The sequence below is a fragment of the Amycolatopsis rifamycinica genome, from assembly GCF_000695625.1.
Taxonomy (GTDB): Bacteria; Actinomycetota; Actinomycetes; order Mycobacteriales; family Pseudonocardiaceae; genus Amycolatopsis; species Amycolatopsis rifamycinica.
This window is the reverse complement of the sequence record NZ_JMQI01000051.1, coordinates 113003-170673: the sequence shown is the minus strand read 5'-3', so window position 1 is coordinate 170673 and position 57671 is coordinate 113003. Positions and strand designations below refer to the sequence as shown.

The following is a 57671-nucleotide window of genomic DNA, read 5'->3' as shown; positions in this document are numbered from 1 at the left end:
GAGGCGGTCGGCGAAGGCCCGGCCGATGCCGGAGGTGGCGCCGGTGACGAGGGCGAGCTGGGTCATGGGTGTGCTTCCTTTCGGGTTCTGCCCCCACGATCGGCGCGGACCGGCGGCCCGGGAAGTGGTCCCGTTTTCCTGGGACCGGCAGTGCCAGGACAACCGGACGGCGAGCTTGCACAATCCAGGTATGGCGAACACCGCACTGGGCGCCGCCCTGCGTCACTGGCGCGACCGCGTCCCACCCCAGGCCGCCGGCCTGCCCGCGGGCGCTCGCCGTCGCGCCGCCGGGTTGCGCCGCGAGGAGCTGGCCCAGCTGGCCGGCATCTCCGCCGACTACGTCGTCCGGCTCGAACAGGGCCGCGCCACCAGCCCGTCGGCCCAGGTCGTCGAGGCACTGGCCCGGGCTCTGCGCCTGACCCGGGACGAACGGACGCACCTGTTCCGCCTGGCCGGCCTCGTGCCGCCGGGCCCCGGCACGGTCCCGCGGCACATCACCCCCGGCGTCCACCGCATGCTGGACCGCCTCGCCGGCACCCCCGTGGCCGTCTTCGACGCGGCCTGGAACCAGCTGCTCGCCAACCCGCTCTACACGGCCCTCATGGGCGATTGGCACGGCAACGACCGCAACGCCGCCTGGCGCAACTTCCTCACCCCGAACACCCGGGTGCGCGACACGCCGGAATCCCGCGACGCCCTGCAGGCGGCGCTGGTCGCCGACCTGCGCCGCACCGCCGGCAGCTACCCCGACGACGCCGGCCTGCGCTCGCTCATCGCCGACCTCCGGCGGCTCAGCCCGCGCTTCGCCGAGCTGTGGCGATCGGGCGCGGTCGGCCGGCACGACGCCGCCCGCAAGACGATCGACCACCCGGACGTCGGCCCCCTGACCCTGGACTGCGACGTGCTCGAAGCCCCGGGCAGCGACCTGCGGCTCATGGTGTACACGGCCGAGCCGGGCAGCGATGAGGCCGACCGTCTGGCGCTGCTGGGCGTCATCGGGACCCAGTCGCTCGCCGAACGGGGTTAGGGCGTCGTCCGGCGGGTGCCGTCGCCGAGGGGTTCGGTCCGGCCGGCCGCGTCCAGGCGTTCCAGCAGCGGGATCATCACCCGCCGCGTGCTGTCGAGGGCTTTGCGGGCTGCCGAGACCGTGAACGGCTGCGGTAACCGCCGCAGTTCCTCCGCCGCTCGCTCTTCCGCGTCCGGCCCGAGCACGACTCCGTCGGCCACCGCGGTCAACCGGCCCAGCCGGACCGCCGCCGCCAGCTCGCGCCGGCCGAGGCCCAGTGCCCGCAGCTCGTCCGCCTCCGGGGCGCGGAACGGGTGCTCCGCGAGCCGCTTGACGACCACCTCGATGGCCTTCTCGATCGCCGGCGCCAGGCCGGCGCCGGGGCGGCGGACCAGCCCGCCCCCCACCTCGAACCCGGTGCCCCGCAGCACCGGAACGACCAGCTCCGGGGCCGGCAGCCCGAGCCGTTGCCGCAACGCCTCCACCGGGACGCCCGCGGCCGTGCTGTCCCACGCGCCCACGATCCCGGCCGCCTGCGCGCGCAACGCCGCGAACCGCTCTTCGTCCGCGCACCACTCGCCGAGGCGCTCCCCGGTCTCCGGCAGGCCGAGCACGGCGAAGTCCTCCGCACGCACGAAACCGTCGCGGCGCAGGTAAGTCCGGGCGAGGTCGGGGTCGGTCAGCTCGCGGCCGCGAGCCCGCGCCGCGCCCCGGCGGGACAATGCGGGCGGATCGACGTCGAGGACGTCGAACCCGGCGGCGATCCGGTGCTCGCCGGGATCGCGGACCAGGCCGCGGTCCCCCGTGCGCAGCGGCAGCGCGGCCGCCGTGGTGAGGCGGGCCGTGTCCGTCCCGAGTGGACGGACGCGCACCGGCACGGCCGCCGTGCCCAGGTGCAGCACCAGTTCGCGGTGCAGGTCCGCGGCCGCCGCGCCGCGCAGCCGGACGTCGAACTCGGCCGTCGTGCGCCAGCGGCCCGGGGTGAGCAGGACGTCGCCGCGCCGGACGTCGGCGCGTGCCGTGCCGCGCAGGTTCACCGCGACGCGGGCCACGGCGGCGACGCGGTCGCGCGGTTCGCCGAGCGCCTGCAGGGCGCGGACCTTCACCCGTGCCGATCCCAGCAGCAGCTCGTCGCCCGCGGTGATCGTGCCGGCGGCCAGCGTGCCCGTGACGACCGTGCCCGCCCCGGAAACCGTGAAGGCGCGATCGATCCACAGCCGGACGTCGGCGTCCGGATCGGGGACGGGCAGCCCGGCGGTGAGGTCGCCGATCGCCGCGCGCAGGCGGTCCAGGCCCGCTCCCGTCGTCCCGCTGACGGCGACGCTCGGGACCGCGCCCAGCGACGTCGCCGCGATCTCCCGCAGCGCGAGCGCCGTCGCCGCGGCCGGGTCGGCGCGGTCGGCCTTGGTGACGACCAGCAGGCCGCGGCGGACGCCGAACGCGGCCAGCGCCGCGAGGTGCTCGGCCGACTGCGGCATCCAGCCCTCGTCCGCGGCGACGACGAACAGCACCGCCGGGGCCGGGCCGGCGCCGGCGAGCATGTTCGGGACGAACCGCTCGTGGCCCGGCACGTCGACGAACGCGACGTCCTCGTCGCCGATCCGGGTCCACGCGAAGCCGAGGTCGATGGTGAGGCCGCGGCGGCGTTCCTCGGCCCACCGGTCCGGCTCCATCCCGGTCAGCCGCCGCACGAGCGTGGACTTCCCGTGGTCGACGTGCCCGGCGGTGACGATCACCCGCATCGGCGGACCGCTTCCCGCAGCGGCGCGTCCTCTTCCGGCCGGACGGTCCGCAGGTCGAGCAGGCAGCGGTCCTTGACGGTCCGGCCGGCCACCGCGGGCTCGCCCGTGCGCAGCGCGGCCGCGTACCGGGCGGGCAGGCTCACCGCGACGCTGGGTAGTACGACGCCGGGCGCGCCCCCGCCGCCGACGGCCGCCACCGAGTCGACCACCAGGGCATCGACGTCCCCCAGGGCCTTGACCAGCGCTTCCGCGCGTTGCCGCAGGTCCGCGACGGACGCTTCGAGCGCGGCGCGCACCGGGGGTTCCGGCCCGCGCAGCGTCGCTTCGAGCGCGGCGAGGGTGAGCTTGTCGACGCGCAGCGCCCGGGCGGCCGGGTGCCGCCGCAGCCGTTCGACGACGTCGGCGTCGCCGAGCAGCAGGCCGGCCTGGGGGCCGCCGAGCAGCTTGTCGCCGCTGGCCGTGACGATCGTGGCGCCCGCCCGCAGCGCGCTCGCCGCGTCCGGTTCGTCCGGCAGGAGCGGGTGCGGGGCGAGCAGGCCCGAGCCGATGTCGGCGACCAGCGGCACGCCGAGCCCGGCCAGCTCGCCGGCTGCGGCTTCCGCGGTGAAGCCGGTGACGCGGTAGTTCGACGGGTGGACCTTGAGCACGAACCCGGTGTCCGGGCCGATCGCCGCGGCGTAGTCGCGGACCGACGTCCGGTTCGTGGTGCCGACCTCGCGCAGCCGCGCGCCGGCCGACTCCAGGAGGTCCGGGATGCGGAAGCCGTCGCCGATCTCGACCAGCTCGCCCCGGCTGACCACGATTTCCCGGCCCGGGGCCAGCGCGAGGGCGCAGAGCAGCAGGGCGGCCGCGTTGTTGTTGACCACGTGGACCGCGCCGGCGTCCGGCACGGCCGCGCGCAGCGCCGCGAGGGCGCCGCGGCCGCGGCGGGCCCGGTCGCCGGTCGCGAGGTCGAATTCGACGTCGGTGGCCCCGCCGGCCGCGACCAGGGCGTCGAGCGCGGCGGCCGAAAGCGGCGCCCGGCCGAGGTTGGTGTGCACGATGACGCCGGTCGCGTTGACCACCGGCCGCAGCGAGGACGCGCTCGCCGGCAGCCGCGCGAGCACGGCTTCGGCGACGTCGCCCGGGGCGATCTCGCCGGCCCGCGCGGCCCGCTGGACGTCGTTGACCACGGATTTCACCAGCTCCCGGCCGAGCGAACCGGCGGCCTTGGCGATCCGGGGCTCGGCCAGGATCGCGTCGGTCCGCGGGATCGCGCGGCGGGGGTCAGGCATGGCGGAGGCGGACGGGAATCGAACCCGCCAGCGGCAGTACCTGCCGTTCGACGGTTTTGAAGACCGCGCCGGTCACCAGGCCGGATACGCCTCCCTGCACCATGGCAGCCATCCTGCCAAGTTCGCGCCGGGCGGGCACGATGAACCGGTGGGTTACCGACTGACGCAGTACGCGCACGGCGGCGGCTGCGCGTGCAAGATCCCGCCCGGCGAGCTGGAGGCGGCCGTGGCCGGCCTCACCGGTGTCATGCCCGCTGATCCCCCGGGCGAGCTGCTCGTCGGCCTGGACACCGGTGACGACGCGGCCGCGGTCCGGATCGCCGGGGGCACCGCGCTGATCGTCACCACGGACTTCTTCACCCCGGTCGTCGACGACGCCTACGACTGGGGCCGGATCGCCGCGGCCAACGCGCTCTCCGACGTCTACGCCATGGGCGGCACGCCGGTGGTGGCGGTCAACCTCCTGGGCTGGCCGCGGGAGACCCTGCCGTTCGAGCTGGCCGCCGAGGTGCTGCGCGGCGGCCTCGACGTCTGCGGCGAGGCCGGCTGTCACCTGGCCGGCGGGCACAGCATCGACGACCCGGAGCCGAAGTACGGGCTCGCGGTCACCGGCGTCGCGGATCCCGCGCGGCTGCTGCGCAACGACGCGGGCCGCGCCGGCGTGCCGCTGACGCTGACCAAGCCGCTCGGCATCGGCGTGCTCAACTCGCGCCACAAGGCCACCGGCGACCGGTTCCCGCAGGCCATCGAGGCGATGACGACGCTCAACGCGCCCGCGTCCCGTGCCGCACTGGCCGCCGGGGTGTCCTGCGCCACCGACGTGACGGGGTTCGGCCTGCTGGGGCACCTGCACAAGCTGGCGCGCGCGAGCGGCGTCACGGCCCGGCTGGACCCGGCGGCGGTGCCGTACCTCGACGGCGCGCGGGAGGCGCTGCGCGACGGGTACGTCAGCGGGGGAACGCGGCGCAACCTCGACTGGGTGCGCCCGCACGCCGACCTGTCCCGGATCTCCGAGGACGAAGCGTTGCTGCTGGCGGACGCGCAGACGTCCGGGGGCCTGCTGGTCGCCGGCGAGCTGCCGGGTCACCCGGTGATCGGGTCCCTGGAACCGCGGTCGGACCACACGATCGTCGTGGGCTGAGTTTCCGTCCCGGCGGCCCCGGGTACGCCGGTGGGGAGAACGATCAGGAGGTGTGCGATGCCCGCTCCGGACCGGACCAGCCTCGAACAGCACCTGGCCGAGACCGAGTACCCCTGCGGCCGCGAGGAGCTCCTGCGCCGCGCCGCCGCGGCGGGCGGCGGCGACTCGGTGCTGGGCTCGCTCGGCGGGCTGCCGGACAGCGACCGGTACGACAACTTCGACGCGGTGTGGGAAGCGGTGTCGGCCAAGCACATCGGCGGGGCGCCTTAGGCGAGCCGCTCCACGGCGTCACGGGCTTCCTTGAGGTCGGCGCCCGTGCTTTCGCGGTAGGCCTTGATCGCCTGGATCTTCTTGCCCTGGCGCAGCAACGCGGTCACCTCTTCGAGCTCCGGCTCCGCGAGGGACACCCCGAGCCGGTCGGCGATCGCGTCGAGCTTCCGTTCCACCCGCGCGAGGCGGCGATCGACCCGGCCGAGCTTGCGGTCCGTGGCCGAGGACCCCAGTCCGACGACCGCGACCAGCGCGACGACACCGAGCAAGAGCATCCCGTAGTCCATACCGGGCATGCTAGCCCCGGGAATTGTCGGTGCCGGTGGTTAAGGTGACGCCATGACCACACTGACCGGCCGCCCGCACACCGCCCTGCTCGTCGTCGACGTGCAGAACGGCGTGATGGAGTCGGCCCACGACCGCGAATCCGTCCTGGCCAACCTCGTGACCCTGGTGGACAAAGCCCGCGCGGCGGGCACCGAGGTGGTGTGGGTCCAGCACACCAGCGACGAGCTGCCGCGCGGCAGTGAGACCTGGGAGTACGTGCCGGAACTCGTGCGCCGCGAGGGGGAACCGTTGGTGCACAAGGAGTACGGCGACTCGTTCGAGGACACGGACCTGGAGGAGGTGCTGGCGGCCCGCGGGATCGGGTCGCTGGTGGTGGCGGGCGCGCAGACGGACGCGTGCATCCGCTCGACGCTGCACGGGGCACTGGCGCGCGGTTACGACGCGACGCTGGTGGCCGACGCGCACACGACGGAGGATTTGTCCGCTTATGGTGCACCGGCGCCCGAGCAGGTGATCGCGCACACGAACATGTATTGGCGGTACCAGACGGCGCCGGGACGGACCGCCGGGACGGTGGAGACGGCCGAGGTGGAGTTCGGGGTGAAGGCGCCGGCGTGAGGCTGGTCTCCGCGGCCGGGGGGTAGGGGTCCGGAGGCAGATGTGGGGGCGGCCGGTTGGGTGGGGGCGGTCCTCCGGGGCGAGGGGGCGGCCGGGGCGCCGGGGCCGGTCCTCCGGGGCGGAGGCGGCCGGTTGGCCGGAGCCGTTCTCTCGGGGCGAGCGGCAGTTGGGTTGGCTGGAGCCCGTTCTCCCGAGGCGAGAGGCGGCCGGGCTGGCCGGGGCCGTCCTCCCAGGGCGAAGGCGGCCGGGCTGGCCGGAGCCCGTACTCCCGAGGCGAGAGGCAGCCGGGCTGGCCGGAGCCCGTACTCCCGAGGCGAGAGGCAGCCGGGCAGGCCGGAGCCGTCCTCCCAGGGCGAAGGCGGCCGGGCTGGCCGGGGCCGTTTCTCCCGGGGCAAGGGTTCTCCCGGGGTCGGCCGGGGCCGCTTCTCCCGGGCGAGGGCGGCCGGTGGGCCGAGGTGTGAAGGGCCGGGCGCGGAAATCCGTGCAGGGGCGGGCAGCGCCGAGGACCAAGGAGCACCAGCCGCCCCTTGCTGGCCGGCTCTCGCGTTACTCCCGCTCGAAACCGTACGCGCGCTCCACCCTCGCCACCTCGATGTGGTAGTTCGCGTACCACTGCTCCCGGCCGCGGCGCTGGGCCTCCAGGTGCTCCGGGTGCTGCTGCCACGCCGCGATCGAGGCGGCGTCCCGGTAGTACAGCACCGTCAGCTCGCGGCCCTGCGGGTCCGTTCTCGACTCGCGGCCCAGGTAGCCCGGCTGGGCTCGGCCCAGCTCGGCCATGCGCTTGTCCATGGCCTCGTAACCGTCCAGGTTGGCCGCGTCCAGAGTGCTCGTGATGATCACCGCGTAGTACGGGGGTTCGGGTCTGGTGAACGACACCGCCGGAGCGTAAGCCGCCCGTTCCCGAGGCCCAAGTGGTTTTCTCAGCCTCCGCGCAGGTGGTCGCGCAAGGCGCGGGCCACCCTGGCCATCAGGATCTCCGCCTCCGGCTGGAGGACCGCCGGGACCCTCGACTCCGTCAGCGCCACCACCGCGAACACCGCTCCGTCCGCGTGCTCGACCACGCCCATCTCGTGCCGCAGATTCAACAGCGTTCCCGTTTTCGACGACCACCGGGCCGCGTCCGAGGCGAAGTCGGGGGTCAGGCGGTGGCGGAGCACGTTGTTCGCCATCAGCTCGCGGACGCCGCGGGCCACCTCCGCGTCGATCTTCGACGCTGTCCACAGCGCCTGCAGGAGCTCGACCAGGGCCCGGGCCGACGCCGAGTTCGCGCGCGTGACGTCCAGCTGCGGGAGGCGGTGACCCCGGCCGGCCGTCGACGCGCCGATCGCCAACGCCTGGGCCAGGTCGCCCTCGCCCGTCTCGAAGCGCTCCGCCGGGGTCTCGACGAGGTCGCGCATCAGGTGACGGACCGCGATGCCGGCCAGCCCCCACTCCCCCAGCATCCGCATCACCTCGGCGGGCGGGGTCAGTCCGAACAGGACGTCGGCGGCCGTTCCGTCGCTCAAGGACGTGCTCAGGTACAGCAGGTCGCCGAGGGCTATCCGGGCCGGGTGGCGGAACCGGGTGAGGCCGATCGGGCCGGGGGTGGTGACGCCGCCGGGGGCGACCTCCAGCCGGGTCGCCGCGTCGAGCTCGCCGCGGTGGACGCGTTCCAGGGTGGCCGCCGCCAGGGGGACCTTGACCAGGGAGGCGATCGGGTACTCGCGGTCCGGGTCGATGCCCAGCTCGGTGCCCGACCGCAGGTCGCGAACCAGGAACGACCCGCGCAGGCCGCCTTCGTCCAACGCCGTGCGCAGGTCCCGGACCAGCGCTCCGGCCGTCATCGCCCGACTCCCAGGCACCCGCCCACCAGCCGTCATCGCCCGGCCCCCAGGCACCGGCCCACCGCCTCGCGCAACGTCGTCCGCAACCGGTCCGCGTCCTCGGCCAGGGCCGCCGCCACCTCGTAGCCGCGGGCCACGTCGAGCTCGCCGATCGGGCGCCACGGCAGTCCCAGCTCTTCGGCCTGCGCTGTCGAGCACAGCAGCAGGTCCTCCGTCGCGTACACCTCCGCGGCCGCCGCCGTGAGCGAATCGGCCACCGCCACCTGGGCCGGGGACAGGCCCACCGCGTCCCGTACCCGCAGCACCCGGTCGCGGACGTGCGGGACGTCGTCCTCCGGCTGGATCCGGACACACCGCCGCGGGCCGGCCGAACGGCCCGCGCGCAACGTCTCCAGGTGCACGACCCGGCTCGGCCCGAGCGCCGCCCCGGCCACCCCCAGCGGCACCGACCACACGGCCTCTTCGGCCGGGACAGCGGTGAGCGCCGCGCGCACCTCGCTCGTGCGGACGAGTTCGGCCCGCTCCCCCGGCCCCGCCGCGCGGAACTCCAGGTGGATCTCCAGCGCGCGGGCTTCGGCGGCCAGCCCGGCCAGCTCCCGCACCCCGCAGGTGGCCGGCACGGCCACCCGCACGGGCCGCTGCCGGGCCCGCTTCGCGTCGTGTTCCATCGCCTCCGCCAGCTGCACCAGCCGGCGTGCCGCGGGCAGCACGTCCCGGCCGAACGGCGTGAGCCGCGCCCGGCGGGTCGAGCGGTCGAACAGCCGCTCCCCGAAGTGCCGTTCGAGCGCGGCGATGCGCCGGCTGGCGACCGGCTGCGGGATCCGGGCCAGCGCCGCACCCGCCGTGAAACTCCCCGTCTCGCTCACGCTCACGAACGCCCTGCAACCACCGACCAGGTCCACGACCTGATCTTATGCCGGTTCCGCATCGAACCGCGCACTTCCGTCTTGGACAGCATCAACGAACGGCATGAGACTGCGAAGGACGATCAACACCGGAAGGAAGTCCCCGTGCCGTTCCCCCGAGCCCGGCGGGCCGCGCTCGCCGCGCTGCTCCTCGTCCCGCTGACCGCCTGCACCGCGGAAGCACCCAAGACGGCCCCCGCCGCGATACCGACGTCAGCGCCGCAGCCGGACTTCGCCCCGCTCGAACGCGGCTTCGACGCCCGCCTCGGCGTGTACGCGATCGACACCGGGTCCGGCCGCGAGATCGCCCACCGCGCCGACGAGCGGTTCGGCTACGCCTCGACCCACAAAGCGTTCTCCGCCGCCGCCGTGCTCCAGCGCACCAGCCGCGAAGGCCTCGCGAAAGTGCTGACCTACCGCCGGGCCGACCTGCAGCAGAACTCCCCCGTCACCGAAAAGCACGTCGGCACCGGCATCCCGCTGCGCGACGCGATCGACGCGGCGTTGCGCTACAGCGACAACACGGCCGCGAACCTGCTGTTCGATCAGCTCGGCGGCCCGCCGGGGCTCGCCGCCGCGTTGCGCGCGATCGGCGACACGACCACCCACGTCGACCGGACCGAACCCGCGCTCAACGACTTCGCTCCCGGCGACATCCGTGACACGAGCACCCCGCGCGCGATGGCCGGGACCCTGCGCGCCTTCGCCCTCGGCGACGCGCTGCCGCCGGAGAAGCGGACCCTGTACACGGACATGATGCGCGCCAACACGACCGGCGCGACCGTGATCCGGGCGGGCACGCCGGCCGGCTGGGCCGTCGCCGACAAGACCGGCACCGGCGACTACGCCACGCGCAACGACATCGCGGTCGTCTGGCCGCCGGGGCGGGCGCCGATCGTCCTCGCGATCATGTCCAGCCGCCGGGCCGAGGACGCCGGCCACGACGACCGGCTCCTCGCGCAGGCGGCGAAGCTGACTTTCGACGCCTTCCAGGGAAGCTAACCGAAGAGCCGGAGCGCCTCCGCTTCGACGTCGTCGAGCCAGGCGGCCCGCTGGGCCGCGCCGGCGTCGGCCACCACCCGCAGCACCAGCCGGCGGACCTCCGGCTCCCCGAGGTAGGGCGCGAGGCAGCGCCGCCAGATCGCGTCGAGCGGGTCGCCGAACAGCGTCCGCTCCCGCTCCTCGGGGGTGTCGGAGGTGTTGACCACCAGCAGCCGCCGCAGGGACAGCAGCGGCTCGGGCGCGCCGCCGGCGTCGTCGAGGCGGTAGGCGACGCCGGGGACGAGGATCCGGTCGAGCCAGCCCCCGAGGATCGCCGGCGGCTTGCCCCACCAGTTCGGGTGGATCGCGACGAGCCCGCCCGCGGTGCGCAGCTCCTCCCGGTGCCGCCGCACCAGCGGGTCCGGTTCGACGGCGAGGAACGCCTCCGCCCGGGTCCCGCTGGTGTAGGCCTCGGTCTCGGTCAGCACCGGGTCGAAGCCTTCGGCGTACAGGTCGTGGAACCGGACCGGCACGCCGGCCCGGTCCAGCCCGGCGACCACCCGGGCGGCGAGGGCGTGGTTGAAGCTGCCGGCCCGCGGGTGGGCCAGCAGCACGACCACCGGCGCGGTCATCCCGTCATCGCCACCAGGATTCGCCGCCGGCCGGTGAACGGCTCGCGGCCGTGGGCCATCAGCATGTTGTTGATCACCATGACGTCGCCGGCCTGCCACGGGAACGCGTAGCTGACTTCGTCGTAGACCTCGCGGATCTTCTCGATGTCCGAGACCGGGATCGGGCTGCCGTCGGCGAAGTAGGCGTTGCGCGGCAGGTCCTCCTCCGGGTACAGCTCCAGCAGCGCCTCGCTCACCTCCTCGCCGAGGCTGGCGACGTGGAAGAGGTTGGCCTGGTTGAACCACACGGTGTCGCCGGTGTGCGGCTCGTCCACGAAGGACGGCCGGACGTGCCGGGTGCGCAGCCCTTCCTCGGTCCACTGGTGCGTCTGGCCGTGGCTCGCGCAGTACTCCTCGACGGCCGCGCGGTCCTCGGTCTGGAAGGCCTCCTGCCAGGTCAGGCCGAGCCCTTCGCGGAACGCGCGCGTGTAGGTGACGCCGCCCGCGAACCGCTCCCGGAGATCTTCGGGCAGCAGGCGGTACATCGCCCGGCTGTCCGCGATCGGCGTCGCGCCGCCGGTCTCCGCGGCGGTGTCACACAGGAAGAACAGCCGCGCCGGCCAGCTCGCCGAGTAGGAGTTCTCGTTGTGCATCGGGATCGGCTCGGCCGGCGGGTACTCGGTCGAGGTGTAGATGTTGCCCGCCACCGCCGAGCGCGGGGTCGACCGCTCGGTGTAGCTGAGCAGCGCCCCGCCGATCGTTTCGGTGACCTTGTGGAACAGGTCGAGATCGGCGGGCAGCCCGCGCAGCAGGATCGCGCCGTGGTCGCGCAGGTGCGCCTGCAGCCGCGGCCGGTGCGCCTCCACCGTCGCGAAGTCCGCGGCCGGGAAGACGGCGATCGTGGTGTGCTCGTTGCCCTGCAGCTCCAGTGGCGCCGCGGAGGTCGCAGCGGTCATGACTCCTCCAGTTCGAATCGGACAAGCTTGGCGGCCTCGGCGTGCAACGCGGCCAGGTCGTCGGCGTCGGCGAAGCCGGCGACGAGGACGTTGACGGCGTAGATCTCCTGGTCGTCGGTGAGCACCTGGCCGGGGGAAACGATGGTGACGACGTCGAGGACCTCGGGCAGGTCCGCGACTTCACCGGTGCCTTCGACGCGCACCAGCCGCCCGGCGCCCTCGGCGTAGACGACCAGGTACCCGACCGGTACCGGCAGCCCGGTGCCGCGCGCGGGCGGTGGCGTGCCGAGGGCGAGTGAGACGGCTTCGGCGGTGACGTCGATGCCGGTGGCGAGCTTCAGCAGCGCGGGCTGCGCGCCCCCGGCGGGGCGGCCGGCGTTGACCTCGACGACCACCGGCCCGCGCTCGGTGTCGTCGATCACCTCGACGTGCGCGACCGTCTCCTCGAGCCCGAGGGCGAGCACCGCGGCGGACGCGGCCGACCGGATCGCCCCTGCCCGCTCCCCGGACAGGCCGAACGGCGGGCACACCATGCCGAGCTCGAACTTCCGCTCGTCGATCAGCGGTTTGCCGACCACGGTGACGGTCTCCGCGGCCCCGTCGCGGACGAGCACGTCGACCGCGTACTCGGGACCGTCGAGCAAGCTCTCGACGAGGAACACGCGCAGCGGGTCGATGCCTCCGGGCAGCGGGCGGTGGTAGCGCGCGTCCGGGTTTTCCGGCAGCCGGGTGGCCAGCACCTCGTAGGCGGCCACCAGTTCGTCCACAGTAGACGCTGTGCGGACGAGGGTGCTGGCCGCGCCGTTGACCGGCTTGACGATGGCCGGGAGCCCGACCCGCGCGGCGATCGCCGCGGCCTCGGCCGGGTCGGCGAACAACGCGGCCCGCGGCCCCGGCAGTCCCGCTTCGGCCAGTTTCTCCCGGACCGCGAACTTGTTGTGCGCCAGCGTGAACACCGACGCCGGGCAGCGCGCGACACCGAGCCGCTCGGCGATCAGGGCCGTGGTCGCGATGATCCCCTCCGCCGCGGTCAGCACCGCGGCGGGGTCCCGGTCCCGGAGCGCGTCGGCGACGGCGGCGACGTCCCGGACGTCCTCGACCACCACGAACCCGTCCACCAGGGGGCTCAGTGCGGCCCGCTCGGCGTCGTCCAGGGGCTCGGTGACGAGTTCGGCCCGCCACCCGGATGCCCGGACGGCGGCCGCGAAGTCCCCGATCCAGTGCCCGTGCGTCTCGCGGACGATGAACGCGGTCTTCACCCGACCTCCAGCCGGATCAGCTTGCTCGCCTCGGCGTGCAGGGCCACCAGGTCGTCGTGATCGGCGAACCCGGCGACGACGAGGTTGACCGCGTACGTCTCCTGCTCGTCGGTGAGCACCTGGCCGGGCGAAACCGTCGTGACGACGTCGACGACCTCCGGCAGCGCGGCGACCTCGTCGAGCCCGCCGATGCCGGTCAACGTCCCGGAACCGGAGGCGTAGAGGATCAGCATCGCCAGGGGGATCGGCAGTTTCGCCGGTTCCCGGCCGGGCGGTGGCGCGCCCAGGGCGAGGGCGGTCAGCTCCGCGAAGACGTCGATGCCGGTGCGCAGCTTGGCCAGCAGCGGCATGATCGAGCCGGCCGGGCGGCCCGCGTTGACCTCGACGATCGTCGGGCCGCGCCGCGCGTCGTCGATCACCTCGACGTGCGCGACCGTGTTGTCCAGCCCGAGCGCGAGCACCGCCGAGCACGCCGCCGCCGTGACCAGCGCCGCCCGCTCCGGCGAGAGGTCCGCCGGCGGGCACGACAGCACGAGCTCGAACTTGCGTTCGTCGATCAGCGGCTTGTCGAGGAGCTCGACCGGCTCGGCGACACCGTCGCGGATCAGCACGTCCACCGCGTACTCCGGGCCGTCGAGGAAGCCCTCGACCAGGAACGTCGCCGACGGGTCCAGCGTCCCCAGCGGCCGGCGGTAGCGCGGGTCCGCCGACTCGGGAAGGCGGGCGGCCAGCAGCTCGTACGCGGCCGCCAGCTCGTCCACTGTGGACACCGTGCGCACCAGGTTGCTGCCGGCGCCGTTGACCGGCTTGACGATCGCGGGCAGCCCGACCCGCGCCGCCACCTCCGCGGCTTCCGCCGCCGAGGAGATCACCGCGAACGTGGTCCCGCCCAGCACCTCCCGGACCGCGAACTTGTTCGCGCACCGGGCGAACACCGACGCCGGGCACCGGGCGACCCCGAGCAGCTCGGCGACGCGGGCGGTGCTCGCGATGGCCCCGTCCGATCCGGTCAGCACGGCGGCGGGCGGCCCGAACCGCGACCGGATCGTCTCGGCGACCGCGTCGGCGTCGTAGACGTCGTCGACGGCCACCACGTCGTCCACCAGTGCGGCCAGCGACGTGCGCTCGGCCGCGTCGACCGGCGGGGCCAGGAGCACCGCGCGGTGCCCGGCCGCGTGCACCGCGGCGGCGACCTCGCCGACCCAGTGCCCGCGGGCTTCCCTGATCAGCACCACGGTGCTCATGCGGCCTCCTTCCCGGCGAGCTTGCGCTCCCGTTCCCGCGCGCCGACGAGGTCGTCCGGCAGCGAATCGGGCACTTCGGTGTCGAACCGGCGCAGCAGCCGCACGCTGAACCCGCCGGCGTTGATCAGCAGCAGGATGAGGGCGTAGCCGACGTAGGCGAGCCCGACGCCACGGCCTTCGCCGGTGCCCAGGACCGCGCCGATCGAGCCGGACAGGGCGCCACCGGGCGCGAGCAGCGGTGAGAACCAGCCGACGGCCAGCGGCGCCAGCACCGCGAACCCGATCGGCAGCGTGGACCAGGTGATCGTCTGGTTGATCGCGAACACCCGGCCGTGGTAGCGCTGCGGCACCTTGACCTGCACCAGGGTGGCGTAGATGCCCTGGGACACCGCCATCGCGGCGGCCAGCAGGAACACCCCGGCCGCGACGACGACCAGCGACGGGCGCAGGCCCATCACCAGGCTGCCGAGCGCGATGCCGACGTTGCCGAACAGGACACCGACCATCCGCCGGGTGCGCGGGCCGCCCCACAGCGCCATGCCGATGCCGCCGGCCACCGCGCCGATCGCTTCGGCGAGCGCGACCTGGGCGACGTCGGTGACCGTCCCGAAGGACAGCACCAGCGGCGAGACGAGCACCAGCGCGGGCGCCAGGAAGACGTTGGCCAGCGCGAAGTACAGCAGCATCGTGCGGAAACCGCGGTGGTTCCACGAGTACTTCAGCCCGCCCGCGATCGCCGTCGGCAGCGGTTCGCGCGGGCGCCAGCCCAGCAGGTCGGGGAACCGGACGAACAGCAGGCTGACGATGGCGAAGACGTAGCTCGCCATGTCGAGGACTAGGATCCCGGACAGCTCGATCGCCGCGAGCAGCCCGGCCGCGATCACCGGCATGAGCAGCTGCGCGAAGCCGTTGGACAGCTGTGCGAGGCCCATCGCGTGGCCGAGGTACTGCTTCGGCACCAGCTGCGCCACCGACGACTGGTAGGCGATCCGCTGGATCGACCCGGCGACCGAACCGAGCGGGATCAGCACGTAGAGGAACCACAGCTGCAGGTTCCCCGCCGTCAGCAGCAGCGCCAGCGCGAGCTGGATGGCCCCGGCGAACGCGCTGGCCGCGATCATGATGCGACGGCGGTCGCCGCGGTCGACGAGCGCACCCGCCACCGGCAGCACGAGCACCCCGCACAGCAGCGCCAGCGCCCAGAGCAGGCCGAGGTCGGTGACCGAGCCGGTCTTCGTGTAGAGCCAGATCGGCACCGCGAACGACGTCAGCGCCGAGCCGGTCGAGGAGACCAGCTGGCCGGCGGTGACCGTGACGAACCGGGTCATGCTCGGCTGCACCGCGGGCTTCTCGTCCACTGTGGACGTATGGGTGTCGTGCACGGCCCAGCCGGCGTCCTCGCCCCGAGCCGAGACGTGCAGGTCGCCGGGGTCGTCGAGCACCGGGTACACCCGGGTGAGGATTTCGGCGAGTTCTTCCGCGCGGTAGCGGAGGAAGAAGTGCCCGGCCTGGTCCAGCACGACCAGCGCGGTGCGGTCGGTGAGGAACTCCCATTCGCGGTAGCGCTCGGCGTAGTAGTCGGTGACCGGGTCCTCCGAGCCGACGACCGAGACGATCGGCGCGCGCAGCTTGGCCACGCGGGCGTCGAGCAGGCCGCTGAAGTACTCCTCGGCGGCGCGGCTGTCGGCGCGCATGTTGCTGATGATCCGGTCGGCCTGCGCCGGGTCGAGGTCGTCGGTGTCGACGCCCATGCCCTTGAGCCAGTTCGCGTAGTACCGGTTGCTGCGCAGCTTCTCCAGCCGCGTGCGCAGTGTCCCGACCGCGCCCTTGATCCGCGCGAACGGGAAGATCGCGCCGATGTGGACGACTTCCAGCTCGCGTCCGCGCTCCTCGAGCCGCCGGGCGACGCCGACGGCGAGCGCGTTGCCGACCCCGCAGTGGCCGTAGATGGCCAGCGGGCCGTCGACGCGCTCGAGGACCTCGTCCGCGAGCCGCTCGACGAGTTCGTCGAACGGCACGGCCTCTTCGGAGAGCCCGACGTCGTGGCCGGGGATCGCCACCGAGAACAGCGAATACCCGCTCGGCAGCGCGTCCGCGAGGGGCTGGTAGACGATCGCGCTGCCGCCGCCGTACGGGAAGCAGACGTAGGTCAGCGTCGGCTGCGCGACCGGCTTGGTCAGCTCGTACAGCAGGTGGCCGGAGTCGTCGCGGTCGCCGGCCAGGAACACCGCCAGCCCGCGGATCGTGCGGTGCTGGAACAGGTCCATCACCCCCGCCTGGTGCCCGGCCTTGGCGATCCGCGCCACGACCTGGGTGGCCAGCATCGAGTGGCCGCCGAGGTCGAAGAAGTCGTCGTCGACGCCGAGCTCCTCGACCTTGAGCACGTCCCGCCAGATCCCGGCGAGCAGCACCTCCAGGGGCGTCGACGGCTCGACGAGAGCCGTGGCCGCGTCCCGGGCCGCGACCGGCGCCGGCAGCGCCTTGCGGTCGAGCTTCCCGTTCGGCGTCAGCGGCAGCTCGCCGAGGGTGACGAACGACGGCGGCACCATGTAGTCCGGCAGGCTCCGCTTCAGCGCCGTCCGCAGCGCACCGGGGTCCGCGTCGCCGACGACGTAGCCGACCAGCCGCTTGTCCCCCGGCGTGTCCTCGCGCACGAGCACGGCCGCGTCCCGGACGCCGTCCTGCTCGCGCAGCGCCGTCTCGATCTCGCCGAGTTCGATGCGCAGGCCGCGCAGCTTGACCTGGTGGTCGAGGCGGCCGAGGAACGCGATCGTGCCGTCGGGCCGCCAGCGCGCGAGGTCGCCGGTGCGGTACATCCGGCCGCCGTGGAAGGGGTCGGCGACGAACCTCTCGGCCGTCAGCTCCGGCCGGTTGTGGTAGCCCAGGGCCAGCCCGACGCCGGCGATGTGGAGCTCGCCCGGCACGCCCACCGGACAGGGGGTGCCGCGCTTGTCCAGGACGTAGATCCGCAGGTTGCGGATCGGCGCCCCGATCGGCACGGACGCGACTCCGGCCAGGGCTTCGGGCTTGCAGTGCCACGCGGTGACGTCGATCGCGGCCTCGGTCGGGCCGTAGAGGTTGTGCAGTGCGCAGTGCGGCAGCCGCCGGACGAACTCGCGCGCGGTGTCCGGCGGCAGTTCCTCGCCGCTGCAGACGACCCGCCGCAGCGCGACCAGCGACTCGGCACCGGCTTCGGCGAGGAACAACGTCAGCATCGACGGCACGAAGTGAGCGGTCGTGATGCGTTCCCCCGCCAGGAGTTCCCGCAGGTAGGCGGCGTCCTTGTGGCCGCCGGGCTCGGCCAGCACCAGCCGGGCGCCGGTCATCAGCGGCCAGAAGAACTCCCACACCGAGACGTCGAAGCTCGCCGGCGTCTTCTGCAGCACCGCGTCCGACGCGTCCAGGCCGTATTCGCGCTGCATCCAGTCGAGGCGGTTGACGATCCCGCGGTGCCCGTTCGGCACGCCCTTCGGCCGCCCGGTGGACCCGGAGGTGTAGATGACGTACGCCGGATCGTCCGCGCTCGCCAGGGGTTCCGGGGGCGTGGCCGAGCCGGTCAGGTCGTCGAGGACGACGACGGTCGCTTCGCCCGGCGGGAGGGTGTCCCGGAGGGCGGCCTGGGTCAGCACGACCGGCGCGGCGGCGTCTTCGAGCATGAACGCCAGCCGGTCGGCCGGGTACTCCGGGTCGAGCGGCACGTACGCGCCCCCGGCCTTGAGCACCCCGAGCAGCGCGACGACCAGGTCGAACGACCGCTGCGCGAACACGCCGACCAGCGTCCCCGGTCCGGTCCCGAGCTCCCGGAGGCGGTGCGCGAGCCCGTTGGCGCGTTCGTCCAGCTCGCGGTAGGTCAGGGACTCGCCGCGGAAGGTCAGCGCGGGCGCGTCGGGGGTGCGGACGACCTGGGCTTCGACCAGCGAGTGCAGCGTGCCCGGCGGGATCTCGCCCGCGGTGTCGTTCCACCGGTTCAGCACCAGGTCCCGCTGCTCGCCCAGGACGTCCAGCTCCGACAGCCGCCGGGCCGGATCGGCGACGATCGAGCGCAGCAGCGTCACCAGGCGGCCGGCCATGCCGGCGACCGTTTCGGTGCCGAACAGGGCGGTGTTGTGCACGAACTTGCCGATCAGCCCGGAGGAAACCTCGATGGCGTGGAACTCGAAGTCGAACCGGGTGGCGGGCAGGTCCATCGGCAGCCAGCGGAAGTCCACTTCGGACTCGACGGCGGCACCCATCCGGCCCATTTCGTAGTTCTGCAGCACGAACATCGCCTGGAACACCGGTGACCGGCTCACGTCCCGCGGTACGCCGAGGGCGTCGACCAGCCGCTCGAACGGGACGTCGGCGTGTTCGAACGCGTCGAGCACGTGCCGCCGGGTCCGGGCCAGCAGCTCGGCGAAGGTCGGGTCGCCGGTCAGCTGGGCCCGCAGCGGCAACATGTTGACGAACATGCCGACGACGCCTTCGAGCTCGGGCAGCCCGCGCCCGGCCGACGAGGACCCGACGGCGAAGTCGTCCTGCCCCGAGTAGCGGGCCAGCAGGACCTGGTAAGCGGCCAGCAGCGTCATGAACAGCGTGACGCCGTGTTCGCGGCTCAGGGCACCGAGGGCGCGGGCGAGGTCCTTTTCGACGAAGAACTCGTGGATCGCGCCGTCGAACGTCTGGGTCACCGGCCGCGGGTGGTCCGCCGGCAGCTCCAGGGGTTCGACGCCGTCGAGCGCGGCCCGCCAGTGGTCGAGCTGCCGGTCCAGTTCGGCGCCGGTCAGGGTCCGGCGCTGCCAGTGCGCGAAGTCGCCGTAGCCGATGGGCAACGCGGGCAGCGCGGCCGCCGTGCCGTGGTAGTGGGCCGCGAGGTCGCGCAGGAGCAGGTCGACCGACCAGCCGTCGCCGGCGATGTGGTGCGTGCACACGGCCAGGAGGTGTTCGTCGTCGGTGATGCGGGCCAGGGTGGCGCGCAGCAGCGGACCGGTGGCCAGGTCGAACGGCTCGGCCGCGGCGGCGTCGACCGCCGCACGGGCCGCCGCCTCGCTGCCCGCGTCCACGACGGACAACGGAACGGTGACCTCCGGTTCGATGTGGACGGCCGGCCGGCCGTCCTCCCCGGCGGAGAACCGCATCCGGAGGGCCTCGTGCCGGGCCGGCAGAGCGTCCAAAGCGGACTGCAGCACGGCGGTGTCGAGCCGGCCGGTGAGCCGGATCGGCACCGGGATGTGGTAGGACGTGGTGCCCGGAGCGAACTGCTCCATGAACCAGACGCGTTCTTGCTGGTAGGACAGCGGGACGGGGTCGCCGTCCGGGCGCCGGGTGATGGTCGCGGCCGGCTCGGCGCGCCGCCGGAGCCGCCGTTCCAGCAACGCGCGGCGCGCGGCCGCGCTGCCGGTTTCGTCGATCGTCGTCACGCCGGCCCGCCTTCGGCCAGCTGGGCCCGCACCTCTTCGTCGCTGAGCTGGTCGAGGTCGGCTTCCAGGCGGCGCTCGACCTCGGCGGCCAGCTCGGCCACCGTGGTGAACGAGAACAGCCCGCGGACCGGGAGGTCGACACCGACCTGCTTGCGGATCCGGACCATCGCGCGGATCGCCAGCAGCGAGTTGCCGCCGTGGGCGAAGAAGTCGTCGTGCACGCCCAGCTTCTCCACGCCCAGGAGCTCGCCGAGCACCTCGGCGACCAGTTCCTCGGCCGCGGTGGACGGCGCCACGTACTCCGCTTCCCCGCCGAGCTCCGGGTCCGGCAGCGCGGCCCGGTCGAGCTTGCCGCTCGCCGCGACCGGCAGGGCGTCCAGCGTCACGAACACCGTCGGCACCAGGTACTCCGGCAGGGTGGCCCGCAGGGCGTCGGCCGCGCCGTCCGCGCGGCCGACGACGTACCCGACCAGCGTCCCTTCGCGGACCGCGACGGCCGCGTCCCGGATGCCCGGCAGCTCCCGCAGGGCGGCCTCCACCTCCCCCGGCTCGATCCGGAACCCGCGCAGCTTGACCTGGTCGTCGGTCCGGCCGAGGTATTCGAGGGTGCCGTCGCGACGCCAGCGGGCGAGGTCGCCGGTGGCGTACATCCGCCCGAACAGCCCGTCCGGGAACCGTTCGGCGGTCAGTTCGGGCCGCCCGAGGTAGCCGTGGGCGAGCTGCGCGCCGGCCAGGTGGAGCTGTCCGGCGACGCCGGGCGGCACGGGCCGCAGCCGGTCGTCGAGGACGTAGGCGCGGGTGCCGGGGACGGGGCGGCCGATCGGCACCGGCCCGGTGACGGGCCCGTCGAGCCGGTGGGCGACGCAGCCGACCGTCGCCTCGGTCGGGCCGTACTCGTTGGTGACGGCGATCCCGGAGAACGGCCGCACGGCCTCGCCCATCAGCGCCTCCCCGCCGAGCACCAGGTCACCGGTCGGGTAAGACTCCTCCGGCAGCACGGCGAGGTGCGTCGGGGTGGCCTTGACGAAGTCCGGCCGTCCGGAGTCCACGATGGATCCGCCCGCGGTCGGCGGGCCGAGCAGCGTCGTGACCGTCAGGTCGAAGGACGCCGACGTGTGCAGCAGCGCGCGGCCCGCCAGGCTCGGGTACGCCTCGCGCGCCCAGCCGAGGTAGGTGGCGAGGGCCCGGTGCCCGACCTGGACGCCCTTCGGCCGCCCGGTCGAGCCGGACGTGTAGATGACGTAGGCGATGTCGTCCGGCCCCGGCCCCGCGGGGTTGTCCTCCGAGGACTCCGCCCACACCGCCGGGTCGCCCAGGTCCAGGGTCTCGGCGTCGAGGGAGACGTCCCCGGCGGTGAGCACCAGCCGGGCGCCGGCGTCGGCGAGGATCAGCGCCCGCCGCTGCGGCGGGTCGGCGGGATCCAGGGGCACGTAGGCCGCGCCGCTCTTGAGGGCGCCGAGGATGCCCACGACCAGGTCGGCCGAGTTCGGCGCGCACACACCCACCACGCCACCGCCGCCGAGGCGGTGCGCGACGCGGTTGGCCCGCGCGTTCAGCTCGGCGTAGGTCAGCCGGACCCCGCGGAGGTCGACGGCGACGGCGTCCGGCGTCGCCCGCACCTGGTCTTCGAACCGCGCGACGACCAGCGGGGCGTCCGCGGCGGCCGAACCGCTCCACTCTTCCAGCACCTGGCCGCGCTCGGCATCCGACATCAGCGGCAGGTCGGCCACCGCGACGGCGGGGTCCTCGACCGCGGCCGTGAGCACCCGGAGGTACCGCTCCACCATGGACTCCGCGGTGGCCCGGTCGAACAGGTCGGTGCGGTAGAGCAGCCGGCCGCCGGTCGCGGTCAGGTCGATGGCGACGTCGTCCTTGGCCGTCGCGTAGCGGACCGGTTCGATGCCCGAGTCCGGGATGAAGTTGAAGCCGAGCTGGTACAGCGCCTGCACCGCCGGATCGCGCTCCGGGCGGACCTCCTCGGCGACCAGCTGGAACGGCACCCGGCCGTGCTCGATCGCGTCCAGCACCGCGGTCCGGACCCGGGCGACCAGGCCGGCGAACGACGGCGAGCTCCCGCAGTCGACCCGGATGGCGAGCTGGTTGACGAACATGCCGATCAGCGGCGCCAGCTCCGGCAGGTCGCGGCCGGCGACCGGCACTCCCACCACGATGTCGTCCGTCCCCGACAGCCGCGACAGCAGCGCGGTGTACCCGGCGAGCAGCACCATGAACGGCGACGCCGACAGCTCGCGGCCCACCTCGCCGACGCGGTCGAGGAGGCCGTCGGGCAGGGCGAAGTCGACCTGGTCGCCGGCGAACCCGAAGTCCGCGGGCCGCGGCCGGTCGGTGGGCAGGCTGTGCACCGGCGGGAGCCCGGCGAGCCGCTCGCGCCAGTAATCGAGCTGGGCCCGGACGAGCGGCAGCCGGCCGCGCTGCCAGGCCGAGTAGTCGGCGTACTGGATGGCGAGCTCGGGCAGCTTCGGCAGCCGTCCTTCGGCGACGGCGTCGCAGGCTTCGTTGAGCTCGTTCGCCAGCACCAGCACGGATCCCGCGTCGAACACGGTGTGGTGCACGACGAAGGTGAGCAGCCAGTCCGCGTCGCCGAGCCGGCACAGCTGCGCCCGCCACGGCGGCGCGGTGTCCAGCGGGATCGGGCGGCGGGCGATCGCCTCGGCGAGTTCGGCGGCGCGGGTCTCCCGGTCGGGGAACTGGCGCAAGTCGTGCACTTCGGGGTCGATCGGGACGTCGGCGTGCACCACCTGGACGAGGTCGCCGCCGTCCATCCGGAACGCCGTCCGCAGGGCTTCGTGGCGCCCGACGACCACGCCGAGCGCGGCCCGCCACTGGCCTTCGGACAGCGGCAGGTCCTGCCGCACCTGGCAGGGGAGGTTGTACACCGGGGACGCCGGGTCGAGCTGGTTGGACAGCCAGATCCGCTCCTGCCCGAACGAGGCCGGGAACGTCCATTCCTTCGTGTCGGTCATGTCTCCTGCTTCAGCGCTCGAGCTTGGGGATGGTGGTGGCGGCGGGCGCCGTTGCGCCACTTTCACGTGAAAGTGGCGCGTCGCGCAGGTCTTCGATCCGCTCGGCGAGGGTGGCCACCGTGGAGGATTCGAACAGCGTCTTCATGGCCAGCCGGGCGCCGGTGGTCTTGCGGACCTGGGCGATCAGCTGGATGGCGACCAGCGAGTTGCCGCCGAGGGCGAAGAAGTCGTCGTGGACGCCGACGCGCTCGACGCCGAGCACTTCGGCCCACTGCCGGGCGATCTCCGCCTCGAGGTCGGTGCGTGGGGCGAGGTAGTCGTCCTGCGCTCGCGGTGACACCGTCTCGGCGGCCTCTTCGGTCTCTTCCAGGCGTTCGGCGGTCACCCGACGGTCGAACAGGTCGCGCACCGGGCGGGTGCTGATCACCACCTGCCCGCCGAGGCCGGGGGTCAGGGCCCGCAGGAACGCCTCGGCGCCGTCGACCGGCCGGATCCCGCCGGAATCCACAGTGGACTTCGGGGCGGCACTCAGCCCGCTGCTGACCGCGCCTTCGTCGACCTGCCGCAGCACGAAGTCCTCGATCTCGACCAGCACGCGGCCGGTGTCGTCGCACAGCGTCAGGTCGGCGGAGATCACCTGGTCGCCGCCGGAGTCCCGGTAGCGCAGGTGGCTGTGGAAGCTCGCCGGGAGCGGGGCGTGCACGACCACCCGCCCGTAGCTCATCGGCAGGTAGGTGCCGCTCCCCCGGCCGCGGCCGAACGCGGTCGCGACGTCGAGCAGCGCCGGGTGCAGCCCCCAGCCGGTGTCGCCGGCCGCCGCGTCCGGGGCGACGATCGAGGCCAGTTCCTCGTGCTCGCCGACGTGGTGGGTGCGCAGCGCGGCCCAGCGCGGGCCGAAGGTGACCATGCTGGTCCGGCCGGTGCCGAACGCATTGCCGTCGTCGAGCACGCGGGTCCGGCCCCGCATCGCATCGAGGTCCACAGTGGACGTCGCCGGCGCGGGGACCCAGCTCGCCGTGCCGCGGACGTGCACCTTCGTCACCCCGGCCGCGCGGCTGGTCACCGTGAAGCCGTCACCGTCGAAGCCGACGCGGTACTCCGCGACCGTGCCTTCCGGCACCGAGAACGGCTCCAGGAAGGCGACGTCCTGCAGCTCGACGACGTGGCCGTCGCCGGGGCGCGGCCGGACCGCCTCGACCGCCGCCCGGACGGTTTCCAGGTGGCCGGTGCCCGGGACGACCGGCACGCCGGCGATCCGGTGCTCGGCCAGCAGCCAGTGCCCCGCCGCCGAGACGAGGCCGTGGCAGCTCTCGCCGGTGCGGGTGGTGAGCACCGGGTGCTCCACCGGGCCGTCCGCCCTGGTCCGGGTGGAGCGGATGGTCGTCGGCGCGGCCACCTCGGCGGCCATGCCGACCTCGTCCCAGCCGCCCCAGTCGTGCGACACGACGCGGGCCCGCCAGCCGTGGTCGCCGCGGGCGTAGGCGTCGAGGAAGTTGTTGGCCGCACAGTAGTCGACCTGCCCGAAGTCGCCGGAGACCGCGGTGACCGACGAGCACAGCGCGACGAAGTCCATCGGCAGGTCGCCGAACGCCTCGGCGAGCGCGAGGGTGCCGCCGATCTTCGGGCCGAGGACCCCTTCCGCGGCCGCCCGCTCCTTGACTTCGGCGACGCCGCCGCCGGGGAGCCCGGCCGCGTGCACGATCCCGTCGAGGCCGCCGAACTCGCGCTCGGCCAGCTCGCGAATCTCCCGCAGCCGGACCGGGTCGGTGACGTCGGCGGCGGCGACGTGCACCACCGCGCCGGCCGCTTCCATCCGCCGGATCGCCCGGATCGCGCGGCCCGTCCGCTCGTCGCCGGAGTGAGCGGCCCATTCCTCCCGGGGCGGCAGCCCGGACCGGCTCAGCAGGATCAGCTTCGCCCGGACGCGCAGGGCGAAGTCCTCGGCGAGGGTGATGCCGATCCCGCCGGTGCCGCCGGTGATGAGGTACCGGCCGCCGTCGCGCAGCACCGGCGCCGCCGCCTCGGGCACCGTGAGCTGCGTGTGTTCGAGAACCCAGCGACGCCCGCGGCGCAGGGCGACCTCGGGTGCGTCGGCCGGTCCGAACAGCTCGGCCACGACCTCGCCGGACACCCTCTCGACGTCGATCCGGCGCACGACCGTGCCCGGCACCTCGAGGGGGACGACCCGCGCGATGCCCGCGAGGGTCGCGTGCTCGGGCCGGGTCAGGTCGGTGCCGGTGACGTCGGCGGTGCCCGTGCTCAGCACGTCGATCCGCACCGGCTCGCCCCAGGCCTGGACCAGGTTGAGCACGCTGAAGAAGCCGCGGTCCTGTGCGGCCATCCCGGTCTCGGTCCCGCCGAGCGTCCAGGCGTGGACCACCCGCCCGGGACGGGTGCCGAGGGCGGCGACGAGTTCGTCGTAGTCCTCGCGGACCCCGGGCCGCACGGTGAAACCGGCCTCGGTGGTGGCGAACTTCTCGCCCGGGCGGACCTCGGTGACGGTGACCCCGGCGTCCCGCAGCAGGCCGGCCACGACGTCGTCGTCGACGAACGCGAGGCAGGACGAGAACGGCTCACGCCGCAGCCGCGGTCCGGCCTGGCGCCAAGACGGCACCGCGAACCACTCGTCGAGGGGCAGCGGCCCGCTCGGCCGCGCCGGTTCGGCGGCCGTCCCGGCCGGATCGGGGTCGACCCAGTAGCGCTTGCGCGCGTACGGATAGCCCGGCAGGGGCACGCGGTGCCCGGGAACAAGGGACTCGACGGCCACTCCGTGTGTCCACAGGAGACCGGCCGCCGCGTAGAGCGTTTCGATGTCGCCTTCGCGGTCGGTGCGGCCGGGCAGGCTCGGCCGCGGCGCGGGCAGGCCCTTCGGCACCTGGCCGCGGGCGAGCCCGGCCAGCTGGTGCCCCGGACCGCATTCGACAAGCGCCCAGCGGTCGCCGCCGGCGAACAGCGTCCGCACGCAGTCGCCGAACCGCACGGCCTGCCGCAGGTGGGCCGCCCAGTACGCCGGGTCGGTCGCCTGGGCTTCGGTGATCCAGCCGCCGGTCAGGTTCGACAGGAAGGGCAGCGACGGCACCGACCGCGGCACCGCGGCGACGGCTTCGGTGAACTCCGCCAGGATCGGCTCCATCATCGGCGAATGGAAGGCGTGCGAGGTCACCAGCTCGCGGCACTGCACGTCACTCGACTTCAGCAGCGCGGCGAAGTCGGCCACGGCGTCCGATGGCCCGGCGACGACGCAGGTGCCCGGGCCGTTGACGCCCGCGATCGCCAAGCCCTCCGGCAGCCGCTTCGTCACGGCCTCTTCGTCGAGCTGGACGGCGAGCATCGCGCCGGCCGGCATCGCCTGCATCAGCTCGCCACGCCGGACGACCAGCCTCACCGCGTCGGCCAGTGCGAACACCCCGGCGACGGTCGCGGCGACGTACTCGCCGACGGAGTGGCCGATCATCGCCCCGGGCCGCACGCCCCAGCTGCGCCAGAGCATCGCCAGCGCGTATTCCACGACGAACAGGGCCGGCTGGGTGTAGCGGGTTTCCCGCAGCCGCGCGTCCCCGCCGCGGTCGAAGATCAGCTCCTTCAGGCCGGGCAGGCCGGCCAGTGCGCAGCACTCGTCGACGGCGGTGGCGAAGACGGGCTCGCTCCGGTACAGCTCGGCGCCCATCCCGCCGTACTGCGAACCCTGGCCGGAGAACAGGAACGCCACCTTGGGCTCGTCCGCCCGGGCGGTCAGCAGGCGCCGCGGGTCGCGCAGGCCGTCGACCGCGTCTTCGGTGTCGCGGGCGACGACCACCGCGCGGTGCGGGTACTCGGTGCGCCCGGCCGCGAGGGTGTGCGCGACGTCGGCGAGGTCGAGGTCGATGTCCCCGGCCAGCCGGTCGGCGAGCCGCTCGACCGCGGTGGCCAGGGTCTCCGGCGTCTTCGCCGACACACGCAGCAGGTGCGCCGGGTGCGGCCGCCGGGGCCGCCGCGGCGCCGGGGCCTCTTCCAGCACGAGGTGGGCGTTGGTGCCGCCGACGCCGAACGAGCTGACGCCCGCCCGGCGCGGGCTGTCGGCCGCTTCCCACTTGGTCACCGTCCGCGCCGGGTGGAACGGGCTGCGCGGGAAGTCGATGCCCGGGTTGGGCTCCTCGTAGTTGATGGTCGGCGGGATCAGCCCGTGTTCCATGGCGAGGACGGTCTTGATCAGGGACACGACCCCGGCGGCCTGGGACAGGTGGCCGATGTTCGACTTCACCGACCCGATGGCGCACCAGCCGGTGTCCGCGACGCCGTGTCCGTACACAGTGGACAGGGAGGTGATCTCGATCGGATCGCCCAGCGCGGTTCCGGTGCCGTGCGCCTCGACGTAGGAGATGGTGCGCGGGTTCACCCCGGCCATGCCGACCGCCTGCGCGATGGCCTCCGTCTGCCCCGCGACGCTCGGCGCGGAGAAGCCGACCTTCGTGGCGCCGTCGTTGTTGATCGCGTTGCCGAGCACGACCGCGCGGATGTGGTCGCCGTCCTCGAGGGCCCGGGAGAGCCGCTTGACCAGGACCACGCCGACGCCGCTGCTCCACACCGTGCCGTTGGCGCCCGCGTCGAACGCGCGCACGTGCCCGTCCGGCGAGGTGAAACCCTCGACGCCCATGTACCCGATGCCGTGCGGCATCTCCAGGTTCACGCCGCCGGCCAGCGCCATGTCGCACTCGCCGTTGCGCAGGGCCTCGCAGGCCAGGTGGACCGCGACCAGCGATGTCGAGCACGCCGTGTGGATCGCGAGGCTCGGGCCGCGCAGGTTGAGCTTGTAGGACACCGACGTCGTCAGGTAGCTCGGCTGGTTGCCGGTCGACATCCCGATGCCACCGTGCTGCGACGCCATCACCCGCTCGTTGCGCAGCAGGTTCTCGACGAGGTAGCCGGTCCGCCCGGTGCCGCCGTAGACCCCGATCGCCCCGCGGTAGCGGGCCGGATCGTAGCCGCCGTCGGTCAGCGCCGAGTGGCAGGCCTCGAGGAACACGCGGTGCTGCGGGTCGGTGATTTCGGCTTCACGGCTGGTCATGCCGAACAGCTCGGCGTCGAATTCGTCGAAGCCGTCGACCACCGTGGTGGCGTTGACCCAGCTGGGATCGTCCAAAGTGGCCGGATCGGCGCCGCGGGCGAGCAGCTCTTCCCGCGTGGCGGGCTTGATGGACTCGACGCCGTCGACGAGGTTGCGCCAGAACTGCCGGAGATCACCGGCGCCGGGCACGCGGGCGGCCATCCCGACGATGGCGATCGGGTCGGCGCTCGCGTCGGCGCTCGCGTCGGCGCTCGCGTCGGGTCCGAGGTCGTGGGTCACTGCGGTCGCTCCTGTTCCTGGCCGGTCGTGCCGGCACTGCGGCGGGGTCTTCTGGACGGCGTGCGCCCCCGGCGGGCGGCGACCCGCTCGGCGGCGCGGGCGAGCTCCGGGCTGGGTGCGGCCCCCGCGTGCAGGTGGGTGGCGAGGGCGCGGACAGTGGGGTGGGTGAACAGGTCCACCATCGGGATGCGGCGGCCGAGCCGGGCGGTGACCTCGGCGTGGACGCGGGCCAGGGCGAGCGAATGCCCGCCGAGGTCGAAGAAGTTGTCGGTGACGCCGACGGCGCCGAGGCCGAGCACCTCCCGCCAGACGGCCGCGATGAGCGCCTCGGTGGCGGCCACGGCGGCCCCATCGGCCGTGTTGGCCACGGCGGCCGTGTTGGCCACGGCGGCCGCGTCGGTCACCGAGGCCGGATCCGCCCGGGCCGGCGCCCGCCCGGCGGCGCCCGGTGCGGTGGTCCGGACGGCGGCCCGCGGGAGCTCCGGCGCGCACGCCGCGGCCGGCCGGTCCGGCTCGGCGGCGAGCGCCGCGAGCAGCGCGGTGAAGTCCTCGCCCAGCGCGGCCATCCGGCCCGCGTCGAACAGGTCCGGGTTGTAGAGCAGCTCCACCCCGTGCTCGAGGACGTAGACGGTCAGGTCGAACGGCGAGCCGGGCTTCCCGACCGGCAGCCACGCCCCGCGGACGCCGGGCAGGTCGAGCCGGGGTTCGGTGAAGTTGAGGACGTTGACCATCACCTGCACGAGCGGCGCCCGGGACGGGTCGCGGGGCACGCCGAGCGCGTCCACGAGCCGGTCGATCGGCGCCGCCGGGTGCGCGGTGGCGGCCAGCAGTTCCTCGCCGCTCTCGCGCACCAGCGCGGCGAAGTCCGCGTCCCCGCCGCGCAGCCGCACCGGGACGATGTCGACGAAGAACCCGGCGATGTCCTGGGTCTCGGCCAGCTGCCGGTCCGCGACGACGGTGGCGACCAGGTGGTCGTCCCCGCCGGTGAGCCGGCGCAGCAGCTGCCCGAACGCCGCCAGCACCACGCCGGCGCGGGTCGTTCCGGTGCGCCGGGCGAGGTCGCCGACGGCCTCGGCGGCACCGGCCGGGAACGCCTGGTGGTGGCTCGCCCCGCGGTAGGTCTGCACGGCCGGGCGCGGCCGGTCCCGCGGCAGGTCCAGAGTGGACGGTGCGCCGGCCAGGTGTTCGGTCCACCAAACCAGGTCGGCGGCTTCCCGGCGGAGGTCGCGGTCGGCGCGCCAGACCGCGTAGTCCGCATAGGACACCGGGAGCGGGGGCAGCGCCTCGCCGCGGTAGGCCGCGGTGAGGTCGGCGCACAGCAGTTCCTGCGACCAGCCGTCGAACACCGCGTGGTGCAGCGTGAACCCGAGGACGTGGGCGCCGGGCCCCAGCTCGTAGAGCCGCACGCGCCACGGCGGTTCGCGGTCGAGTCGGATCGGTGCCGCCGCGTCGGCGGCCAGCCGCGCGGCCACGGCGTCCGCGGCCACCGGGACGACCGGCAGGGCCACGTCGTCCGGCGGCAGGCACTCGGCACGCGGGATTCCGCCGACCGGCCGGATGCGCCAGCGCAGCACGTCGTGCCGCTCGGCCACCGCCCGCAGCGCGCGACGCAGTGCCCCGATGTCGAGGGGCCCGGTCAGCCGGAACGCCATCGCGATGTTGTAGGGGGCCGCGTCCGGGGCGAGCTGGTCGAGGAACCACAGCCGCCGTTGCGGCGGGGACAGCGCCGGCGCGTGCCCGGTCGTCAGGCCGGCTCCGGACGGCGGCGCGGCCGCGGCCACCCGCCGGGTGAGCCCGTCCAGGGTCCGGCCGGCGAAGACGTCCTCGACGGACACGTCGGCGGCGAGCTCGGCCCGCAGCGCCGCGACGAGCCGCATCGCGGAGATCGAATCGCCGCCGGACAGCAGGAAGTCCGACCCGGCGCCCGGGCCGAGCACCCGGCGCCACACCGCTTCCACCGGCGAGCCGGGCGTTCCGGCCGCCGCGGGCTCGTTCTCGGCCAGCGCCCGCAGCGCGGGCCGGTCGATCTTGCCGGTGACCGGGCTGACAGGCAGCTCGGCCAGGCGCCGGATCGCGGCCGGGCGCATCGCCTCGGTCAGCCGGTCCCCCGCGTACGCGTGGATCTCCTCGTCCGGCGGCGCCGACTCCGGGGCGAGGAACGCGACCAGGCGTGTGCCGGCGGGCCCCGGCACGGCTTCGACCGCGACGGCGCCGACCTGCGGGTGGGCGCCGAGCGCCGCCTCGACCTCGCCGAGCTCGATCCGCTGGCCGCGGATCTTCACCTGACGGTCGGCGCGGCCGGCGAACTCCAGCCGGCCGTCGGGGCGCAGCCGGGCCAGGTCGCCGGTGCGGTAGAGGCGCTCCCCCGGGGTGAACGGGTCGTCGACGAACTTCCGCGCGGTCAGCTCCGGGCTGTTCAGGTAGCCCGCGGCCACCCCCGGCCCGCCGATGACGAGCTCGCCCACCTCCCCCGGCGGGACGGGCCGCAGCCCGGCGTCGACGACGTGCGCGCGGTGGCCCGGCGTCGGCGTGCCCAGCGGCAGCGGTTCGGCCGGGATGCCGGTCACCTCGTCGGTGAGCACGACGACGGTCGTCTCGGTCGGGCCGTAGACGTTGAAGAACCGGCGGCCGGGCAGCCAGCGGGCGGCCAGCTCGGCGGGCACGGGCTCGCCGCCGCAGGCGACGGTCCGCCAGCCGGGCACGTCCGCGGGGTCGAGCAGGGACAGCAGCGCCGGGGTGATGAACCCCCAGTTCACTTCGTGCTCGACGACGAACCGGCGCAGCCGTTCCGGGTCCGCCCGGTCGGCCGCGCTCGCGAGCTGGACCGAGCCGCCGGTCATCAGCGGCACGAAGACGTCCATGGTGAACGCGTCGAAGCCGGGTGAGGCGATGCCGAGCGCCCGGGTGCCCGGTCCGACGCCCAGCCGCCCGGCGAACCCGCCGGCGAAGGCGACGATGTTGCGGTGGCCGGTGAGCACGCCCTTCGGCCGGCCGGTCGAACCGGAGGTGTAGAGCACGTGGGCGGTGGTGTCCGGCGTGGCCGGGCAGACCCCGGGCGCGGCGGGCGGCGGGACGTCGAGCCCGACGGCGGGCCCGAACTGCCCGACCGCGGCGTCCCCGATCACCAGCGAGACCCCGGCGTCGGCGACGATCCCGGCCAGCCGGGCCCGCGGCCCGCCCGGTTCGAGCGGGACGTAACAGCCACCGGACAGCAGGACCCCGAGGACGGTGGTCACCAGCGCGGGCGTCCGGTGCGCGCACACCCCGACCCGGGATTCCGGGCCCACCCCGCGCTCCCGCAGGGCGGCCGCCACGCCCCAGGCCGCGGCGGCGAGTTCAGCGTAGGTGAGCCGGGTGGCGCCCTGCCGCACCGCGAGCGCGTCCGGCGTCCGCTCCGCCTGCGCCAGGATCAGCGCGACGACCGTCGTGTCCGCATGAGACAGTGCCGGGACGTCGATGCCCGTGCCGGGCAACGTGTCGCTCAACGTGAACTCCCCAGTTCGGCACGGCCGCGGTGGCGGCCGGGTGGTTGTGCGTGCGGCTCACGGGTGGTGCCCCCGAGCCGGCGGGTCGATCCAGAACCTGCTGCGCTGGAACGGGTATCCGGGCAGCGGCACCCGACCCGGGCGGGCGCCGTCGTGCCGGGCCGCCCAGTCGACGCCGGCGCCGCCGATCCAGCGCAGCGCCAGTTCCCGGGCGGCACCGGGCGGCCCGGCCACGTCGGTGCCCTCCGCCAGCAGCTCGTCGAGGGCCTCGACGGCTTCGGCCGCGGTCGTCGCGACCACGGCCGCGCGCTCGGCCAGCTCCCGGCGTCCGACGGCCAGGGTGTAGGCGGCGTCGGCCAGGTCCGGCGGGTCCGTGGCGAGCCGGTCCCGCAACGCCGCCAGGCTCTCGCGCAGGGCTTGCCGATCCCCCGCCGACACCGGCAGGACGTGCGGGCCGTCGGCCGTCACCCGCCGCCCGGGCGCCGGCGCCTCTTCGACGATCACGTGCACGTTGGTGCCGCCCATGCCGAACGCGCTGACTCCGGCCACCCGCCGCGGCACCTCCGGCCAGCCGGCCGCCTTGACGGGCACGTAGCACGGCCCGCCGGCCAGGTCGACCTCCGGGTGCGGCGCGGTGAAGTGCAGGTTCGGCGGGATGACGCCGTGGCGGACCGAAAGCACGGCTTTGATCAGCCCGGCCACGCCCGCGGCCGCGTCGAGGTGGCCGATGTTCGTCTTGACCGAGCCGAGCGCGCAGGTGCCGGGCGGGAGGTCCCGGTACACCCGGTTGAGCGCGGCCACCTCGATGGCGTCGCCCAGCGGGGTGCCGCTGCCGTGCGCTTCGACCAGCCGGACCTCGGCCGGGTCGACCTCGGCCACGGCCAGCGCCTCGGCGACCGCGGCGGCCTGGCCCGCGGGGCTCGGCACGGCGTACCCGGCGCGGTCGCCGCCGTCGTTGCTCATCGCCCAGCCGGGCAGGACCGCGTGGATGTGGTCGGCGTCGGCCAGCGCGTCCGACAGCCGCCGCAGCACCACGACGCCGGCGCCCGAACCGAACCCGGCGCCGTCGGCGGCCGCGTCGAACGACCGGCAGCGGCCGTCCGGCGAAGCCATCCCGCCGGCGCGGTAGCGCGGCCACGTGACACTCACCCCACCGGCGATCGCCAGGTCGCAGCGGTATTCGGCGAGGCTCTGGGCCGCCAGCCCGACCGCGGCGAGCGAGCTGGAGCAGGCACTCTGGACGGCGACGGCGGGTCCGGTCAGGCCGAGCCGGTAGGCGAGGAGCCCCGGCAGGTGATCGGGCAGCTGGCGGGCGGGCAGCATGCCGTCCCAGTCGTCGGGGTCGACGTCACCGGTCACGGCCGGGTTCCCGAACAGGTGGAACAGGAAGTACCGGTTCACCCCGGCAGAGGTGAACACGCCGACCGGGCCGTGTTCCCGCGCCGGGTCGCGGCCGGCGTCCTCCAGGGCCCGCCACGCCGTCTCCAGGAAGAGCCGGTGCTGCGGGTCGGTCAGCGCGGCCTCCTCCGCGGTGAACCCGAAGAACCCGGCGTCGAAGTCCTCGACGCCGTCGAGCCTGCCCCCGGCACGCACGTGGGCGGGGTCCGCCCGCAGGCCGGGGCCGATGCCGAGTGCGGCCAGCTCGTCGTCGGTGTAGTCGTGGATCGCGTCGGCCCCCGCGCAGAGGTTCCACCAGAACGCTTCGGCGTCCGGCGCACCGGGGAACCGGCAGGCGAGCCCGACGACGGCGATCAGGTCGCTGCCGGGTTCGTCCCCGGCGGGCGCTTCCCCTGGCGTCGTCTCCGGGTCCGGCGTGGACCGGTCCAGGTAGGCCGCCTGCGCCGCGACCGTCGGGTGCTCCAGCAGGCTCAGCAGCGGCACGTCTTCCCCGAACTCGACGGCCAGCCGCTGCTGGACCCGGCCCAGCAGCAGGGAATGGCCGCCGACGTCGAAGAAGGGGTCCGTGGGGCCGATCCGGTCGTGCCCGAGCACCGCGCACCAGATCGCGTGCACCCGGCGCTGGGCCGGGGTCATCGGCGCGGCCGCGACGGGCGCGGGCGGGCGCGGGTCCGGCAGCGCTTCCTCGTCGAGCTTGCCGCTGACGGTGAGCGGGAACGCCGCGACCGCGGTCACGGCCGTGGGCACCGCGTGCCCGGGCAGCACCTCGGCGAGCGCGGCTCGCAGCGCCGTCCCGTCCGGGCGGGTGCCCGCCGCCGGGACGACGTAGGCGAGCAGCTCCCCGTCACGGACGATGGCGCGGGCTTCGGCCACGCCGGGCTGTTCGCCGAGCCGGGCCTCGATCTCGGTCAGCTCGATCCGGAACCCGCGCACCTTGACCTGCCGGTCGAGCCGGCCGAGGCAGACGAGGTTCCCGTCGGGGAGCACCCGGCCGAGGTCGCCGGTGCGGTAGCTGCGGACACCGCCGCCGGTGGTGCCGAAGGCCGGGCTCGGCCGGTCGAAGTAGCCGTCGACCAGGTACTCGCCGCTGACCTCGAGCTCGCCGCCGTCGAGGACGGTCAGCGCGTAGCCGGGCAGCGCGGTCCCGATGGGCAGCGGGCCGGTGGCGTCCGGGTCGACGTCGGCGGCGGTCAGCCGGTACTGGGCGGCGAAGGTGACTTCGGTGGCGCCGTAGCCGTTGACGAACACGCACCCGGGCGCGAACCGGCCGCGGCGGACGTCGGCGTAGGTGGCCTGCTCGCCGCCCAGCAGGACGGTCCGCACCGAGGGCAGGTCCCCCTCGAGGGCGTCGAGCAGGTAGCGGTAGACCGTGGGTGTCGAGTGGTAGACGGTCACCTCGTGCCGCGCGAGTTCGCGGGCCGCGTGGGCCACGCCGTGCGCGCGGACGTCGATCGGCACCACGGCGGCGCCGGTCAGCAGCGCCGGGTAGAGGTCGGGGATCGCCGCGTCGAAGCCGAAGGAGGCCAGCAGGCTGACCCGGTCGGCGGCGGTGATGCCGAGCGTCGTGATCTGGTTGTCCACCACGTGCAGCAGGTTGCGGTGGGTCTGGGCGACCGCCTTGGGCGTCCCGGTGGAGCCGGAGGTGAACAGCACGTAGGCCGGCGCGTCCGGATCCGGGCCGGGCACGGGCAGCGGTGCGGTGTCCGTCCCGTCCTCCCCCGCCCGGACGACCCGGGCGGAGCCGCCGCGGCACAGGGCTTCCGCCGGCTCGACGTGCCCGGGACCGGCGACCACGGCCGCCACCCGCGCCGCCGCGACCTGGTGGGCGAGCCGGTCCCGCGGGAACGTCGGGTCGAGCGGGACGTAGGCGCAGCCGGCGGCCAGGGTGCCGAGGATCCCGGCGATGGCGGCCGTGCCGTGCCCGGTGACCAGCCCGACGAACTCGCCGGGCCGCACGCCGGCATCGAGCAGCCGCGCGGCGTGCCCGCCGGCCAGCTCGGCCAGCCTGCCGTAGCTCACCGCCTCGCGCTCCTCGAAGACCGCCACCCGATCAGGTGACAGCCGGGCGATTTCCGCGAAACGTCCGAGAATTCCGCCCTGCGTCATCGCCGGCAGTCGGCCTCCGACGGCGAATGGGCGCGCGGAAACCAAGGCGGTGACGTGGACTTCATCTCACTCCCCAGTGCGATGGACGAAGAATCACGCAAGGTTAAGCACCACGACACGATCTGGGATACGTAATCCGCAGAGTTCAGCCGAATGACCTATCGAACCTGGACCGGACGCAGCAGGTTCCCACGCCATCCACAACGATCCGCCACTGTGGACATTCGACTGACTACCCCGCGTAACGAGAAATGTAATTCGCCGCGGATCCGGTCGGAGATTCACCGACACCCGGTGGGGCCGATTTGTTCCGGCGCGGAGTGAGTGGCATTTTCACGAAATCGATTCAGCCACGGGCGCGCGAAACCGACGGCACGTTCGGGAGCGCGACGACATTCCGGTTCACGCCCTCGTCCGGTGTCCGGGAAGAGGGTCGCGCGGCGGCCTCAGCCCGCGTTGGCCAGGAAACCCCGCCCCGGCGGGGCGCTCCGCACCAGGCACGCGTGGCACGGCATGCCGCGCAGCCCGTCCAGCACCTCGGCTTCCCCCGGGAAGATCGACTCGCCGCACAACGCCGTCAGGTGTTCGGGGACCGGGCCGGACGGCACCGGGATCAGGTGGCAGACGCGTCTGCTCTCGCCGACGACGCCTCGGCGTAGCCGCACCAACGCGAGCATCCCACCGTTCTCACCCATGGGAGCACGCTAAGCGATGATCAGAGTACCGGCTTCGTGCCACCGGCCCAACGATCTTCGGGCGCGGTGGTCCGGGACACCAAAGTCACGCCGGGGACAGCACCGCCGAGCCGAGCCGGCGGCACAGGACGAGGGCCAGCTCGACGTCCAGGCGGCCGTCGCCGAGCGCGCGCGGCAACAGCTCCTGGGCCTTGCGGACGCGGTACTGCACCGAGTTCTTGTGCATCGTCAGCTCGGCGGCCGCCGCGGTGTAGCTGCCACCGGTGGTCAGGAACACCTGCAGCGTCTCGCGCAGGCGCGCGCAGTTTTCGTCGTCGGCGGCCAGGGCGCCGAGGGTGCTCGCGACCCACAGGCGGGCCGCGTTCAGGTCGCTCGTCATCAGCGCCACCGTGCCGACCTCGCGGAAGGTCAGCACGCGGTCGCAGTGCTCGCCGGCCGCCAGCGCCAGCGCGTGCACCCGGCGGGCCTGCTGGTGGGTGTCGCGGAAGCCGGCGACCCCGGTGCCCGGGTCGCCGACGGTCACCCGCACGCCGGCCTCGGCGCCGGCGAGCGCGGCGTCGAGGTGTTCGCGGCCGACCGTCGCGCCCGGCGCCAGCGGGAGCCACACCCAGGCGCTGGCCTCGTCGCGGGGGACGAACAGCGGACGGCCCTGCCCGCGGACGCGCTCGAACACCGCGCCCGCGGCCGACTCCAGCAAGGACAGCGCGTCGTCGACGAAGGCCTCCGACGCGTGCCAGACGATCATCCCCAGGTGGGTGCCGCGCAGCCGGTAGCCGATCACCGCCTCGGCGGCGTCGACGTCGGGCGGGCCGCCGTTGCCGTCGAGCAGGTCGGCCACCTTCGCGGCCCGGGCGGCACTGCGGTTGAGCAGCCAGCGGTCGCGTTCGTCCTGGTAGACGCCGACGAGCTGGCGGACGACCCGGGTGATGAACTCGTAGGCGACCCGCAGCAGCCGGCGCATCATGGCCCCGAGCAGGGCCGCGTCGTCGACCAGCCGGGTGCACTCCTGGAACCCGAAGTCGAGCATCGCGGCCTGCCCGAGGTCGTACGCCCGGATCAGGTCGAACACCGGCGTGCCGCGCTGCGCCAGCCGGCGCGCGTACTCGATGGCCGCCGCCGGCGGCTCGACCCCGGCCGGGTCGATGCCGTGCCGGAAGATCTGCAGCGCCGTCTCGATGTTCTGGTACACGCTCGCCGACAGCAGGCTCACCATGCGTTCGTCGTCGTTGACCAGCTGCGGCAGATCGGTGGCGTACAGCTGGACCAGTTCACCGGTGAGGTCGCCCGCCCGGTCCGCGAGGGTGGCGGCGATCTGCCGGATCCGCTCCGAGACGATTTCTTCGTCCACCATGGAGCTACCTTAGGGGGTCGCGCCTCAAGCCGGTCGAGGAACTCGTCGATCAAGTCGAACGTCGGGTCCGGGGCCGGCCGGTGCCCGGGTCCCGCGACCCGGGTCCCGCGACCCGGCCCCCCGCGGACGCCGCGCGTCCACATCGGATCGGGACTTCGCCGGGCAACAGGTCATTCGGGTGCGTGGAATACTGCATTCGGATCCACCATTTTGTTAAGTTGCCCGTTAAGCAGTGGATCGAAAGGCTCGAAACATTCCCGAAACAACAGACCGCTTTTTCGCGGCGGTCTGGACCACTGGGTGAAGATCACCCGAACGGCGGCTTCTCCTTGCGCCGCAACGATGCCGGACCACAACCGTCACCGGCGCACGGTATTCGAAACCCGTTTACACGACATTTGGCACTTGTGGCAACTGTCCACGACCGGTATATCTGGGTGACCGGAATTCGCACGCGGCCGGCCGCACACCGGCCGGTTCACTGCTGCCCTCTCCCCGCTCACCGGAGGCACCATGCACCGCCTGGACCCGGCCCGCGAACACGTCCTCGGGCTCTACCGCATCGTCATCGGCTTCCTCTTCGCCTGCCACGGCCTCAAGACGCTCTTCGGCCTGTTCGGCGCGAAGTCCACCACCGCCGTCGGGGCCTGGCCCGGCTGGTGGGCCGCGGTGATCCAGCTCGTGTGCGGGGTGCTCGTCTGCGTCGGCCTCGGCAGCCGGGTCGCGGCCGTGCTCGGATCCGGCTCGATGGCCTACGCCTACTTCGTCGTCCACCTGCCGACCGGCCTGTTCCCGATCCAGAACGGCGGCGAACTGTCCGCCCTGTTCTGCTGGTCGCTGCTCCTCATCGCGTTCGTCGGCCCGGGCCGCTTCGCGCTGGGCAACCTCTCGGTCCGGCAGCGGTCCTCCGAGCCGGCACGCGAGGGCGCCACGGTCTAGACGGAGCGCGAGATCCCGACGCCGCTGCGCGCGTCGGGACCGTACTTCGCCAGCTCCGCCGCGAGGTCGAGGGGTCCGGTCGACGCGGCCTTCGCGCGGTCTTCGCCGGTCAGCAGATCGCCGGGGATGATCCAGACGACCTCGAACTCCAGCCCGTTGGGATCCTTGGCGTACAACGACTTCGTGGTTCCGTGGTCGGACGAGCCGACCAGCGCGCCCGCTTCGGTGAGCCGGGTGGCGAGCCGCTCGAGGTCGCCGAGGGTGTCGACCTCCCAGGCGAGGTGGTAGAGCCCGACCGAGGTCCGCCCGGCGCCCGACTCCGCGGCGTCCGCGCCGATCTCGAAGAGGCCGAGGTCGTGGTCGTTGGCCGAGCCGGGGGCCCGCAGGAACGCCGCGCCCCGGTGCGCGTCCCCGCCGTCGATGTACCCGAAGCCGAGCACGTCCCGGTAGAACGCCACGCTTTCGGCCAGGTTCCGCACGTACAGCACGGCGTGGTTCAGGCGGAAGATCGACATCGGGGCTCCGTGCTGCGCGTAATTCGGTTGAAGTTTCAACTTGAGGGTAGGCGCGCGCTCCGGGTGGGTCAAGGGGTCCCGAGCCCGGAGGAACCGCTCGCCGGAAACTACTCTCGGTACGCCCGCCGACCGACCGGGCGACAAACCTTCGACACCGGATCGAGGCCCTGGTCAGGGACCACCCCGGTTCGTAGGGTGAGTCCACCGCAGGACACCGTGTCAGCTGTCCCGCGGGCGGTGGTGCCCCCGGATCCGACCTTTCCCCGAAGCCAAGTCCCGGGGCACCACCGCACCCCTCGGCCGATCGGCGGCCGGCTCGCGAGCCGCGGGCCTAACGCGTCCGGTAGGTGCTCAGCACCGCCGCGCCGGCCTGCGTGCTGGACACGAGCCGCAGGTCGGCGGCCGCGCCGTCGAAGAGCCGTCTGCCCGCGCCCACCACACTGGGGAACACGAGCAGGCGGTACTCGTCGACCAGGTCGTGCCGGGCGAGCGTCCGCGCGATGCCGATCGAGCCGATGACCACGACGTCCCGCTCTTCGCGCTCGACAGCGCCGATGAGATCCCCCCGCAGCAACACCGAGTTCCGCCACGCGGAGACGTCGTGCAAGGTCCGTGACGCGACCAGCTTCGCCGCCGCGTTGAGCCGGTCGGGGAACTCGCCCGAACGCCCCGGCCAGAGCTTCGCGAACAGTTCCCACGTGGTCCGGCCGAGCAGCAGGACCCCGGTGTCGAGCAGCGGTCCGAGCCGGAACTTGTCCCCCGCCACCGCCTCCGGCCCGTGCCGGAACGCCCAGCCGCCGGCGGCCGTGCCGGCGGAGCCGTCCGGATCCTCCACGACGCCGTCCAGGGTGGTGAACTCGACGACGATCACGCTCATGCTCGCTCCCGGTTCCTGGTCACCGCACCCCGGTGGCGCGGCCTCACCGGTACCTACCGGCGGCGGCCGCCGGATTCATCGGCCGCCGCCGGAGGAATCGCTACGCCGTCACGAGGGACAGGCCGTAGGTCTGCAGGATCTCGTTCACCGGCTGGAACCACGTCTCGCCGCCGGAACCGCAGTTGCCCCAGCCGCCGGAGGTGACGCCCTGGGCCTGGTCACCGGTGATGAACGAGCCACCGGAGTCGCCGGGCTCGGCGCAGACGTTGGTGCGGGTCATCTGGTAGACCGCGCCCTGGGCGTAGTTGACGGTCTCGTTCTGGCCGAGCACCGTGCCGCAGTGCCAGTGCGTGGTCGAGCCCGAGCGGCACACCGACGTGCCGACCGGCGCGACCCACGACCCGCGCACGAGCGCGTCGCTCACCGTGCCCCAGCCGAGCACGACCGGCGCGGTCCACCAGCCGCCGCCGATGCGGATGAACGAATAGTCGTTGCCGGGGAAGGAAGAACCGGCGAAGGTGCCCATCCACGAGCCGTCCCAGCCGACGACCGAGCTGCCCGTGCCGCCGCAGTGCCCGGCGCTGACGAACCCGCCCTGCACGGAGAAGCCGATCGAGCAGCGGGTGTTGCCGTTGATGTAGTACGGGTCGCCGCCGACGGTGCCGGCGGCGAAGGGCTCGGCGGCCGGCGCGGTCGCCACCGTGACGGGGCCGGCCTTGGCCGCCCGGGCAAGGAAGGCGTCGATGTCCGCCCCGCGCGCGCCCGGCCGGACGGTGACCACGACGCTGCCGGCCCGCGGGTCGGCACGCCAGCCGGTGACGGCGGCCGGGGCGGGGTCTGCCTTGGCCGACGCGTCGATCGCGGCCTTGGCGGCGTCGAGTTTCGCGGCGCTGGTCCGGGCCGCGACGGGTTCGGCGCCGGCCTGCCGGACGGCGGCGGCCGCGCCCGGGTCGGTCACGCCCACCACCAGCTTGCCCCGCGCCGGGTCGAACCAGGCGCCGCCGAACGCGGCGCCGGCGGCCCGCTGCGCGCCGGGCAGCACCCGGGCGGCGGTCATTTCCTGCGTGAGCCGGGCGGACGCCTGGGCGGCGGTGAGCCCGAGATCCCGCTGCATGGCGGCGATCAGCCCGGGCGAGGCCTGGGCGACCGCGGGGGTGGGGGCGGCCAGCGACGTGGTGAGGACGGCGGCGATGCCGCCGAGAGCCAGGGCGATTCTTCGACGCATGGGAACTCCTCCAAGGCCGGGGGAAAGAAACACACCGTCCGCAGAGTGTGCGGGCCGGGCCCGCACCGGGTCCAGATTTGTCCGGTATTCTGTCCGGAACTCTCGTACGTCAGTCCATTATGGATGGCCGGATCCTGTTGATAGGCAATGGTATTCGGGCGCACGACTGAAGCGCGGACCGCCCGGCCGGGCCGCCCGCGCCGTGTCACCCCGTCATCGCGGCGTTGGTCTGAACCAGTAGAACACGGTGGCGCGGGCGGCGACCCCGAACGGGAGTCTGCCGGGCACCGGACGTGCCCGGTCGTCCGGGCCGTGGAGCAGTGCGCGAGTGCGGAAAGCAGCGACGAAGACGCCCTCAGGACGATCAGCGGGCGAAGGCGGTGAGGAAGCGGTCGCGGAAGGAGTCCATCTTCCAGACCGGCGCCCCGGCAGCCGGGTGCAGGCCGTCCTGCCAGCCCCAGCCGGCGATCCGGTCGAGGACCTTCGGGTCCTTGGCCACGATCGTGATCGGCACGTCGTGGACCGCGCCCTGCGGGGTGACCACCGGCGGCTGGTGATCACCGAGGAACACCAGCACCAGGTCGTCGCCGCCGTAGTTCTTGGCGAACGAAATCACGGTCTGCAGCGAGTAGTCGGTCGCGTCGCGGTAGGCGTCGCGGATCTTGGCCGGGTCCTTCCAGACCGACTCCGGTGCTTCGCCCGCCGCGGGCTGCGGGGCGAAGACCGAGCCGTCACCGACCTGGTCCCAGCCGACCAGCCAGGGCCGCGGTGACCACGGCGCGTGGCTGGAGACGAGGTCGACCTCGGCCATCACCGGCCGCTGCGGGGACGCCGTCGCGAGTTCCTTGCGCTGCAGCATCGAAAGCGAGAACTGGTCGGGCATGGTGGCGTAGGCGAACCCCGGCCCGTGGTAACCGATGGAGCGGGCGTCGTAGTAGGCGTCCGGGTGGTAGAACTTCTGCCCCTCCGGCCAGTCCTTGGTGTGCGCGGGCACGTCCCACACCGTCCGCCAGCCGGCCCGCTGGAACGCCCCGCCGAGGGTCAGCCGGTCGCTGCCCAGCAGGTCGTTGTACCGCTGCTGGTTGTCGATCCACATCCCCGACTGCACGGTCGAGTGCGCCAGCCAGCTGCCGCCGCCGAACGTCGAGGAGGACAGGAACGCGCTCTTCGCGCCGATGCCCGCCGCGCGCAGCTCGGCCGTACCCGCGTCGAGCGTCGCGCCGACCTTCGGGGCGATGGCCGGGTCGTCGAGCGCGATCCGCCCGTAGCTCTCGACGAAGGTCAGCACGACGTTCTTGCCGCGCAGCCCGTTCAGCAGCTGCGCGCCCGGGGTGGCCCGGAACGCGTCGGCGGCGGCCACCTCCCCGAACGGCCGCTGGTCCCGCAGGTCGGCGCCCACCTGGCGCAGGTCGCCGTAGGCCAGCGCGGCGGCGCTCTGCGCGGCGACCGGCTGCCCGGGCGCGATCTCGACGCCGAACACCGAGGCCACGATCCAGACCACGGCGAGCACGGCCACGACGCGCGTCGCGCCGGTCCGCCGTCCGGCGGCGACGCGGCTCAGCCGCAGCATCGCCAGGACCATGAGCACCACGACGGCGACGGCGAGCAGCCCGGCGCCGACCAGTGCGGCGACCGTGGCCGCCTCCCCGACCTGCCCGGCCAGGAACTCGACGCCGGCGCCGAAGAAGCTCCAGTCGTAGATCGGGTCGAACGGCTTCTCCAGCGTCGCGTAGAAGCCGGTGTCCAGGGCCTTCAGCAGGGTGAGCAGCCCGAGCCCCAGCCCGGCGGCCACGGCGGCGACGCGGCGCGCCCGCGGCGGCAGGACCAGCAGGACCGCCGCGATGACGAGCCCCTCGACCGGCACGCGCACGAGCGCCGCGGCGGAGAACGAGCTGAGGTCGTCCGGGGCGAGGAGCCCGAACAGCACGAGCAGCGCGGCCAGCCCGGTGAGGACCCGGCTCGCGACGACGTGACGCCGCCGTCCGGGCCGGGGCAGCCCGAAGTCGGGCAGGGCCGCCCCCGGGACCGGGGTGGGGCGGCGGACGCGCCGCCCCAGCGGCAGACCGATGTTTCCGACCATGGCGAGCCTCACGTCGTGGTGCACGGGGGTGACCGCCGTCCCGTGCGGCCGGGCGGCGGTCGTCACCGGGTATACGGGCCACGGCGGCGCGTGGTTCACGCGCCGCCGCGTTCCTCACGCTGCCGGGGGCCGGCGGTACTCCTTTTCCGGGACGATCCGGACGATCAGCCGCTCGGCCTCCGGTTCCGGCGGCGGCGTCGCCCCGCCCATGTACCGCGCGTACATTTCGTGCAGCAGCACCTTTTCCGGGTCCGGCGTGATCTCGACGCGCCCCCGGATTTCGACGTACCGGCCGGGATCGCTCGACACCAGCAGGCTGACGCGCGGGTCGCGCCGCATGTTGCGGGTCTTCAGCCTGCCCTCGACGGTGCTGAACACGACGCTGTCGCCGTCGCGTTTGACGAAGATGACCGACGACTGCGGGCGGCCGTCGGCGTTCGCGGTGGCGAGCACGGCCGTGTGCGGGCCGTCGAGGATCTCGCGGGCGGATTCGGTCAGGGACAGGGTCATCGGGGGTTCCTTTCGAGTGCGCGGCCGGCTCCGTGGCCTGCGGGAGGTCGAGGCCGCAGAAGGAGGGCAGGGAGACGTCGTCGAAACGCGCGGGCTCGCCGAGGACCTCGGCGCCGAGCGCCTCGAGCGGCCACGGCGACCACCCGGTTTTTCCGGGAACAGTGCTCATGGCCGTACCGACCGGCCGTACCCCGAAAAGGAATCGCCGGTACCCGCGCGCGGCCGGCCCAAACCCCCGCGCACCCCCGTTCACCCGCGGAAACACCCGAAAACCCCGAGACAGGGGAACGAGCGTTGCGAGCCCGCGCCGCCGGTGTTCTGCTCGGAAAGCCCGAAGACCCACTCCGAACGGAGGCCCACGATGAACCTGTTCGACAAGGCGAAGGAAGCACTCGGCAAGCACCCGGACCAAGCCGACCAGGGTGTCGACAAGGCCGCCGAGGCCGCCAAGCAGCGCTTCGGCCAGCACTCCGACAAGATCGACCAGGGCACGGACAAGGTGAAGGACTTCCTGCACAAGCAGGGCGGCGGGCAGCAGGAGCCGCCCCCGCAGTGAGCCCGGGCCGGTGATCGCCCAGCCGTCCGGGGGAAGCGCGCTTCACCGCCCCCGCGGCTGGGTATCACCGGCTCCGTGGTCGCCACCTACCTCGTCCCCGTCCGGACCGCCCTGCTCCTGTTCCCCTTCGTCGCGCTGGCCGTGATGCTGCCGGCCGCCTTCGTCAGCTACCGCCGCCGCGGGCGGGCCGGCGGCTGGCCGACGTTCGTCTTCTACGCGTTCCTGTTCTACCTGCTGGCGATCGCGATGCAGACGGTCCTGCCGCTGCCCGCCGACCCCGGCTACTGCACGGGCCACACCTACGCGAGCTCGCCGCAGCTACGGCCGTTCTACTTCGTCGAAGTGGTTTCGCAGCGGGCCCGCGGCCACTGGAGCCCCGGTGCGCTGCTGCACAACCCGGCGGTCTGGACCACCGCGCTCAACGTCGTGATGCTGGCCCCGCTGGGCTTCTACGTCCGGTACGCCCGCCGGATGCGGCTGCTCCCCGCCACGCTGATCGGCTTCGGCGTGTCGCTGTTCTTCGAGCTGACGCAGCTGACCGGCCTCTGGTTCGTCTACCCGTGCCCGTACCGGCTGTTCAGCGTCGACGACCTGCTGCTCAACACCGCGGGCGTGGTCGCGGGCTGGCTGCTGGCCGGCCCGCTCGGGCGGCTGCTCCCCTCGCCGGAACCCGAGCACGACCGGCGCCGCTACGCCGCCAAGGTCACCTTCACCCGGCGGCTGTTCGCACTGGCCACCGACCTGCTCGGGTTCGCCGCGCTGCTCGGGTTCCTCTTCGGCCTGCTGACCCTGTTCGGCGAGGACCTGCGCCACCGCGACACCCCGGTCGTCATCCTCGCCCTGGTGTGGTTCGTGGTGCTGCCCGCGGTGACCGGGTCGACGCCCGGCAAGCGGGCGATGCTGCTGCGGGTGGCCCGCCGCGGCGGGCGGCGGGCCGGACCGGTCGCGCTGCTGGTCCGCAACGGCGTCCTGCTTTCGCCGTTGTGGCTGACCTGGCTGCTGCTGGACCTGGACCGCTGGGACCTGGCCGGCCACCCGGAGCAGCTGCTCCTGCCGGTCGCGCTGGCCGCGTCGGTGTTCGTCGTGGGCGTCTGGACGCCGCTGGCGGTGCTGCTCGACAACGAGCACCGGGCGCCCTACGAGCGGCTGACCCGCACCGTCAACGTCGCCGTCGTGCCGGCGGCGGCCGCGGAACCGGTGCCGGTGCCCGCACCGCCGGAGAAAGTCCTCAAAGGACAGTGAGGCACCACGCTGCCCGGGGTCGGCGGCGCTGGTAGATTGCGTGCGGAACGGGTTGAGCCGCCAGCCTGTGTCCGCCCGTCCCCTTCCTGGAGCTCCGATGACCCCCGACTCAGCGCGGCCCCGGCAGCGGTTCGCCGGTGGGAGCCTGCCGGCCGATGCGGCCGGAATTTCCCGGGGTGCGGCGTGACGTCCCCGGATCCCCGTGTCGGCGAGCCCGGTTCCGGGCATGAACAAGGGGAGGGCCTCTCCGCGGAGGCCGGCACGGCGAAGGAGGCGGACGTGAAACTCCGATCTGTCCGGCACGAACTCGGCATCTCCCCGGAGCTCTCCGAACTGGCGCGGGTCCGCCACTGGGTCCGGACGGTTCTGTGCGGCTTCCCGGCGGCCTTCGTCGGCACGGCGATCACGGTGGTGGACGAGCTGACGTCGAACGCGCTGCGCCACGGCCGCGCGCCCTACCACGTCCGCCTGCTGCCCGGTGCCGCCAAGCTGCGGATCGAGGTCGACGACGCCGGGGGCGAGCCCGCTCGCCGCCGCGCGCCCTCCGACCAGGGCGGGCGCGGGCTCCTGCTGGTGGAACGCTGCGCGGCGGCCTGGGGCCAGCTGCGCCGCCCCAGCGGCAAGACCCTGTGGGCCGAGCTGGTCACCGACCCGGATCCGGCCGGTGCCCGTGGCTGATCCGGCGCCCGCCGCGCCCGCCGTCGCGCTCGACGGCACCGGGGGCTGGGCCGCCGCGCCGGTGCCCGCCGTGGTCATCGACCGGTCCGGGGTCGTCCGCGCGCTCAACGACGCCGCCCACCTGCTGTTCCCCGCCGCCGAGGCCGGCCGCCCGGCCGCCGGCGCGGTCGCGGCCTGGCTGGCCGCCGCCCACGACGGCGAGCCGGCCGAGGTCGTCCGCGGCGAGGCCGGCGAGCGCGCCTTCGCCGCGCACCCGGTCCCGCACGGCGAGGCGGTCACCTGGTGGCTCGTCGACGAAACCGACGCCCGCTCGGCCCGCGAAGCGCTGGCGCGCGAACGGGAGCGGACGACGTTCCTCAGCGACGCTTCCGCGGCGCTGCTGGGCTCGCTCAACCTGGACCTCTGCATGGAGGTCGCCGCCCGGCTCGCCGCGCAGCACCTCGCCGACGCCGCGCTCGTGGTGGCCCCGGCCACGGGCACGAGCTTCCCGGCCGTCTCCTGCGTGCGCGGCGGCGAGCCGTCCCGCGCCCAGCTGGCCGCCGACCCGGACGAACTGCCCGGGCTCGGCGAAGCGCTGCAGGGCTTCCCGCCGGTGCCGTCGCGCTGGATCGCCCCCGACGCGGCGCCGCCTTGGGTGCTGCCGGCCGGCTTCGGCCCGGTCGGCTCCATCGTCGTGACGCCACTGCCCGGCCACGGCGTCCCCGCCGGTGCCCTGGTCCTGCTGCGCCGCGGCGACCGGGCCTCCTTCACCGGCCAAGAAGAGCTGTTCGCCGGGCTGTTCGCGGCGCGGGCGGGCGCGGCCATGTCGGCGGCGCGGGTGTTCGCGCTGCAGGCGTCGATCACCGACACGCTCATGCGCGAACTGCTCCCGCCACCCCTCGAACAGCTCGGCGGGGTCGAGTTCGCCGGCCGCTACCGCCCGGCCCGCGACGGCGAACGGATCGGCGGCGACTTCTACGACGTCCACCCCGCGGTCACCGGCGAGCGCGACGAGGCACTGGCCGTGCTCGGCGACGTCTGCGGCAAGGGCCTCGACGCGGCCGTGCTCACCGGCAAGATCCGCACCACGCTGCGGGCGCTGCTGCCGGTGGCCGCCGACCACCACCGGCTCCTCGAGCTGCTCAACCGCACGCTCGGCGGCAACGCCGACGCCCGGTACGTCACCCTCGTGCTGGCCTCCGCGCGGCGCGAGGGGGCCACCGTCCGGTTGCGCCTGACCTGCGCGGGGCACCCGCCGCCGCTGATCGTGCGGGCCGACGGCCGGGTCGAGGAGGCCGACAGCCGGGGCAGCCTGATCGGTGTGCTGCCCGAGATCGAGTCGCGCAGCGCGGAGGTCACGCTGCACCCCGGCGAGACCTGCCTGCTCTACACCGACGGGATCGTCGAGGCGAGGGGCGGCCCGCTCCGGGACGCGATGTTCGGGGAAGAGCGGCTCCAGCAGGCGTTGGCCGAGTGCGCGAACATGCCGGCCGACGCCGTCGTCGAGCGCGTGCAGATGCTGGCTTCGCAGTGGATCGGGCGTGGCACCCACGACGACATGGCCGTGCTGGCGATCACCGCGCCGCGCGGGCACCACCTGGCCGCGGTCGGCGGCCACGGGCGCGGGCGGTACACCGCATGAGCACCGCCGCCCGGGGCACCGCGGTGGCCGAGCACGCCGAACGGCTCTGGAAAGCCGTCACGGCCGGCGACGAGTACGCGGCGGCCGACCTCGTGGTCCGGGCCCTCGGGGAGGGGATCGACCCGGAGAGCGTGCTGCTCGACGTGATCGCCGCGGTGCAGCGGCGGGTGGGCCGCGAGTGGGCGGCGAACCGCCTCACCGTCGCCCAGGAGCACGCGGCGACCGCGATCAACGACCGCGTCATCGCCGGCTTCGGCCACCTGCTGGAGCGGCCGGAACCGCACCTCGGCCGGATCACCGTCGCCTGCGTCGACGGGGAGTGGCACGCGATGCCGGCCCGGCTGCTGGCCGAAGTGCTGCGGCTGCGCGGGTTCGCCGTCGACTACCTCGGCGCGCAGGTGCCGGCCCCGCACCTGGTGACCCACCTGCACCGGACCGGCCCCGACGCGGTGGCGCTGTCCGGCTCGCTCGCGACCCGCCTGCCGGCGGCGCACGCGACGATCACGGCGTGCCAGGCGGCGGCGACCCCGGTCATCGCGGGCGGAGCCGCCTTCGGGCCCGACGGCCGGTACGCGCGGCTGCTGGGTGCCGAAGCGTGGGCCCCGGACGCCCGCGCGGCCGCCGACCGGCTGGCCGACCCGCTCCCCCGGCCGCACGCCGCCCAGCAGCCGCAAGACGCCCTGCCGCACCTGGCCGACCAGGAGTACACCCTGGTCACGCGCAGCTCGGGCCGGCTCGTGAAGACGGTGCTGGCCGGCCTGGCAGAGCGGATCCCGGCCATGCGGGCCTACACCGAGCAGCAGCGCCAGTACACGGCCGAGGACCTCGCCCACATCGTCGAGTTCCTGGCGACCGCGCTCTACGTCGACGACGCCACCCTGTTCACCGATTTCCTGAGCTGGACCGCGGGGATCCTGACCGCGCGCGGCGTCCCAGCGACGGCGCTGGTGCCCGCGCTCGAGCTGCTCGAGGCGGAACTGCGGGACTTCCCGCGGGCCACCGGCCTGCTCCGCACCGCCCGCGCGGAGCTGGCCACCGGCTCGGCCCGGCCGGCCTGACCGAAGCTCGCTACGCGTCCTGGCGCGCCAGCTTCGACGGCCACCAGATCCGCCGCCCGACGTCGACGGTCAGCGCCGGGACCAGCAACGACCGCACCAGCAGCGTGTCCAGGAGCACCCCGAACGCGACGATGAACGCGATCTGGGCCAGGAACAGGATCGGTATCACCGCCAGCGCCGAGAAGGTCGCCGCCAGGACCACCCCGGCCGAGGTGATCACGCCGCCCGTCAGCGACAGTCCCCGCAGCGTTCCTTCGCGCGTTCCCCGGGTCAACGCCTCCTCGCGGACCCGGGTCATCAAGAAGATGTTGTAGTCGATCCCCAGCGCCACCAGGAAGACGAACCCGAACAGGGGCACCACCGGATCCGCGCCCGGGAAGCCGAGGACGTGGTTGAACACCAGCGCCGACACGCCCATCGTGACCGCGAAGGACAGCACCACCGTGGCGATCAGCAACAGGGGGGCCAGCAACGACCGCAGAAGCAACGCGAGCACCAGGAAGATCACCAGCAACACGATGGGGATGATCAGCGCCCGGTCGCTCTTCGACGTCTGCTGCGTGTCCAGCTGGATCGCCGTGGGGCCGCCCACCTCGGCGTTCGCCCCGGGGACCGCGTGGACCGCGTCGCGCAGGCGGCCGACCGTCGCCACCGCGGCTTCCGAGTCCGCCGGGTCCGTCAGCACCGACAGGATCTGCACGCGGCCGCCGACCACCTTCGGGCGGCCGTCGGGGCCCGGCACCGGGAACGACTGCGCCACTCCGTCTATTGTGGACGCCCGCAGGACCGCGGGCAGCGCGCCGGCGTCGGCGATCGTGATCGCCGGGGCGCCCGAGCCGCCCGGGAAGTGCCTGCCGAGGATCTCCTGCCCCCGCCCGGATTCGACCTCGGTCAGGAACACGTCCGACTGCGCGGTCCCGGACGCCTTCAGCTGCGGCACGAACGCGACGCCGATCCCGAGCACCAGCGCCGTCACCACCCAGACCGTGCGCGGGCGGCGGCCGACCAGGCGGGACACCCGGCCCCAGATCCCCGACGTCTCCGGGTGCGGCGAGCCCAGCGCCGGCTTGAACGGCCAGAACGCGCCGCGCCCGCACAACGCCAGCGCGGCCGGCAGGAACGTGGTGGCCGCCAGCAGCGCGGCGCCGATGCCGATGGCCGCGACCGGGCCCAGGCCCTTGTTCGAGTTGAGGTCGCTGAACAGCAGGCACAGCACCCCGAGCACGACCGTGCCCGCCGAAGCCCCGATCGGCTCGAGCGTCGCGCGCCAGGCGAGCCTGATGGCGTCGAACCGGCTCGGCGTGTCGCGCAGCTGCTCGCGGAACCGCGCGACCAGCAGCAACGCGTAGTCGGTGGCCGCGCCGAAGACCAGGATGGACAGGATGCCCTGGCTCTGGCCGTTGAGCGCGAGGACGTCGTGTTTCGCCAGCAGGTAGACGACGAGGCTGGCGAGCCCGAGCGCGAAGACCGCCGACAGCAGCACCAGGAACGGCAGCAGCGGGCTGCGGTAGACCACGACGAGGATCAGCGCGACGACGCCGCCGGCGACGAGCAGCAGGATGCCGTCGATGCCGCCGAACGCCTGGACCAGGTCGGCGATCTGCCCGGCCGGGCCGGTGACGAGCACGGTGAGCCCGGCCGGGGCGCCGTCGAGACGGGCCCGGACCTCCTCGACGACTTCGGCGGGGTTGCCCTCGGCGACGATCGGCACGGCGAACTGCGCGGCCTGGTCGTCGCGCGGGGCCCGCTCCGGTGTGCCGAGCGGGCCGGCCACCCCGGGCACGCTGCCCAGTTCCCGCGCCTTGGCTTCGAGGAACCGCCGGTCTTCGCCGGTCAGGCCGCCCGTGCGCTCGGCGACGACGGTCGCGGGCAGCACCTGGCGCGGGCTGAAGGCCTTCTGCTCGTCGGCGACCTCGGTGGCTTCGGCCGAGCGCGGCAGGAAGGCGGCGTTGTCGTTCTTCGCGACCTCGCTCAGCTTCCCGGCGAACGGCCCGCCGAACCCGCCCAGCCCGAGCCAGGCGATCACCAGGAGGGCCGGGATCAGCCAGCGGAGGCGGCGCGGGTGGTCGTTCATGGTCGCTAAGGTCCTTTCGAGCGGGAACACGCCCAATTGTTCAGCAAGCTGAACATTCCGCACGACGAACCCCGACGACCCCCGAGTGATAGCGAGCACAGTGACGGTGAGCACAACGCCCGAAGCCGACCTGAGCACGTGGCCGACCGGCCGGCTGCTGGCCGTGGCCGCACGGCTGGTGGAACAACGCTGGGTGGCCGTGCTCGACGGCATGGGCCTCACCCACGCGGGCCTGATCGCCCTGCACACCCTGCGCGACGGGCCGCTGCCCCAGCGGACGCTGGCCCAGCGCTGCCAGGTGACCGACCAGACGATGAGCCGCACGCTCGACCGCCTGGCCAGGGCCGGGTTCGTCGCCCGCGCCGCGGACCCCGCCGACGGCCGCCGCCAGCTGACGCGGCTGACCGAGCGCGGCCGGGCGGTGCACGAGCAGGCCGTGCGCGCCGAACCCGCGCTGCTCGGCGGGCTGGGCGACGACGACGCCTTCCGCGCCGGCCTGCTGGCCCTGATCACCCGGCTGTCCGCGAGCGATTGAGAGCGCGCCGGACTGGGTAGCTTTTCTTACATGTGGATCGCGGTGAGCACCCCAGTGGCTGTCCTGATCGCTACCGTCCTGATGGAGCGGTTCGAGCGACGGTGCCGCCTGGCGCCCGAAACCGAACGCAGCCCGATCCGGAGCTGACACGGTGTCGCGACAAGCGGGGTCGTGACACGCGGGCGCGCTTCGCGGAACCGGCGTGACGTGAACCGCGTTCAACGGGAATTCCCGATCCGGCGGGTACGGCAAACCCGCTCACCGGCCGGGGGTTCCGGTGAGCGGGGGCCGCGACAATGACCGCCGTAATTCAGCAGGTCTTCCACGCGAAGTGGTAAATCGTGTCCACGCTCGCGTGCTCGGAATCCATTTCGATGAAACTCGGGCCCGCCGAGGAACCGGCGTCGGCCCGCAGTTCCGCATTGATGTTCAGGTTGCGGCTCTCCCCGCACGGCGCGAACACCAGCTCGGCCACGTCAGTGGCGTCGACGGCCCGCCACACGCCGTGGAACGGGCCGGGGAACGTGTGCCGCACCCGGGCGGTCGGCGCCGTCCCGGTGAAGTAGTAGTTGGCCTGCTCCAGCGCGCTCGCCCCGCTCTCGATGTGCGCGAAGCCGCGGTACTCCGCCTTGGCGATCGCGTACGTGAACCCTTGCGGCACGTGGACGAGGACGTTGATCTGGCAGTTCTTCCGGGCTTCGAGCGCGGACACGCCCCCGCCGGCCTTCGCGGTAAAGTTCGAGTAGTGCACCGTGAACGAGGTGTTGTCGGACGCGACGTCGGCCGACGCGGTGGCCGTGCCCGCCGGGCAGCCGGAACCGTTGATCGTTTTGATGTCGAGCGTGATCTGTTCGTCCGGAGCCGACGACACCGGAGAATCGACGGGAGCGGCGAGGGTGGACAGAATCATTGCGCCTACGACCGACATACCGAGCATGACGCTCCTCCAAATGGGCCACGGTGCCTGGTGGTGATGATGATCGCGCGCGGAGAGGATCGTAGCGCGATCGCAACCTTTTCGACGGCCACTGAACGGAGTAACACGACTGCACGGCGCACGGGAAATCCATTTCCCGCTCATTCATCTTTCCCGGGGCTCGATATTCGGAGAATCGAAGGTCAACATTGTTGGTCCAGACCAGCGCGGCGGAGGGAGTACGGCGGGGTGCAGCCGCCGAGCAGCGCTTCGGCGTCCAGCGTCGCCGCCCCGCTCCCCCGCTCCGCGAACCGCCGCGCCACCAGCGCGCCCGGGTCCCCGACCGCGTCCGCGCGCCCGGACAGGAACGCCCACTCGTGCTCGTCCGAGCCGAAGTACAGCACCGAGCCGAACACCTCGCGGAACCGCCGCCAGGACGCGCGCAGCGTTTCGTTGCGCCACAGCGTCGGGCAGCCGGCCTGACAGGTCACCACCCCGCCCGGCGCCAGCAGGCGCGCGCAGCGCGCGAGGAAGTCCGTGCCGTACAAGCGATTGTGCTGCGCGGCCGGATCGGTGGTCTCGTCCGGCAGGTCGATCACGACCACGTCGTAGGTCTCCCCCCGCCGTTCGGCCGCGTTCAGGAAGACCCAGCCGTCCACGTAGGACACCCGGACCGGGCCGTCCCCGCGCTCGGCCCGCGCCAGCTCCGCGGGGGTGTAGCCGTAGGGCAGGTGCTCGGCGCAGGCGCGCACGGCCCGCTCGTCGATGTCGACGTGATCGACGTGCGCGGCGCCGGCCGCGACCGCCAGCTCGCTCGCGACCCCTTCGCTCGACCCGACGACGAGCACCCGCCGCACCCGCTCGGCGAGCAGGAGCGCGGGCACCATCAGCGCTTCGTGGTACACCAGCTGGCTGGCTTCGGTGCTCTGGCGTTCGCCGTCGCAGAACAGCGAGACCCCCTGCGCGGTGGTCCCGATCAGCACCTCCTGGTACGGCGTGCGCTCGTGGAACCGCACGTCGCCCACCTCCCAGACGCGGGTGAGGCCGTCGCCGACCGGTTCGTGGATCAGGGGCATCAGCGTTCTCCCCGGTGCAGGACCGACAGGTGGACCGAAGCGGCGTGCAGCGAAGCGGCCAGCAGCCGCAGGGCGTGCTCGGGATCGGCGCGTTCCCCGCAGGTGAACACGTCGGCGAAGAGCGACCCGTGCTCCGGGTAGGTGTGGACGGACGCGTGCGACTCGGCGAGCAGCGCGATCACCGTGGCGCCCTGCGGCGCGAACCGCTGCGCCACGACGTCGAGGACCGTCGCGCCCGCCTCCGTCACCGCGGCCCGCAGCAGCTGCCCGAGGCGCGCCGGGTCGTCGAGCAGGTCCGGATCGACGCCGTGCAGCTCGGCGAGCACGTGCCGCCCGGTGAACCGGCCGACGTCAGGCATCTCCCCACCTCCCGAGGCAGTACGTGCGCAGCGGCTCGATCCCGTTGAACCCCACGGACGCGTAGCTGGCGGTGTAGGCCCCGGTGCCCGGCAGGTCGAGCCGGTCGCCGCCGCGCAGGGACTGGGGCAGCCGGTACGGCGTCCGCTGGTAGAGGACGTCGTCGCCGTCGCAGGTGGGCCCGGCGAGCACCACCGGGCCGTCCGGGCCGTCGTGGGCCCCCACCGGCTCGAACCGGTAGGCGATGGCTTCGTTCTCGGCTTCGGCCAGCCCGTTGTAGCGGCCGATGTCGAGGTACACCCAGCGCCGCTCGTCCCGGTGCGCGACCAGCACGACCTCGGTCCGCAGCAGGCCGGCGTCCGCGACGAGCACCCGGCCGGGCTCGAGCAGCAGCTCCGGCCGCCCGGCCGGGAACGACGTGCCGAGGGCCGCCTCGACGGTCGCCGCGTAGGCGGCCAGCGACGGGACGGGAGTGCGGTGGGCGGTCGCGAAGCCGCCACCGAGGTTGAGTCGCGTCATCGTGACGCCGTGCGCCGCGGCGTCGGCGAACAGCTTCGCCGCCGTGGCGATGCCGATCTCCCAGGCGGTGACGTCCGGCTGCTGCGACCCGACGTGGAAGGCGATGCCGGGCCGCAGCCCCCGCGCGGCCGCCCGCAGCACCAGGTCGAGGGCTTCGGCCGGCGCGCAGCCGAACTTCCGGCCGAACGGCGTCGCGGAATCCGGCGCGTCGAGCACGACGCGGATCGACACCGCCGAGCCCGGCGCGTACCGGCCCAGGTGGTCGACGTCGGCGGGCGCGTCCGACGTGAACTCCCGGACCCCGCGGCCGAACGCGAAGGCGATGTCCCGTGGTTTCTTGATCGGGTTGCCGTAGGCGATGTCCGCGGGGCGGGCGCCGCGGCCGAGGCACAGCTCGAGCTCGGCCGGCCCGGCGACGTCGAAGCCGGCCCCGGCCGCCACCAGCGCGTCGAGCACCGGTGGCGCCGGGTTGGCCTTGACCGCGTACCGGATCAGCGCCCCGGGGAACGCCGCGCGGAACTCCCGCGCCCGCGCCGCGACCACGTCGGTGTCGACGACCAGGCACGGCGTCGGCGGGTCACGCTCGGCGAGGAAGCGGCGGATCCGGGTGTAGTCGGCGCACACGGGCGCCAGTGTCGCAAACCGGGGTCAGACGAACCGCCACAGGTGGTCCGGTGTGCCGTTGTCGTCCCACTGGGTCACCTGGGCACCGTCCGCCGTGGACTGCTGGTCGACCGCCAGCACCTTGCCGCTGCGGACGTTGACCAGCTTCGACCAGCCGCCGCCGGCGTCGACGATCCGCCAGTTGTGGTCGGGCGTGCCGTTGTCGCGGTACTGCTGGACGTGGGCGCCGTTGTCGAGGCTCTGGTCGTGCACGGCGAGGACCTTGCCGCTGTTGCGGTTGACGATCCGGACGGTGCCGTCGCCGTTGTCCACGACGGCCCAGAGGTGGTCGGCGGTGCCGTTGTCCGACCACTGCGTCACCTCGGCGGTGTCGGCCAGCGACATCTCCGAGACGGCCAGTACCTTGCCCGAACGCTGGTTCTGCAGCTTCCGCCACACGGTCGTCGACGCGGCCGGGCGGGTCAGCAGCGCCAGGTAGCCGCCGGCGACCGGGCGGGCCTGGAAGCCGCGCTGGGTGGCGTCGGCGACGACGTACCAGTCGCTGAACGGCACGCGCTGCGGTGTCGTGTTCGCGAAGCTGTAGACGCCCTCGACGAGGGTGGTGCGGATGCCCGGCTGGTCGGCGAGCCACGCCGCGGTCCACAGCTCCCAGTCGGCCTTCGTGTAGTTGTTGCGCGGGTCGAGCAGGACCCCGTGGGCGCTCGCGCGGGCCTGGTACCAGGCGGCCTCCTGCGCCGCGACGCCGAGCGGGACCAGGTCGAGGCCGAGCACGCGGTCGGCGAAGCCGTTGTACTTCAGGCTCCAGGTGCCGGGCTGGTCGTAGGCGAGCCGCAGGTGCTGACCGTCCTCGGCGAGCGTCACCCACTGGCTGACGTAGCCGCGGGACGTCGAGCGGTAGCGCTGGACGTCGGCGGCGTTGCCGTTCGCGGCGGCGATGATCCCCATCGCGCCGACGCCGATGATGCCCTTGAGGGCGAGGTTCGCGCTGTGGGCGATGAACCCGGTGAAGTCGTCGGTCTGGTTCTGGAAGCCGGGGTCGAGGGTGTTCGCGATCAGGTACTCCGCCCACTGCCGCAGGATCCGGTAGTGGGTGTTCGCGAACGCGGCGGCGTCGGCCGAGGGCAGCCGCTGCACCAGCGCGGCGGCCATGATCAGCATGTTGGCCGACTCCTCGACCGGCATGCTCTCCTCGTTGCCGTCGTTGTGCCCGGTCGCGTCCGGGTAGTGGGTGCCGAGGTCGTGCTCGGCGAACGGCATCGGCCAGCCGCCGCGCTCGGCGTAGTCGAGCAGCGGTTCCAGCAGCAGGCGCAGGTAGGCGGGCGAGAGGTGGAGGTAGGCCGGGAACGCCGGATACGTGACGTCCACTGTGGACATGTTGCCGTTGGAGGAGATCTCCTTGAGGAACGCCCAGGGCGCGCCGCCCCGGTCGACCAGCTCGGTGCCGCCGAAGGCCTGGCGCAGGGCGAGCGCGCAGATCCCGGCGTAGTGCTCGCCGGTGCTGCCCCCACCGGCCGCGGCGACGGCGTCGTCGTGCAGCCGCTGGTCGATCCCGGTGGCTGCGGACAGCGCGGCGGCGTAGTCGTTCGCGAACCACACCGCCATGTCCTGCCAGCTGCCCCAGTAGTGCGTCCACCAGGGACGGAGTTCGGCGCCGAGGTAGCGGACCGCGGGGGTCCGGACGTGCCCGATCGCGACGGTGAAGGGGGCCGAGGTGCCGCCGGCGGGGATCGTGCCGAGGTTCTTGTTGAAGGCCAGCACCGGCCAGCGGTCGCTGATCGCGCGCGGCTGGGCGGTGTCGCTGGTGTTGTTGAGGACCCCCTGGGCGGCCGAGGCACCGCGCACGACGGTGTCCTGCCCGATCTGCCAGGTGACGCCGGCGGCCGGCGCGGCCAGGACGAGCGAGCCCCAGCCGGCCTGGTCGCCGGATTCCTGCAGCACAGCGGGCGTCGCCGGGGTGCAGCTGAGCAGCGTGTAGCCGCCGGCTTGCTGCTGCTGCCAGGTGACGGGGGTGGCGGTGTTGCCGTGCACCCACTCGGCGGAGGTGTCGAAGTGCAGGTCGACGACGTGGGCCCGGCCATCGGCGCTGGCGGCCTGGAACGTGACGTACCCGAACGGAACGCACTGGCGCTGCAGGTTGGCCGGGTCGACCGGCGAGAAGAACGTGACGGTGAGGTTCACGCCGCCGGCGGTGAGGACGTAGATCGAGCGCGTGCCGGTGACCTGCAGGCTCACCTGGGTCATCGGGGTGGTGGCCGGGCTGCCGGGCGCGCCGGCGAAGAGGTAGGCGACCCCGTCGATGCGGGCGAGCCCGCACAGCGCGGTGGTGTGGCCGGTCCAGAAGCTCGACCAGGTACCGGCGAGGTTGTCGGCGGGCTGCCAGGCGGAGAGGTAGGGCGAGCGGACGATCAGCGGAGTGGCGGGCGGCCGGATCGGGCTGAACGTCCCGGCGGCGGCCACGCCGGGCAGCCAGAGAGCAGCGGCGACGGCGGCCGCGGTCCCCCCGGCCAGCCGAAGCAGATCGCGGCGGGTGAGGTGATCGCGTTCTCGTTCTGGGGAGGACATCGGTGGCCCCTTCCAACGGCGTACGAGCCGGGCGGGAAATACTTTTACATCGTTGGTACAACGTTGTAAATCCGCCGAAGGTCGGGGTCCGGGTGGGGTGCGGACCAGTGGGGCCGCAGGTCCGGGCGGGATTTGGGGTGGAAACGGGGTGAAGGGGCTTACGGGCGGCTCGCGGGGAGGCCGGACCGACCGGCGCGGTGCGGCGGGTTTCCGGGAAGGGAGCAAGGCGGTCGAGCGACGCCACCTCAACCGCCCCGCCACGGCCGCCGGCGGGTCCCCGGAGCAGCGAGCAAGGCCGTCGAGCGACGCCACCTCAACCGCCCCGCCACGGCCGCCGGCGGGTTCCCGGAGCAGCGAGCAAGGCCGTCGAGCGACGCCACCTCAGCCGACCGGCGCGACTCCCGGCAGGCGTGACCGGCCCGCCGCGGCGGGCACCATGCGGGCGGGTGGGCGTCGTGGCCGGGTAGGCGCGGCTGGCCCTGCGCGGCGGGCATCGAGCAGTCGGGGCCACCCCTCCCTCTGCACCCCCGCGGCCGCGACTTCCTCACCTCCTCCCGTGCCGAGTCGCGTGGCTTGGCCCTCCCGCGGGCCGCGGTCGTGGGAGGCTGTGCGGGTGACCGGATCCCTTGCCCTGCTCGACTCCGCGAGCCTGTACTTCCGCTCCTTCTTCGCCCTGCCCGACTCGCTGCGCGCCGCGGACGGGACGCAGGTCAACGCCGTGCGCGGGTTCGCCGACACGATCGCGCGGATCCTCACCGACCGGCGGCCCGCGCGGCTCGTCTGCTGCCTGGACGCCGACTGGCGGCCGAAGTTCCGCACCGACCTGCTGCCCAGCTACAAGGCGCACCGGG

At 73.9% G+C, this 57671-nt stretch carries 42 protein-coding genes and 1 tRNA gene (2 of these 43 running past the window's edge); 13 read left to right on the top strand and 30 right to left on the bottom strand.

Going from position 1 to position 57671, the window contains the following annotated elements; genetic code table 11:
* On the bottom strand, positions 1 to 66 hold the 5' end (the start) of the coding sequence (locus DV20_RS24780) for an SDR family NAD(P)-dependent oxidoreductase (RefSeq protein ID WP_043784204.1). It extends 708 nt beyond the left edge of the window; only the first 66 of its 774 coding nucleotides appear in the window; its start codon is at positions 64 to 66; its stop codon lies beyond the left edge, outside the window.
* Between the two features lie 124 nt (positions 67 to 190).
* Here DV20_RS24780 and DV20_RS24775 point away from each other — a divergent pair, with 124 nt between their 5' ends.
* The gene (locus DV20_RS24775; RefSeq protein ID WP_043784203.1) at positions 191 to 1027 is read left to right on the top strand and encodes a helix-turn-helix transcriptional regulator; all 837 of its coding nucleotides are present in this window, start codon (positions 191 to 193) and stop codon (positions 1025 to 1027) included.
* Here DV20_RS24775 and selB read toward each other — a convergent pair.
* The 3 genes from selB to DV20_RS24760 all read right to left on the bottom strand — a co-directional run bounded on the left by selB (position 1024) and on the right by DV20_RS24760 (position 4116).
* Entirely contained in the window at positions 1024 to 2748 is a 1725-nt protein-coding gene (selB, locus tag DV20_RS24770) for a selenocysteine-specific translation elongation factor (protein WP_043784202.1), read from the bottom strand. The genes DV20_RS24775 and selB overlap by 4 nt on opposite strands.
* A complete protein-coding gene (gene selA / locus DV20_RS24765; RefSeq protein WP_043784201.1) occupies positions 2739 to 4022 on the bottom strand; it encodes an L-seryl-tRNA(Sec) selenium transferase in 1284 nt (427 codons plus the stop codon). The genes selB and selA overlap by 10 nt, the downstream gene beginning before the upstream one ends.
* Positions 4022 to 4116 (bottom strand) — tRNA-Sec (locus tag DV20_RS24760). Before DV20_RS24760 ends, selA begins: the two co-directional genes overlap by 1 nt.
* A gap of 54 nt (positions 4117 to 4170) precedes the next feature.
* Here DV20_RS24760 and selD point away from each other — a divergent pair.
* Together selD and DV20_RS24750 are read left to right on the top strand one after the other, a co-directional pair.
* Entirely contained in the window at positions 4171 to 5163 is a 993-nt protein-coding gene (gene selD, locus DV20_RS24755; protein ID WP_043784199.1) for a selenide, water dikinase SelD, read from the top strand.
* A 57-nt stretch (positions 5164 to 5220) separates the two neighbouring features.
* Positions 5221 to 5433, top strand: coding sequence for a DUF2795 domain-containing protein (locus DV20_RS24750; protein WP_043784198.1), 213 nt, complete (start codon positions 5221 to 5223; stop codon positions 5431 to 5433).
* Here the strand turns inward: DV20_RS24750 and DV20_RS24745 are convergent.
* Positions 5430 to 5720, bottom strand: coding sequence for a ribosomal protein L7/L12 (locus tag DV20_RS24745; RefSeq protein ID WP_043784197.1), 291 nt, complete (start codon positions 5718 to 5720; stop codon positions 5430 to 5432). The genes DV20_RS24750 and DV20_RS24745 overlap by 4 nt on opposite strands.
* Before the next feature lie 52 nt (positions 5721 to 5772).
* On the opposite strand from DV20_RS24745, the gene DV20_RS24740 reads away from it, so the two are divergent.
* Positions 5773 to 6339: a cysteine hydrolase family protein gene (locus tag DV20_RS24740; protein WP_043784195.1), complete on the top strand. Its 567-nt coding sequence runs from the start codon at positions 5773 to 5775 to the stop codon at positions 6337 to 6339.
* Positions 6340 to 6885: 546 nt separating this feature from the next.
* Here DV20_RS24740 and DV20_RS24735 read toward each other — a convergent pair.
* Genes DV20_RS24735 through DV20_RS24725 form a run of 3 tightly spaced genes read right to left on the bottom strand, consistent with a single transcriptional unit; the run spans position 6886 to position 9064 of the window.
* Positions 6886 to 7215 carry an antibiotic biosynthesis monooxygenase family protein gene (locus DV20_RS24735; RefSeq protein WP_043784194.1) on the bottom strand — a complete coding sequence of 110 codons (330 nt, stop codon included), beginning with the start codon at positions 7213 to 7215 and terminating at the stop codon, positions 6886 to 6888.
* 44 nt (positions 7216 to 7259) lie between these two features.
* A complete protein-coding gene (locus DV20_RS24730; protein ID WP_043784193.1) occupies positions 7260 to 8162 on the bottom strand; it encodes a serine hydrolase in 903 nt (300 codons plus the stop codon).
* Between the two features lie 32 nt (positions 8163 to 8194).
* Positions 8195 to 9064, bottom strand: a complete 870-nt coding sequence (locus tag DV20_RS24725; protein WP_043784192.1) for a LysR family transcriptional regulator — start codon at positions 9062 to 9064, stop codon at positions 8195 to 8197.
* Between the two features lie 108 nt (positions 9065 to 9172).
* Between DV20_RS24725 and bla the strand changes: the two genes are divergently transcribed.
* Positions 9173 to 10069: a class A beta-lactamase gene (bla, locus tag DV20_RS24720; RefSeq protein WP_043784191.1), complete on the top strand. Its 897-nt coding sequence runs from the start codon at positions 9173 to 9175 to the stop codon at positions 10067 to 10069.
* Here the strand turns inward: bla and DV20_RS24715 are convergent.
* From DV20_RS24715 to DV20_RS24665, 11 genes are all read right to left on the bottom strand, one after another.
* The gene (locus tag DV20_RS24715) at positions 10066 to 10680 is read right to left on the bottom strand and encodes an NAD(P)H-dependent oxidoreductase (RefSeq protein WP_043784189.1); all 615 of its coding nucleotides are present in this window, start codon (positions 10678 to 10680) and stop codon (positions 10066 to 10068) included. The genes bla and DV20_RS24715 overlap by 4 nt on opposite strands.
* Entirely contained in the window at positions 10677 to 11615 is a 939-nt protein-coding gene (locus DV20_RS24710; RefSeq protein ID WP_043784188.1) for a TauD/TfdA family dioxygenase, read from the bottom strand. Before DV20_RS24710 ends, DV20_RS24715 begins: the two co-directional genes overlap by 4 nt.
* Positions 11612 to 12874 carry an ATP-grasp domain-containing protein gene (locus DV20_RS24705; RefSeq protein WP_043784187.1) on the bottom strand — a complete coding sequence of 421 codons (1263 nt, stop codon included), beginning with the start codon at positions 12872 to 12874 and terminating at the stop codon, positions 11612 to 11614. Before DV20_RS24705 ends, DV20_RS24710 begins: the two co-directional genes overlap by 4 nt.
* Positions 12871 to 14118: an ATP-grasp domain-containing protein gene (locus DV20_RS24700; RefSeq protein ID WP_043784185.1), complete on the bottom strand. Its 1248-nt coding sequence runs from the start codon at positions 14116 to 14118 to the stop codon at positions 12871 to 12873. Before DV20_RS24700 ends, DV20_RS24705 begins: the two co-directional genes overlap by 4 nt.
* A complete protein-coding gene (locus DV20_RS24695) occupies positions 14115 to 19514 on the bottom strand; it encodes a non-ribosomal peptide synthetase/MFS transporter (protein WP_043784184.1) in 5400 nt (1799 codons plus the stop codon). Before DV20_RS24695 ends, DV20_RS24700 begins: the two co-directional genes overlap by 4 nt.
* Positions 19511 to 22498 carry a non-ribosomal peptide synthetase gene (locus DV20_RS24690; protein WP_043784183.1) on the bottom strand — a complete coding sequence of 996 codons (2988 nt, stop codon included), beginning with the start codon at positions 22496 to 22498 and terminating at the stop codon, positions 19511 to 19513. Before DV20_RS24690 ends, DV20_RS24695 begins: the two co-directional genes overlap by 4 nt.
* Before the next feature lie 10 nt (positions 22499 to 22508).
* Positions 22509 to 27821, bottom strand: coding sequence for a type I polyketide synthase (locus DV20_RS24685; protein ID WP_043784181.1), 5313 nt, complete (start codon positions 27819 to 27821; stop codon positions 22509 to 22511).
* Positions 27818 to 31306, bottom strand: a complete 3489-nt coding sequence (locus tag DV20_RS24680) for a non-ribosomal peptide synthetase (protein WP_043784180.1) — start codon at positions 31304 to 31306, stop codon at positions 27818 to 27820. Before DV20_RS24680 ends, DV20_RS24685 begins: the two co-directional genes overlap by 4 nt.
* A gap of 57 nt (positions 31307 to 31363) precedes the next feature.
* Positions 31364 to 34810 carry a beta-ketoacyl synthase N-terminal-like domain-containing protein gene (locus tag DV20_RS24675; protein ID WP_043784178.1) on the bottom strand — a complete coding sequence of 1149 codons (3447 nt, stop codon included), beginning with the start codon at positions 34808 to 34810 and terminating at the stop codon, positions 31364 to 31366.
* A gap of 446 nt (positions 34811 to 35256) precedes the next feature.
* Positions 35257 to 35505, bottom strand: coding sequence for a hypothetical protein (locus DV20_RS24670; protein WP_235190938.1), 249 nt, complete (start codon positions 35503 to 35505; stop codon positions 35257 to 35259).
* Between the two features lie 85 nt (positions 35506 to 35590).
* Positions 35591 to 36856 (bottom strand): PucR family transcriptional regulator, encoded by a 1266-nt coding sequence (locus DV20_RS24665; protein ID WP_043784175.1) that lies wholly within the window; start codon positions 36854 to 36856, stop codon positions 35591 to 35593.
* 513 nt (positions 36857 to 37369) lie between these two features.
* Here DV20_RS24665 and DV20_RS24660 point away from each other — a divergent pair.
* A complete protein-coding gene (locus DV20_RS24660; RefSeq protein ID WP_043784174.1) occupies positions 37370 to 37795 on the top strand; it encodes a DoxX family protein in 426 nt (141 codons plus the stop codon).
* Here DV20_RS24660 and DV20_RS24655 read toward each other — a convergent pair.
* From DV20_RS24655 to DV20_RS24635, 5 genes are all read right to left on the bottom strand, one after another.
* Positions 37792 to 38310: a VOC family protein gene (locus tag DV20_RS24655; protein ID WP_043784172.1), complete on the bottom strand. Its 519-nt coding sequence runs from the start codon at positions 38308 to 38310 to the stop codon at positions 37792 to 37794. The genes DV20_RS24660 and DV20_RS24655 overlap by 4 nt on opposite strands.
* 331 nt (positions 38311 to 38641) lie before the next feature.
* On the bottom strand, positions 38642 to 39187 hold the full coding sequence (locus tag DV20_RS24650; protein WP_043784171.1) for a dihydrofolate reductase family protein: 546 nt from the start codon (positions 39185 to 39187) through the stop codon (positions 38642 to 38644).
* A gap of 100 nt (positions 39188 to 39287) precedes the next feature.
* On the bottom strand, positions 39288 to 40412 hold the full coding sequence (locus tag DV20_RS24645; RefSeq protein ID WP_043784169.1) for a S1 family peptidase: 1125 nt from the start codon (positions 40410 to 40412) through the stop codon (positions 39288 to 39290).
* Between the two features lie 364 nt (positions 40413 to 40776).
* Positions 40777 to 42492, bottom strand: coding sequence for an alkaline phosphatase family protein (locus DV20_RS24640; RefSeq protein WP_043784223.1), 1716 nt, complete (start codon positions 42490 to 42492; stop codon positions 40777 to 40779).
* A 114-nt stretch (positions 42493 to 42606) separates the two neighbouring features.
* Positions 42607 to 43002, bottom strand: a complete 396-nt coding sequence (locus DV20_RS24635; protein ID WP_043784168.1) for a PPOX class F420-dependent oxidoreductase — start codon at positions 43000 to 43002, stop codon at positions 42607 to 42609.
* 361 nt (positions 43003 to 43363) lie between these two features.
* Between DV20_RS24635 and DV20_RS24630 the strand changes: the two genes are divergently transcribed.
* The 5 genes from DV20_RS24630 to DV20_RS24610 all read left to right on the top strand — a co-directional run bounded on the left by DV20_RS24630 (position 43364) and on the right by DV20_RS24610 (position 48157).
* A complete protein-coding gene (locus DV20_RS24630) occupies positions 43364 to 43558 on the top strand; it encodes an antitoxin (protein ID WP_043784166.1) in 195 nt (64 codons plus the stop codon).
* A gap of 75 nt (positions 43559 to 43633) precedes the next feature.
* On the top strand, positions 43634 to 44800 hold the full coding sequence (locus DV20_RS24625) for a VanZ family protein (RefSeq protein WP_043784165.1): 1167 nt from the start codon (positions 43634 to 43636) through the stop codon (positions 44798 to 44800).
* 279 nt (positions 44801 to 45079) lie between these two features.
* The gene (locus DV20_RS46240; RefSeq protein ID WP_043784163.1) at positions 45080 to 45478 is read left to right on the top strand and encodes an ATP-binding protein; all 399 of its coding nucleotides are present in this window, start codon (positions 45080 to 45082) and stop codon (positions 45476 to 45478) included.
* The gene (locus DV20_RS24615) at positions 45471 to 47099 is read left to right on the top strand and encodes a PP2C family protein-serine/threonine phosphatase (protein WP_051736107.1); all 1629 of its coding nucleotides are present in this window, start codon (positions 45471 to 45473) and stop codon (positions 47097 to 47099) included. Before DV20_RS46240 ends, DV20_RS24615 begins: the two co-directional genes overlap by 8 nt.
* Positions 47096 to 48157, top strand: a complete 1062-nt coding sequence (locus DV20_RS24610; RefSeq protein ID WP_043784162.1) for a cobalamin B12-binding domain-containing protein — start codon at positions 47096 to 47098, stop codon at positions 48155 to 48157. The genes DV20_RS24615 and DV20_RS24610 overlap by 4 nt, the downstream gene beginning before the upstream one ends.
* A gap of 10 nt (positions 48158 to 48167) precedes the next feature.
* On the opposite strand, the gene DV20_RS24605 is transcribed toward DV20_RS24610, so the two are convergent.
* Positions 48168 to 50231 carry an MMPL family transporter gene (locus DV20_RS24605; RefSeq protein WP_043784161.1) on the bottom strand — a complete coding sequence of 688 codons (2064 nt, stop codon included), beginning with the start codon at positions 50229 to 50231 and terminating at the stop codon, positions 48168 to 48170.
* Positions 50232 to 50331: 100 nt separating this feature from the next.
* Between DV20_RS24605 and DV20_RS24600 the strand changes: the two genes are divergently transcribed.
* Positions 50332 to 50766, top strand: coding sequence for a MarR family winged helix-turn-helix transcriptional regulator (locus tag DV20_RS24600; RefSeq protein WP_051736104.1), 435 nt, complete (start codon positions 50332 to 50334; stop codon positions 50764 to 50766).
* A 310-nt stretch (positions 50767 to 51076) separates the two neighbouring features.
* Here DV20_RS24600 and DV20_RS24595 read toward each other — a convergent pair whose 3' ends face one another.
* From DV20_RS24595 to DV20_RS24575, 5 genes are all read right to left on the bottom strand, one after another.
* Complete coding sequence (locus DV20_RS24595) at positions 51077 to 51703, bottom strand: DUF4360 domain-containing protein (RefSeq protein ID WP_084093643.1); 627 nt, start codon at positions 51701 to 51703, stop codon at positions 51077 to 51079.
* A gap of 182 nt (positions 51704 to 51885) precedes the next feature.
* A complete protein-coding gene (locus DV20_RS24590; RefSeq protein WP_043784158.1) occupies positions 51886 to 52758 on the bottom strand; it encodes a spermidine synthase in 873 nt (290 codons plus the stop codon).
* Positions 52758 to 53117, bottom strand: coding sequence for an adenosylmethionine decarboxylase (gene speD / locus DV20_RS24585; RefSeq protein ID WP_043784156.1), 360 nt, complete (start codon positions 53115 to 53117; stop codon positions 52758 to 52760). Before speD ends, DV20_RS24590 begins: the two co-directional genes overlap by 1 nt.
* Positions 53110 to 54258: a type III PLP-dependent enzyme gene (locus DV20_RS24580; protein WP_043784155.1), complete on the bottom strand. Its 1149-nt coding sequence runs from the start codon at positions 54256 to 54258 to the stop codon at positions 53110 to 53112. Before DV20_RS24580 ends, speD begins: the two co-directional genes overlap by 8 nt.
* A gap of 24 nt (positions 54259 to 54282) precedes the next feature.
* A complete protein-coding gene (locus DV20_RS24575; RefSeq protein ID WP_043784153.1) occupies positions 54283 to 56820 on the bottom strand; it encodes a glutaminase domain-containing protein in 2538 nt (845 codons plus the stop codon).
* Positions 56821 to 57433: 613 nt separating this feature from the next.
* Between DV20_RS24575 and DV20_RS24570 the strand changes: the two genes are divergently transcribed.
* Positions 57434 to 57671: the beginning of a 5'-3' exonuclease gene (locus tag DV20_RS24570; RefSeq protein WP_043784151.1), read on the top strand. 707 nt of this gene lie beyond the right edge of the window; 238 of the gene's 945 nt are visible here — the first part of the coding sequence; it begins with the start codon at positions 57434 to 57436; its stop codon lies off the right edge, out of view.

What these genes read in the sequence shown, in the direction of transcription:
- DV20_RS24775 (WP_043784203.1), top strand. Translation starts at nt 191, where the DNA reads ATGGCGAACACCGCACTGGGCGCCGCCCTGCGTCACTGGCGCGACCGC.
- selB (WP_043784202.1), bottom strand. Translation starts at nt 2,748, where the DNA reads ATGCGGGTGATCGTCACCGCCGGGCACGTCGACCACGGGAAGTCCACG.
- selA (WP_043784201.1), bottom strand. Translation starts at nt 4,022, where the DNA reads ATGCCTGACCCCCGCCGCGCGATCCCGCGGACCGACGCGATCCTGGCC.
- DV20_RS24750 (WP_043784198.1), top strand. Translation starts at nt 5,221, where the DNA reads ATGCCCGCTCCGGACCGGACCAGCCTCGAACAGCACCTGGCCGAGACC.
- DV20_RS24745 (WP_043784197.1), bottom strand. Translation starts at nt 5,720, where the DNA reads ATGGACTACGGGATGCTCTTGCTCGGTGTCGTCGCGCTGGTCGCGGTC.
- DV20_RS24740 (WP_043784195.1), top strand. Translation starts at nt 5,773, where the DNA reads ATGACCACACTGACCGGCCGCCCGCACACCGCCCTGCTCGTCGTCGAC.
- DV20_RS24730 (WP_043784193.1), bottom strand. Translation starts at nt 8,162, where the DNA reads ATGACGGCCGGAGCGCTGGTCCGGGACCTGCGCACGGCGTTGGACGAA.
- DV20_RS24715 (WP_043784189.1), bottom strand. Translation starts at nt 10,680, where the DNA reads ATGACCGCGCCGGTGGTCGTGCTGCTGGCCCACCCGCGGGCCGGCAGC.
- DV20_RS24710 (WP_043784188.1), bottom strand. Translation starts at nt 11,615, where the DNA reads ATGACCGCTGCGACCTCCGCGGCGCCACTGGAGCTGCAGGGCAACGAG.
- DV20_RS24700 (WP_043784185.1), bottom strand. Translation starts at nt 14,118, where the DNA reads ATGAGCACCGTGGTGCTGATCAGGGAAGCCCGCGGGCACTGGGTCGGC.
- DV20_RS24690 (WP_043784183.1), bottom strand. Translation starts at nt 22,498, where the DNA reads ATGACCGACACGAAGGAATGGACGTTCCCGGCCTCGTTCGGGCAGGAG.
- DV20_RS24675 (WP_043784178.1), bottom strand. Translation starts at nt 34,810, where the DNA reads ATGACGCAGGGCGGAATTCTCGGACGTTTCGCGGAAATCGCCCGGCTG.
- DV20_RS24670 (WP_235190938.1), bottom strand. Translation starts at nt 35,505, where the DNA reads ATGGGTGAGAACGGTGGGATGCTCGCGTTGGTGCGGCTACGCCGAGGC.
- DV20_RS24665 (WP_043784175.1), bottom strand. Translation starts at nt 36,856, where the DNA reads ATGGTGGACGAAGAAATCGTCTCGGAGCGGATCCGGCAGATCGCCGCC.
- DV20_RS24660 (WP_043784174.1), top strand. Translation starts at nt 37,370, where the DNA reads ATGCACCGCCTGGACCCGGCCCGCGAACACGTCCTCGGGCTCTACCGC.
- DV20_RS24655 (WP_043784172.1), bottom strand. Translation starts at nt 38,310, where the DNA reads ATGTCGATCTTCCGCCTGAACCACGCCGTGCTGTACGTGCGGAACCTG.
- DV20_RS24650 (WP_043784171.1), bottom strand. Translation starts at nt 39,187, where the DNA reads ATGAGCGTGATCGTCGTCGAGTTCACCACCCTGGACGGCGTCGTGGAG.
- DV20_RS24645 (WP_043784169.1), bottom strand. Translation starts at nt 40,412, where the DNA reads ATGCGTCGAAGAATCGCCCTGGCTCTCGGCGGCATCGCCGCCGTCCTC.
- DV20_RS24640 (WP_043784223.1), bottom strand. Translation starts at nt 42,492, where the DNA reads ATGGTCGGAAACATCGGTCTGCCGCTGGGGCGGCGCGTCCGCCGCCCC.
- DV20_RS24635 (WP_043784168.1), bottom strand. Translation starts at nt 43,002, where the DNA reads ATGACCCTGTCCCTGACCGAATCCGCCCGCGAGATCCTCGACGGCCCG.
- DV20_RS24630 (WP_043784166.1), top strand. Translation starts at nt 43,364, where the DNA reads ATGAACCTGTTCGACAAGGCGAAGGAAGCACTCGGCAAGCACCCGGAC.
- DV20_RS24610 (WP_043784162.1), top strand. Translation starts at nt 47,096, where the DNA reads ATGAGCACCGCCGCCCGGGGCACCGCGGTGGCCGAGCACGCCGAACGG.
- DV20_RS24605 (WP_043784161.1), bottom strand. Translation starts at nt 50,231, where the DNA reads ATGAACGACCACCCGCGCCGCCTCCGCTGGCTGATCCCGGCCCTCCTG.
- DV20_RS24595 (WP_084093643.1), bottom strand. Translation starts at nt 51,703, where the DNA reads ATGCTCGGTATGTCGGTCGTAGGCGCAATGATTCTGTCCACCCTCGCC.
- DV20_RS24590 (WP_043784158.1), bottom strand. Translation starts at nt 52,758, where the DNA reads ATGCCCCTGATCCACGAACCGGTCGGCGACGGCCTCACCCGCGTCTGG.
- speD (WP_043784156.1), bottom strand. Translation starts at nt 53,117, where the DNA reads ATGCCTGACGTCGGCCGGTTCACCGGGCGGCACGTGCTCGCCGAGCTG.
- DV20_RS24575 (WP_043784153.1), bottom strand. Translation starts at nt 56,820, where the DNA reads ATGTCCTCCCCAGAACGAGAACGCGATCACCTCACCCGCCGCGATCTG.